The organism is Mesorhizobium sp. M0185 (assembly GCF_040322175.1).
GTDB lineage: Bacteria > Pseudomonadota > Alphaproteobacteria > Rhizobiales > Rhizobiaceae > Mesorhizobium.
Map to the genome: position 1 here is coordinate 113,751 of NZ_JAMYSY010000007.1, position 57,671 is coordinate 171,421.

A 57,671-nucleotide genomic window follows, 5' to 3' on the forward strand; every position below is an offset into this window, starting at 1 on the left:
GAAATATATCGGCCTGCTGGTCATCATCCCGATGCTCATCGTCGGCGTGGTGCCGATCGTCACCGGCCAGATCAACTGGGCAAACTTCTCGCCGCTGGTGCCGCTCGCTGCAGCCTATGCGCCGGAGCCCGGCGCGTGGAACATCGCCGGCTGGACGCTGGTGCTCGGCGGCATGTTCATCGCGGCATGGTCGACTTACGGATTCGAGACCGCGGTCTGCTACACCTCCGAGTTCAAGAACCCGGGCACCGATACCTTCAAGGCGATCTTCTACTCCGGCCTGCTGTGCATGCTGCTGTTCATCCTGGTGCCGTTCACCTTCCAGGGCGTGCTCGGCTTGAACGGCATGCTGGCGACGCCGATCGTCGACGGCTCCGGCGTTGCCGATGCGCTGGCCGGCATGGTCGGCGGCGGACAGCTGATCCACAGCCTGCTGGTGATGCTGATGATCCTGGCCCTGGTGCTATGCATCATGACGGCGATGGCCGGCTCCTCGCGCACGCTCTATCAAGGTTCGGTCGACGGCTGGCTGCCGCGCTATCTCAGCCATGTCAACGAGCACGGCGCCCCGACGCGGGCGATGTGGACCGACCTGATCTTCAACCTGATCGTGCTGGCCATCGCCTCGGCCGACGCAACGAGCTTCTTCTTCATCCTCGCCGTGTCGAATTGCGGCTACATCATCTTCAACTTCCTTAACCTCAATGCCGGCTGGATCCACCGCATCGACAATGGCCACATCGCGCGGCCTTGGAAGGCGCCGAGCTGGCTGCTCGGCCTCGGCGCTATCTTTGCCTACGTCAACGCGGTCTTCATGGGCGCCGGCGCCAAGGTGTGGAATCCGATGGCATTGTGGGCCGGGCTGATCACGGCAGCCTTGATCATCCCGGTGTTCTGCTTCCGGCATTACATCCAGGACAAGGGCAAATTCCCCGACCACATGCTGGCCGATCTCGGCATGAGCTCGTCCGACCTTGCGGTGAAAAAGGCGGGGATGCTGCCCTATCTGACGCTGGTCGCCGGCGTCGTGGTGATGCTGCTCGCCAACTGGCTGTTCGTCATCTGACGGCTTGCCTTGAGGGATCGGGCGCGCAAGGCGCGCTCGATCCCTGCATTTCGTTCTTGCTTTGTGCCGGCAGCTATGCTACTAATTTCGGTATGGTGATGATTCGCCCCGAGACCCGCCGCCGAGGCGGGTTTTTCTTTTTAGGGGCTATTCGGCAGCGGTGCCAGCGCGGGAGCGACCGCCAAGCGCTGCGCCGATATCCTCGAGCACCTGTCCGACGCGCGCCTGGATCGTCTCGGACGCAAGCACGCCGTCGATGAAATCCCTGTCCGAAGCGTAGATCGCGGTCGGCAGCGTAAAGGCCTCGAAGAAGCCGAACAGCGGTCTCAGCTGGTGCTCGATGATCAGCGCATGCCGGTCGCCGCCGCCGGTCGCCAGCAGCACCACCGGCTTGCCCCTGAGCGCCGTCGGGTCGACAAGATCGAAGAAGTGTTTGAACAGGCCGGTATAGCTGCCCTTGTAGGTGGGCGAGCCAACGACGAGCACGTCCGCCGCGACGACGCGCTTGAGGATATCGCCCGCTTGCGCATCCAGTTCACGCGCCCATTTGGCGCCACCGAGGCTGGGGCCGAGGTCGACGACGTCATGCGTGCTGGCGGCCAGGCCATATCTGCCGGCTACCTCGTTCACGATACGATCGACGAAGCCGCGCGTCTTGGACGGCCGGGTGAAATTGCCTGAGAAACCGACAACGGCCGGATTGGTCATGATGCAAAGCCCTCGCGATGATTTCGGGCTGCCAGCCCGCTGCTCATGACCCTATGGACATTCGGACCGAACGAAAAGAACGGATGCTTGCCACGGTCTAAAATCATTACCGGTTCTAACCAGCTTTGCGGATCGCTGCCGTCTCAGGTTGGAAGAACCGGTTTGGCGGCCGCTTCAGGCCAAGATTTTCGCGCAGGGTCGTTCCTTCGTATTCGCTCCTGAAAATGCCGCGCCGCTGCAATTCGGGCACGATTTTCTCGACGAAATCATCCAATCCGGCGGGAAGATAGGGGAACATGACGTTGAACCCGTCCGAGCCTTCGGTGACCAGCCATTCCTCCATCTCGTCGGCGATGGTTTTCGAAGTGCCGACGAAGGCAAGACCGGAATAGCCGCCCAGCCGCTGCGCAAGCTGCCTGACGGTCAGGTTTTCCTTGCGCGCCAGTTCGATGACGCGCTCGCGGCCGCTCTTGCTGGCGTTGCTTTCCGGGATTTCGGGCAAGACTGAATCCGGATCGAACCGCGACGCGTCGTGGCCGAGCGCGATCGACAGCGAGGCGACGCCGCTCTCGTAGTAGACGAGGCTGTCGAGCTTGGCCCGCTTCGTCTGCGCCTCCTCGACGGTCTCGCCGACAATGACGAAGGCGCCGGGCAGGATCTTGATGTCGTCGCGCGACCGGCCAAGTTTTTGCGCACGTTTCTTGACGTCGGCAAAGAAGCGCTGCCCCGAGGCGAGATCGGCATGGGCGGCGAAGATCACCTCGGCCGTTTCCGCGGCGAGCTGCCGTCCGGCCTCCGACGCGCCGGCCTGCACGATGACCGGCCAGCCCTGCACCGGCCGCGCGATATTGAGCGGTCCCCGCACCGAAAGATATTCGCCCTTGTGGTCGAGCACATGCAGCTTCGCCGGGTCGAAATAGAGCCCGCTTTCGGCGTCGCGGATGAAGGCATCGTCGGCAAAACTGTCCCACAGGCCGGTGACGACATCGTAACACTCCCGCGCCCGGCGATAACGCTCGTCGTGCTCGACATGCTCGTCGAGGCCGAAATTCAGCGCGGCGTCGGGATTGGATGTGGTGACGATATTCCAGCCGGCGCGCCCGCCGCTGATATGGTCGAGAGAGGCGAAACGACGGGCGATGTGGTACGGCGCGTCGAACGTCGTCGAGGCGGTTGCGATCAGCCCGATACGATCGGTGACGGCGGCAAGCGCCGACAACAGCGTGAACGGCTCGAAGGACGTGACCGTGTGGCTGCGCCGCAGCGCCTCGATCGGCATGTTGAGCACGGCCAGGTGGTCGGCCATGAAGAAGGCGTCGAACTTCGCCGCTTCCAGCCTTTGCGCGAAGTGCTTGAGATGCGCGAAATTGAAGTTGGCGTCGGGATAGGCGCCCGGGTAGCGCCAGGCGCCGGTATGAAGGCTGACGGGCCGCACGAAAGCGCCAAGGCGCAATTGTCGATTTTCTGCCATGGAAAAACGCACCGATGACGACGAGCGTAACGCTCCAATTGCTCGAGCATGGGATGGCTTTGCGGCCATGGGAAGGAATTCTGTTTTGCAAAACCGGCGTCGGGGAGCATTTTTTGTGCGGGCGGCGGACCGATCAATCGATCTTGATGAACACGCCCTTGGTGTTGAGATACTCGGCGAGGTGCTCGGCGCCGCCCTCGCGGCCGTAGCCGCTCATCTTGTAGCCGCCGAAGGGCACGGCCGGATCGATGGCGTGATAGGTATTGACCCAGACCGAGCCGGCGCGGATCTTGCGCGAGAGCTGGTGGGCGGTGGCGAGATTTTGGGTGAAGACCCCTGCAGCCAGGCCGTAAGGCGTGTTGTTGGCCCGCTCGACCGCCTCGTCCAGCGTATCGAACGGCAAGGCTGAAATCACCGGCCCGAAGATCTCCTCACGGGCGATCTTCATGTCGTCCGAGACGCCGGCAAAAACGGTCGGCGCGACGAAATTGCCAGCGGCAAGCGCGCCTTCCACAAGCCGGGTGCCTCCGGTGACGAGTTTCGCCCCTTCCGCGGTGCCGGCCTCGAGGTAACCGGTGACCCGTTGCAACTGCTTTTCGGAGACGAGCGGACCGATCTCGGTCGCCGGGTCGATGCCGTCGCCGACCCTGAGACCCTTGGCATATGCCGCGAGCCGCTCGACGAACTCGTCATGGACGGCGCGTTCGACGAAAAGGCGCGAACCGGCGATGCAGATCTGGCCGGAATTGGCGAACACCGACATCGCCGCCACCGGCACCGCCTTGTCGAGATCGGCATCGGCGCAGACGATGACCGGCGACTTGCCGCCGAGCTCCAGGGAGACGCGCTTGAGGTTGCCGGCCGAGGCCCGCACGATCGACTGGCCGGTTGCCGTAGAGCCGGTGAAGACGATCTTGTCGATGCCCATATGCTCGGCGAGTGCGGCACCTGCCTCGGTGCCGGTGCCGGTGACGATGTTGACGACGCCTTCCGGAACGCCGGCCTCGTTCATGATGTCGGCGATCAAAAGTGGCGTCAGCGGCGCCTCTTCCGATGGTTTCAGCACGATGGTGCAGCCGGTCGCCAGCGCCGGGCCGATCTTCCAGATCGACGCCGCCGTTGGCGCGTTCCAGGGAATGATTGCGCCGACGACGCCGACCGGCTCCTTGCGGGTGAAAGAGACGATTTCGCCGGGCAGCGAGTTGTCGATCGTCTCGCCGTGCAGCGCCGTCGCCATGCCGGCATAGTAGCGCAGCATGCCGATGACGCGGTTGCGATTGGCGTGGGTGCGTATGATCGGCATGCCCATGTCGGTGGTGTCGGAGCGGCTGATCTCTTCCCAGTGCTTTTCGAAGAGGTCGGCGATCCTCAGCAGCAGCACCTGCCGCTCATAAGGCTTGAACCGGCTCCACGAGCCCTCGAACGCCTTGCGCGCAGCAGTCACCGCCAAGTCGATGTCCTGGCGGTCGGCGCGCGGCACCGTGGCGATGACCGCGCCGGTGGCGGGATTTCGGCTCTCCGTGGTCCGGCCGGAGCGGGCATCGACCCAGCCGCCGCCGATGAACATCCGGCGATGGCGACCGTCGATCGGCAGCCGCAGCGGGGCCGTCGTCTGAGCTATGGTCATGACCGTCCTCCAACCACGCGCTAGTCTTAATAGCGGTGTCGTCCTGTGTTCGGTAGCGAATTTGTCACCACCCAACGGGCGTCAATGGCATGCCGCTTGTTTATTGACGTTCAGCACTTATGTAGGTATCACCATGATAGATGAAGCACCGGAAGGAATGCCATAGAAGGGGGATTTGTGACGACCACGCAACCTTGGGATGCCGGCCGTGCGACGATTGAAATAAGATCTATCGCGAGAAATCTGAAACTAAACATCTCGTACAAGCTGCATGCGCAGGATCGGCTTTCCGAACGCGGCTTGATCATGTCTGATGTACTGCATGCGCTCAAGTTTGGAAATGTGTACCAACCACCTGTGCCCGCAACCCGGCCGGGTCATTTCCGTTATCGCGTGGAGTGCAAGACACCGAACGGCGGGAGTCGATCCATCGGGGTCGTTATTATTCCTTCCAAGAACGGATGTCTCGTCAAAGTTATTTCGGTCATGTGGATCGATGAGTTCGAGCGAAAAGCGGGCTCGATAATTGGAGTTGAAGCTGATGAATAACGCACACCACTACACAGAAAGCGGTCTGCTCAACGTTTACATCGAAGGCATCGCCGTTGAGGTGGATGACGATGGCGACGACATCATCACGATTCCTGCTGTGAATGAACTGCATCAAGTAATCGCGCTTGGGATCGTAAGCCATGCCAAGGGCATGAGCGGGGACGAGCTTCGTTTCCTGCGCTCGGAAATGGGTCTGACCCAAGCTGAATTGGCCGCCATGGTCCACCGTGACAAGCAGTCGATTGGCCGATGGGAGCGCAACGAAATCGACATTGACAGCTCGGCTGAGGCCCTGGTGCGTCGTTTGGCAATCGAAAAGCTAGGGCTCCCTGTCGACGCGGGAATCGATGAGTTGTCGCGTCGGAGCGTTCCTACCGCGGACGAGCAACCGATCAAAATACAGAAAATGAATAACGATGCTCGGCCGTACGAACTGATTGCGGCCTGACCCTAATAACCCCGCCTCGGCGGGGTTATCTATGGAAGACGTTCGCTCGACCGCTATTCGGCCGCCAGGGCCAGTTGCGGCCTTTCGTTCTTTTCTTCCGTCTCGGCCGGCTGCTCCACCACCTTCTTGGGCTCCCGGCCGAAGAACAGCGCATAGGCTGCCGGCAGCACAAGGATGGTCAGCACCGTGGCGACGAGAATGCCGCCCATCATGGCGTAGGCGAGCGGCCCCCAGAAGACGCCGCGCGAGATCGGGATCAGCGCCAGCACCGCCGTCAGCGCCGTCAGCACGATCGGCCGGAAGCGGCGCACCGCCGAGCCGATGATGGCCTCGGAACGCTCCACGCCGGCGGCGATGTCCTGATCGATCTGATCGACCAGGATGATCGAGTTGCGCATGATGATGCCGAGCAGGGCGATGACACCGAGGATGGCGACGAAGCCGAACGGCGCGCCGCTGATCAAAAGTGCCGCCGCCGCGCCGATGATGCCGAGCGGACCGGTGGCCAGCACCAGCATCGCCTTGCCGAAATGCTGCAGCTGGATCATCAGCAGCACGACGATGACGGCCAGCATGATCGGCGCTTTCGCCGCAATCGAGGCCTGGCTTTCGGCCGCATCCTCGGCGCCGCCCTGGATCTCGATCTTGTAGCCGGGTGCGAGGCTGGCGCGCAGGCCCTGCATCTCACTGTACATTTTCATGGCGACATCGTTCGGCTGCACGCCGTCCGGAAGCGTGGCGCGTACGCTGATGGTCGGCAAGCGGTCGCGCCGCCATTCGACGCCTTGCTCCAGCACCGGGACGATCTTGGCGACCTGCGACAGCGGCACGGAGCCACCGAAATCGGTCGGGATGTAGACGGAGTCGACCGCCGACAGCAGGTGACGGCTTGCCTCCGGCTCACGGGCGACGATCGAAACCGTCTCCTCGCCGTCGCGGAAGTCATCGAGCGGCGCTCCCGACATGGCCGCCTGCAGCGTCTGGCGGATGCGCTGCGAGGTGACGCCGAGCGCACGGGCGCGATCCTGGTCGATCACCAGCTTCATCGTCGGCACCGGCTCCAGCCAGTCGTCGTGGATGGCGCCGAGCAGCGGATTTGCCTGGAACTTCGCCTTCACCTCGTCAGCGATGCGGCGCACCTCCTGGCGATCCGGACCCATGACGCGCATCTGCACCGGCCAGCCGGTCGGCGGACCAAGGAACAGGCGGTCGACCTTGGCGCGGATCGATGGGAAATCATTGGCCAGGATGGTGCGCAGCTTGACAATCAGCCGCTCGCGGGCCGGTTCGTCATTGGCCATCACCAGAAGCTGGGCGAAGTTCGGGTTGCGAAGCTGCTGGTCGAGCGGCAGGAAGAAGCGCGGCGCGCCTTCGCCGACATAGGTGGCGATGAAGCGCTTGTCCTTGTCGTCCATCATCCTGGCTTCGAGCGCCTTGGCCTGCGTCTCGACTTCCTTGATGCTGGTGCCTTCCGGCAGCCAGAGGTCGACAAGGATTTCCGGGCGCGACGATTGCGGGAAGAAATTCTGCGGGATGAACTGGAACGCCCACAGGCTGGTGGCAAACGTCATCAGCGTCATCACCAGGACGATGATGCGGTGGCGCACCGCCCATGCAACGGTCGAGCGAAGACGGCGGTAGAAGCGCGTGTCGAAGACATCGTGATGGTTGCCGGCGTGCTTGCGCTGCTTCAGGATCATGTGGCCGAGCCACGGCGTGAAATAGACCGCCGCGAACCAGGACACGACCAGCGCGATGCCGACGACGTAAAACAGGGTGCGCACATATTCGCCGGCCGTAGAGGCCGCGAAACCGACGGGGATGAAGCCGGCCGTGGTGATCAGCGTGCCGGTCAGCATCGGGAAGGCGGTCGAGGAATAGGCGAAGCTCGCCGCCTCGACCTTGACCAAGCCTTCCTCGAGCTTTCGCTCCATCATTTCGACGACGATCATCGCGTCGTCGACCAGGAGGCCAAGGGCGATGATCAGGGCGCCGAGCGAAATGCGCTGCAGGTCGATGCCGAGCTCGTACATGATGGCGAACGTGGCGGCCAGGACCAGCGGAATGACGATCGCGATCACCAGGCCCGAGCGCCACCCGATCGACAGGAACGATACAAAAAGCACGATCAGCAGCGCTTCGCCGAGCGCTTCCATGAACTCGCTCACAGCCTCCTTCACGACATGCGGCTGGTCGGAAATCTGATCGACCGAAACGCCATAGGGCAGCGCCGCTTCGAAGCGCTTATAGGTCGCTTCGACGTCCTTGCCGACGTCGGTGACGTTGAAGCCCTTGGCCATGACGACGCCGAGCTGGACGCTGTCGTGTCCGTTGAAACGGTACTTGCGCTGGTACGGATCCTCGAGGCCCGAGGTCACGGTGGCGATGTCGCCGAGGCGCGTCACCTGGTTGCCGGCGCGCAGGCGAAGTTCGCGGATGTCGGCCGCCCTGGTGACATCGCCCTCGACCGAAATGCGCACCGAACGCTGGCCGGTGTCGACCGAACCTGCCGGGTCGACATTGTTCTGGCCTTGGATCGCATTCTGCAGGTCGGTCAACGTCAGGCCGCGTTCGGCAAGCACCTTGGATGAAACGTCGATGTAGAGCTTTTCCGGCTGGTCGCCGATGATCACGGCCTTCTCGACACCGGGCGTCGTCAGCAGCATGTCACGCGCCTGGATGGCGAATTTCTTCAGCTCGGGATAGCTGTAGCCGTCGCCGCTGATCGAATGCAGGGTGATGAACGTGTCGCCGAATTCGTCATTGAAGTAAGGCCCGAGCAGCCCCTGCGGCAGCTCATTGGCGATATCGCCGACCTTCTTGCGCACCTGATAGAAAGCATCGGCGACCTGCGCCGGATTGGTGTCGCCCTTGACCTGCAAGGTAATGATGGCGCTGCCGGCGCGGGTGTAGGAGCGGACGAAATCGAGGTGCGGCGTTTCCTGCAGCTTGCGCTCGATCTTGTTGACGACCTGGTCCTCCATCTCCTTGATCGAGGAGCCTGGCCAGATCGCCTGGACGACCATGACGCGGAAGGTGAAATCGGGGTCTTCCTTTTGGCCCATGCGCATCAGGCCGAGCGCACCGGCGACGATGATCAGCCCGAACAGGAAGCGGGCAATGCTCGGATGGCCGATTGCCCAGCGCGAAAGATTGAAAGACCGCTTTTCATTGGTGTCGATGGTCATCGGCGTCAGTCCGTTTCAATTTGATCAACAGAGCACGCGCTTTCGCATGCCCAAGGAACTTCCGATGTGGGCTTCCGGGCGGCGTGGCTTTCCGAGTTGAGAGATCTACATCGCGGTGGGACGCGAGGGTCGGCGTGGGGGTTACATCGACCTGAGATCTCGAAAATCGGGGGCGCCTGCCGCCCGGAAACCGTGAATTGCCTGGCCGTCAGCGCAAGCGCCTTGCAGCGTCATCGGCCGACGCCGACTGTTGCGCTGCATCACCGGTCAGCTTGACTTTCAGATTCTCGGTCATGAACTGCGTGCCGGCGGCGACGACGACGTCACCCGGCTTCAGCCCATCGGCGACACTGACGCCGTCGGGGGTGAAGGCGGCGACCTTGACCGGATGCGCATGGACGGTCCCGCCGTTGCGGTCGACTGTCCAGACGATCGATTGGCTGTCCTTTTGCGCCAACGCGGCCAGCGGGATCGACACCAGTTGCTGCCGGTTGTCCGCCGCGGCTTCGATGGAGGCGGTCATGCCTAGCAGCACGCGAGAATCGTTGGGCAGGCTGACGCGAACGGCAAAGGTGCGCGACTGCGGATCGGCGCTGCCGGCGACTTCGCGGACCTTGCCGTCGAGCGTCAGCGCCTCATCGGACCAGAAGCCAGCCTTGACGGTCTTGCCCGGCTTGAATTCGGCGATATCGGTTTCCGGAACAGCGATCAGGACTTCCTTCTCGCCGTCGATGGCAACGGTCACCACCGGCGTGCCGGAGCCGACCACCTGGCCGACATCGGCGGCAACTGATGTGACGATGCCGTTCTTGTCCGCCTTGAGATCGGTATAGCGGACCTGGTTCTGTGCCTGGGCAAGCTGCGAGCGGGCGGAGTCGCGCGTGGCGACCGCCTGATTGTAGCTGAGCGTCGCCTGCTCGAGCTGCGACTTCGGCGCGAAATTCTTGGCGTAGAGCTGTTCGGCCCGCTTGCGCGTAAGCTCGACTGTCTCGACCTGACGGTCGGCAGCATCGAGGCTGGCCTGAGCGCTTCTCACCGAAAGCTCGTAGTCGGTGGGATCGATGCGGGCGAGAACGTCGCCCGGCTTGACGCGGTCACCGATGTCGACAAGGCGCTCGGTGATCTTGCCGTTGATGCGAAAACCGAGATTCATCTCGGTGCGGGCACGCACCGATCCGGAATAGGAAAGCTGACGGGTATCGCTCGCCTTAGTGATCTCGACCACCTTGACCGGGCGGATGATCTCGGTGACCTCGGCTTTCTCCTGCGAGCAGCCGGCGAGGCCGAGAGCGACAACGATAATCAGTGCCAGGCCGGCGGCCGGTCGCCTGTAGGTGATGGACTTGGACAAAGACACTTTTCGTACTCCCGAACTGTGGGGATGAATTGCCGGTATCGCCGCCCGACGGGCGGCAACGGTCATTTCTTCAAGGCTCTGATGGCAAACTCGGTAAGCTCGTCCGGCGTCGCCCGGTTCTTCTTGGCGAGGCACTGAGCCATCATCTGTGGATGAGAGAGGCTGATAATAGCAGCACCGAAACACCGGGAAGCGACTACCGGATCCTGATCGACGAACTCGCCGGTGGCGATGCCCTCGCGGATCACCTCAGCGACCAGGTCGTGGATGCGGTCGATGTGCTTTTCGATGACGTGCCAGTCGCGCTCGATGGCGACGATGACCATCTCGTGCACCTTCTCCTGGTCGATCATGGTTTCCAGCGTCCACTGATAGTGCGTATGCACGTAGCGGCGGAGCTTCTCGCTGGCGGTGCCGGAACCATGGCAGGCTTCGTAGCTCAACCGGTAGCAGGTCTCGAGCATACGGCCGCAAACCGCCTGGTGGATTTCCACCTTGGAGGCGAAGAAGCGGTAGATGTTGGCGGTCGACATGCCGAGTTCGCGCGCTATGTCGGCGACGTTGGTCTTGCCGTAGCCGTAGTGGCGAAACAATCGCTCCGCGCAATCCAGGATGCGCGTGACATTTTCCTGGCGGGCGGAATCGGCGGTGGTGTCTAGGATTTCAAGCATCTCGTTGGCCAAATTTACGACTGACGAATTTAGAATTTCGTCACTCGTAAATTGAAAACCATCACCTGTCAAGGCTCGATTTTGGCTGCTGATGACAAATGGTGACATCCCTGCCCATGAAACGCATGTGGTTTCCGCCGGGCGCGCCTGCAACGCCGCCCCGTGTTTTTTGCGAAGGATCTTGAAAAGATGCTTTCCGAAATCGGTTCCGTTTTCGGATCAGGCCCTAAGGCTGCTTTGCCATCTCTCGCAGCCGGAACTTCTGGATCTTGCCCGTCGAAGTCTTCGGGATTTCCGCGAAGATCACCGCTTTCGGCACCTTGAAGCGGGCGAGCAGCGCGCGGCAGTGCTCGATTACCTCCGCCTCGGTCGCCGCCTTGCCCGGCTTCAGCTCGACATAGGCGACTGGCACCTCACCCCATTTGTCGTCGGATCTGGCGACAACGCCGCAGGAGCCGACGGCGGGATGCTTGTACAGCGCCTCCTCGACCTCGATCGAGGAGATGTTTTCGCCGCCGGAGATGATGATGTCCTTGGAACGGTCCTTGAGCTGGATGTAGCCGTCCGGATGCATGACGCCGAGGTCGCCCGAATGGAACCAGCCGCCGGCAAAGGCCTCATCGCTCGCCTTGCGGTTCCTGAGATAGCCCTTCATGACGATATTGCCGCGGAACATCACCTCGCCGATCGTCTCGCCGTCGGCCGGCGTCTCTTGCATCGTCTGCGGGTCCATCACCGTCAGGCCTTCGAGCGCGGCATAGCGTACGCCTTGCCTGGCCTTCTTCGCCGCCCTCGCCCCTTTCTCCAGCCGGTCCCACTCGCCGTGCCATTCGTTGACGACGGCCGGGCCATAGGTTTCGGTCAGGCCGTAGAGATGGGTGACGGCAAAGCCCGCATCGGCCATGCCCGACAGCACCGCCTCAGGCGGCGGCGCCGCGGCGGTGTTGAAGGTGACGGTCTGCGGGAATTGCCGCTTGTCCTCGTCCCTGGCGTTGATCAGCACCGACATGACGATGGGTGCACCGCACAGATGGGTGACGCCGTGATCGGCGATGGCGTCGTAGATCGGCTTCGGCCGCACCCAGCGCAGGCAGACATGCGTGCCGCCCTGCACGGCAAGCGTCCAGGGAAAACACCAGCCGTTGCAGTGGAACATCGGCAGCGTCCACAGATAGACCGGGTGCTTGCCCATCCCGGCATGGATGGTATTGGCATAGGCCATCAGTGCCGCGCCGCGATGGTGACAGACGACGCCCTTCGGATTGCCTGTGGTGCCGGAGGTGTAGTTGAGCGATATGGCGTCCCATTCATCGTCCGGCATCGACCAGGCGAAATCCTCGTCGCCGTCGGCGACAAACGCCTCGTAGTCGAGCGTGCCGATCCGCTCGCCCTTGGCATAGGGCGCATCGGCGGCGTAGTCGGGATCGTCGTAATCGATCAGCAGCGGCTTGACCTCGGCGAGCGCCAGCGCTTGCCGGACCACGCCGGCGAATTCGCGGTCAACGATCAGCACCTTGGTTTCGGCATGGTCGAGCTGGAAGGCAATGACCGCGGCGTCGAGGCGGGTGTTGAGCGAATGCAGCACCGCCTTGGTCATCGGCACGCCGAAATGCGCTTCCAGCATCGGCGGTGTGTTGGACAGCATGACGGTGACGGTGTCGCCCTTGCCGATACCGCGCTTCGCCAGCGCCGAGGCAAGCCTCAGCGAGCGCTTCCAGAAATCGCGATAGGTCGTGCGCTGGCGGCCATGGATGATGGCGGTCTGGTCGGTAAAGGTTTTTGCCGCCCGCTCGAAATAGGTCAGCGGCGTCAGCGGCTGGTGGTTGGCCGGGTTCCTGTCGAGATCCTGTTCGTAGGGATTGCCCATCCCGTCCTCCGCAATGTGTTCGTCGAGAACTTTAGCTACCGGCTTCCGACCCGTCACCACCAACGATGCCATCATAGACCGCGTTTGGCACAAGAATGGTCTAGATTCGGCGAGCGAAAGGGCATCTATGCCTTCCTCCCAATTTGACTTTTGTCGAGAGCCGCGAATAATGTCAGCGAGGAGATGGCATGGCGATCCGACCGGCAGAACAGCTTATCCACAAGGCCGCCTGGCTTTACTACGCACACGGCCTGCGCCAGGACCAGGTGGCCAGCCAGCTCAAGATTTCCCGTGCCTCGGTGGCGATGTATCTGCGCAAGGCGCGCGAGACCGGCATCGTCAACATCTCGACCTCGACACAGCTTTTCACCGACGACGTGCTGGCGCGCAAGCTCGAAGACGTGCTGAAGCTCGACGCGGTCTGGATCGCGCCGGAAAACGGCTATGTCGCCGACCCCTCGACCGACATCGCGGTGCTGGCGGCAAGCGTCTTTCTCGAGCTGGTCAAGAAGGGCGACCGCATCGGCGTCGCCTGGGGACGGACCATCTACACGATCGCCGACATCATGTCCTATGCCGATCTGCAGGACGTCACCGTGGTGCAGCTCTGCGGCAATCTGGGCGCCCCCTATTCGTACCGGCCGGACCAATGCACGATGGAAATCGCGCGCCGGCTCAACGCCAAGGGGCTGAATTTCTACGCGCCGCTGGTGCTGACGACGGAAGAACTGGCACGCGGCCTGCGCGCCGAGCCGGTGATCCGCGAGCAATTGTCGGGCATCGGCGAATGCGACCTGGCGCTGTATTCGGTAGGCTCGGTGGACACCGACAGCCACCTGGTCAAATGTGGCGCGCTGACCGAGAGCGAAATGGCTGCACTGCGCAAGGCGGGTGCGGCCGGCGTCATTGCCGGGCAGATCATCGACGCCGAAGGCCAGGCGCTCGACTGCAGCTACAACCGCCGGCTGATTTCGGCGGAGCTGTCATCGCTGCGCAGGATCGGAAAGCGCCTTGTGGTGGTGCAGGAGGACAGCAAGTTCGAACCGCTCGTCGCGGCGATCGCCGGCGGGCTCTGTACCCATCTGGTCGTCGGCGCGCACATGGCGCGACGGCTGCTCGACCATGCCGGAGCGGCAGCAGAAAAGGTCGCCTGATACCTAGTTTCAGCCGCCGACGCATTGTCATCAAGGCGTCGCGGTATTCCTGTTCACAACAAGAGAGAAATCGGACGAAGCTGACATGAAGAACCTGTGGAATGACGGCGAGGCGGAGAAGCTGGTCGCCGACTATGCAAAGAAGGGTGTGGCCCGCGACCTGGCGCTGCGCGTCTATACGACCAGGCTGCTGGGCGGCGAGCCGCGGCTCGTCCTGCATGGCGGCGGCAACACCTCGTGCAAGACCAAGGCCACCGACCTTGTCGGCGACGAATGGGACGTGCTCTGCGTCAAGGGCAGCGGCTGGGACATGGGCGTCATCGAGCCGCAGGGCCTGCCGGCGGTCAAGCTCGGCGCGCTGTTGAAGGCGCGGTCGCTCAAGAAGCTCTCCGACGAGGACATGGTCGCGCTGCAACGGGCGAACCTCATCGATCCGTCCTCGCCCAACCCTTCGGTCGAGACGCTGCTGCACGTCTTCCTGCCGCACAAATTCGTCGACCACACGCATTCGACAGCAATCCTGGCCATCGTCGACCAGGAGGATAGCGAGGCGCTGAGCCGGAAGGTGTTCGGCGAGAAAATGGGCTTCGTGCCTTACATCATGCCGGGCTTCGATCTGGCCAAGGCGGCCGCCGATGTATTCGACGCCGATCCGACGGTCGAAGGCCTGATCCTCGACAAGCACGGCATCTTCACCTTCGGCGACAATGCCAGGCAGGCCTATGACCGGATGATCCATTATGTGAACGTCGCCGAGGATTTCATCGCCGGGAACGGCAAGCCGCGCACCGAAAAAGTGGCACTGCCGGCCAGGCTGGCGAAGCCTGCGGAGATTGCGCCGATGCTGCGCGGCGCAGTGGCGGTGGCACGCGGCGAAGGCCGCTTCGATCGGATGATCAGCGATTTCCGCACCTCGGATGCGATCGTCGATTTCATCAATTCGGCAAAAATTGCCGACTATGCCGGGCGCGGCGTGTCGACACCCGACCTGTCGATCCGCATCAAGACCGGACCGATGGCATTGCCGGCGCCCGACGCGGACAAGGTCGGCGACTACAAATCCGTCATCCGCCAGCATGTCGAGAAATTCGCCAAGGACTATCGCGCCTATTTCGAAACCAATGATGCGCTCGACGACGTGAAGCGCACCATGCTCGACCCGATGCCGCGGCTGACGCTGGTGCCCGGCCTCGGCATGTTCGGCCACGGCCGCACGCTGAAGGATGCGAAGATTGCCTCGGACGTCGGCGAAATGTGGATCGAGGCGGTACGCGGCGCCGAAGCCGTCGGTGACTTCCGCCCGCTCTCCAAAAGCGATCTGTTCCCGCTCGAATACTGGTCGCTGGAACAGGCCAAGCTCGCCTCCAACAAGCCGAAGCCGCTGACCGGCCAGGTGGTGCTGGTCACCGGCGGCGCCGGCGCGATCGGTGCTGCCACGGCAAAGCTGTTCGCCGACAACGGTGCCCATGCCGTCGTCGTCGATCTCGATGCGGCAAGGGCTGCCGAGGCGGCAAAAAAGGCCGGTAACAATTCGATCGGCATTGGCGCCGACATCACCGATCCGGTGCAGATGCGCGTCGCCTTCGACAAAGCGGTCGCCGTCTTCGGCGGCCTCGACATTCTCGTGTCAAATGCCGGCGCTGCCTGGGAGGGCCGGATCGGCGAGCTCGACGACGCCACCTTGCGCAAAAGCTTCGAACTCAATTTCTTCGCCCATCAGTCGGCGGCGCAGAATGCCGTGCGCATCATGCTGGAACAGGGCACCGGCGGCGTGCTGTTGTTCAACACCTCCAAGCAGGCGGTCAATCCGGGGCCGAAGTTCGGCGCCTATGGCATTCCCAAGGCGGCAACGCTGTTCCTGTCCAGGCAATATGCGCTCGACTACGGCGCGCATGGCATCCGCTCCAATGCCGTCAACGCCGACCGCATCCGTTCGGGGCTGTTGACCGACGCCATGATCGCCAGCCGCTCGGGCGCGCGCGGCGTGTCGGAGAAGGAGTACATGTCGGGCAACCTGCTCGGGCAGGAAGTGACGGCAGAAGACGTCGCCCAGGCCTTTCTGCATCAAGCGCTGGCCGAGCGGACCACCGCCGATGTGACGACAGTCGATGGCGGCAACATCGCGGCGGCGCTGAGGTAGATCTAAACACCGGACCAACAAAAAGAGCGGCCCGCGAGCCGCTCTTTTCCTTTGCCTATAGCGAAAATTACTTCGCGTTCGGGTTCGGCATCCAGGCAGGCATCGCGACGTCGGCATGGGCGAATTGCGGCAGCTTGGCCGAGAGGTCTTCCATGTTCTTGATGTCCTTGTCGACGAGGTCCTTCTGGGTGATCAGCGTCGGCGGCACAATGACGTTGTGGCCGGGATCTTCACCGGCCAACAGCTGCGCCAGCGCACGCACCGAGACCTGGCCGACGACGGCCGGGTTGGTGGCGGCGGTTGCCGCCCAGGCGCTGTCCGGCTCGCGCATCGCGGCGATATCCGAGGTCGAGATGTCGGCCGAATAGATCTTGATGTCCTTGTTCAGCCCGGCCTCGTCGACGGCGATCTTCACGCCTTTGGCGAATTCGTCATAGGGCGCGAACATCACCTTGATGTCGGGATGGGCCGATAGCACCGAACGGGCCTGGTTGGCGACGGAATTGGCGATCGGGTTATCGAGCGTGCCGAACATGGCAACTTCGTCGATGCCCGAATATTTCTTCTTGAATTCGACCCAGGTCTCGTTGCGGCGATCGAGCGGCGCGATGCCGGCGACATAGACATAGCCGGCCTTCCAGCTCTCGCCATTGTCCTTGACCGCCTGTTCGAGCGCCAGGCGGGCGAGGTCGCGGTCGGACTGTTCGATCTGCGGGATCTTGGGGTTTTCGACATTGACGTCGAAGGCGACGACCTTGATGCCGGCATCGACGGCACGCTGGGCGGCGTCCTTCATCGATTCCGTCAGGCCGTGCTGGATGATGATGCCCTGGACGCCGAGCGCGATGGCCTGGTCGACCATGTCCGCCTGAAGCGCCGCATCCTGGCGGCTGTCGAGCACGCGCAGATCGACGCCGAGTGCCTTGGCCTGCGCCTCGACGCCGGACAAATACGCCTGGAAGAAGTCGCCGGTCGAGAGATAGCGGACCAGCGCTATCTTGACGGCGCCCGGCTTGTCGAACGGCGCCGGCCTGTCCTGCGCCATCGCCGGCAACTGCATCAGCAATGTTGCGCCGGCAAGCCCGAGCGCTGCCTTCCCCAAAAGTCTTCTTGTGATGTTCACGTCGCTTCCTCCACTTGTTGAACCCAAAATGTGACCCGGTCGAACCCTATCTCCTGCCCCTGCCGGACAGGGCGAAGGTAAAGACAAGGGCGACCACGAGAACCACGCCCTTGACGAAATCCTGCGTGTAGTAAGGCGCGTTCATCATCGTCAGGCCCTGCAGCAGCACGCCGACAAACACCGCGCCGACAGCCGTGCCGAAGGCGTTCGGCTTGGCGGCGCCGAGAACCGCGTAACCGATGAGTGCCGCAGCCACCGCGTCGAGCAACAGATTATTACCCGAGGCGATGTCGCCGCGTCCAAGCCGGGCAGCGAGCAAAATGCCGCCGATCGAGGCAAAAACTCCCGAAATCACATAGGCCCAGATTTTGTATGCCTTGACAGGCGCGCCGGCGAGTTCTGCGGCGCGTTCGTTGCTGCCGACCGCATACATCATGCGCCCGAAACGGGTGTATTCGAGAAAGAACCAGATCAGCACCGCCAGCACGAGCAGGACGACGACCGACACCGGAATGAGGTTCGGGATGAAGAAATCGAAGCGATGGCGGCCAAGCGCCAGGAACGCGGCGCCGAAGCTGCCGTTGGCGACCGAGCCGTCGGGCATGGTCATGCCGGTGGCGATCGAACGGCCTTCGGTCGGGATGCGCTGCAGGCCGACAAGCAGGAACATCATGCCGAGCGTCGCCAAAAGGTCCGGAACCCGCATATAGACGATCAGCCAGCCATTGATCAGGCCGACCACGGCGCCGATCACAAGACAGACGACGACCGCCACGACGGCGTTCTGCCCCAGCACCACCATTACATAGGCAGCCGCCATCATGGCGCTGGTGGCGACCGAGCCGATCGACAGGTCGAAGCCGCCGACGACCAGCGTGGCGGTGACGCCGAGCGCCAGAACACCGGTGATGGCGACCGACTGGAAGATGAAGACAGCACTTTGCGGCGAGACGAAACCATCGGCGGCGACGGCGAAATAGGCGATCAGCCCGAACAACAGAACGATGAAGCCGTAGCGAATAGCATTGTCGCGCAGGATCATTCAGCGCTCCCGCACGCTGGCACCGTCATTATCCAACCCGAATTCATGCCCTCTCCATTCCAATTCTCATCGTCTTCCCGCCGTCAGGCTGCGCTGTGCAACGGCCCGCCCGCCACTTCGGCCAGTAGCCGCTCGAGATCGACATCGGTATTGCGGTGCTCGCCGACGATCGTCTGCTCCGACATCACCATGATGCGATCGGCCGTCTCCAGGGCTTCGTCGAGTTCGGTGACGAACAGCAGCGTCGCGCGGCCGTGGGCGCTCGCCCGCAGCTTTGCGGCGATATCGCGTCTGGCCGAGATGTCCACACCTTGAAACGGCTCGTCGAGGATGAAAAGCCTTGCCGCCTGCGACATCCAGCGGGCGACCATCACCTTCTGCTGATTGCCGCCGGAAAGCGACGCCATCTCGTCCCTCTCGGAGCGGCAGACGATGCCGAGCTCCTGGATCTGCTGGCGGGCAATGGCCCGTTCGATACGGTGTTTGAGAACGCCGAGACGCGACATGCGGCTGTGGAACGGCAGGCTGATGTTTTCCTGGATGTTGAAGTCGCCGACGATGCCGTTTTCGCCTCGGTCCTTGGCGACGAGAAACACACCGGCGGCAATCGCTTCGCCGGTCGATGCCGGAGCATAAGGTTTCCCGTTCAGCACCATGGTCCCGGCCAGCGGCTGGCGCAGGCCGAACAGCGTCTCGGCGAGCGCGGTCTTGCCGACACCGACAAGGCCGGTGATGGCAACGACCTCGCCATCGCCGAGCGTCAGCGAGATCGGCCTGGCGCCTTCAGCAATCCGCAGCGCGTCGGCAGTGAAAATTGCTTTGGCCGAATTCCTGGCGACGATCCGCTCGAGCTGGATCTTACGGCCGAGCATGGCGTTGACCGCACCTTCGTAATCCAGCGGCTTCTTGTCGAAGATGCCTGAGATGACCCCGTCGCGCATCGAAATGATGCGATCGGCAAGCCGCCTGATGTCCGACATACGGTGCGAGATGTAGAGGATCGCCACGCCTTGCTGGCGGAGCCGGTCGAGCAATGCGAACAGCCGGTCGGCCTCGGCGCTGGACAGCGAGGAAGTCGGCTCGTCGAGGATCAGCACTTTCGGCCGGTGCGCCATGGCGCGGGCGATCGCCACCATCTGGCGGTCGGCCAGAGAGAGATCGCTGATCCGGGCCTTGAGGTCGATGGCCAGTCCCATGCGATCGGCCACCGCCTTTGCCTCGCGACGCACCCGGCCTGGATTGAACAGCGTCGGCACGCCGCTGCCGCTCAGCCTGTCGAGGGTAAGGTTGGTGGCGACGTCGAGGTCGGCGACGACACCGTCATTGATGTTCTGGTGGACGGTAACGACGCCGGCGCGGATCGCCTCCGCCGGGGTTTTCGGGTCGAACTCATGACCGGCAAGCGACATCGAGCCGCCGCCATGGTCGTAGACGCCACTGATGATCTTGACGAGGGTGGATTTGCCGGCGCCGTTGGCGCCCATCAGCACGGTCACTTCGCCGGCATGCAATTCGAGCGAGACGCCGCCAAGCACCTCGATATGGCCAAAGGATTTCCTCAGGCCGTCGACGCGGAACACGGCATCATTGCCCATTCGTTCCTCCCTGACCATGACGCTATGGGCTATATCGGCAATTGTCAACACGATTGACAATTGCCAGCAGGCTTCCTAGCTTGGCCCGACCGCGTTGGCTCCGCTATCATCGGAGCACATGAGCGGGAGGTGAGGATGACTGGGAAATCGCCGTTCGAAGCACTGTCGGTCGAGACACTGGCGGGCCGTCTCGGTGCCAACGAGCCCCTGTGTTCGCAGATCGGCAAGGATACGAGCCAGTGGAAGGTTCGTGAAGTCGGCGATGGCAATCTGAACCTGGTGTTCATCGTCGAGGGTGCTGAGGGTGCGGCCGTCGTCAAGCAGGCCCTGCCCTACGTCCGGCTGGTCGGCGACAGCTGGCCGCTGCCGCTAAAACGCTCCTTCTTCGAATACCATGCGCTGACGCGGCAACAGGCGCGGGCGCCGGGTTCGGTGCCCGATATCTATCACTTCGACGAAGGCCAGGCGCTGATCATCATGGAGTATCTGTCGCCGCACATTATCCTGCGGCGGGCGCTGATCGAAGGCCGGCAATTGCCCAACATCGCGACAGACATCGGCTTGTTCATGGCCCGCACGTTGTTTCGCGGCTCCGACCTGCATATGGCGACCAAGGACCGCAAGGCCGATCTGGCACTGTTCGCCGACAATGTCGAACTCTGCGACATCACCGAGAACCTGGTTTTCTCGGATCCGTATTTCGATGCCAAGATGAACCGGCACACCAGCCCGCAGCTCGATGGCATTGTCGCCGAGCTGCGCGCCGACCGCGACCTCAAGGTCGAGGCGCAGCGCATGAAGCACATCTTCGCTGCCAATGCCGAGACGCTGCTGCATGGCGACCTGCATTCCGGCTCGATCATGGTCACCGACACCGAAACGAGGATGATCGACCCCGAATTCGCCTTCTACGGGCCGATCGCCTTCGACGTCGGCATGCTGCTCGCCAATTTCTGGATGGCGTTCTTCTCGCAGCGCGGCCATGAACAGGACGGAAGCCGCGACGCCATGCGTGACTATCTGCTCGGCGTTACGGTCGAGACATGGTCGGTGTTTCGCGCCGAGTTCTCGCATCTGTGGCGAACCGAGCGTACCGGCATGCTCTACCAGAAGAGCCTGTTCGAAGATCAGGGCGACAGGCTTGGCGCCGAGCAGGCGCTAGACCACATGCTGCATTCGATCTGGACCGATCTGCTCGGCTTTGCCGGCGTCGAGGTTCACCGGCGAATTCTCGGCCTTGCCCACAATGCCGATTTCGAGACCATTGCCGATCCGGATCTGCGCGCCAGATGTGAGGCAAAGGCGCTGAAATTCGGCCGCCACCTCGCCGTCAACCGGCGCCAGATCCACAGCATCGACGAGGTCAACCGGTTGGCCGCGCTGATCGAACGGGAGAGCAGGATTTGAACGTCGGCGACCGCCACTACCGCACCATCTGGCCGAGTGACGACGGGCGTTCGGTGGAGATCATCGACCAGCGCTGGCTGCCGCATGATTTCCGTATCGAAAAGATCGATACCGTCGCCGGCATCGCCACGGCAATCCGCGACATGTGGGTTCGCGGGGCGCCGCTGATCGGCGTCACCGCGGCCTATGGCGTCGCCATGCAGATGGCCGACGATCCGTCGGATGCAGCACTCGACGCCGTCTGGGCAACGTTGCACGAAACGCGCCCGACGGCGATCAATTTGCGCTGGGCGCTGAACGAAATGCAGCGCTTCCTGCTGACGCTTCCCCTGGCAGAACGTGCCGCGGCTGCCTATCGGCGTGCCGGCGAGATCGCCGACGAGGATGTCGGCCTCAACCGCGCCATCGGCGCCCATGGGCTCGAAATCATCAAGGCGATCGCGGCGCGCAAGCAGCCGGGCGAACCGGTCAATATCCTGACCCACTGCAACGCCGGCTGGCTGGCCACGGTCGACTACGGCACCGCCACCGCGCCGATCTATCTGGCGACGGAAGCCGGCATTCCAGTCCATGTCTATGTCGACGAAACGCGACCCCGCAACCAGGGTGCCCAATTGACCGCCTGGGAGATGGCGGGCCACGGCGTGCCGCATACGCTGATCGTCGACAATGCCGGCGGCCATCTGATGCAGCGCGGCCAGATCGACATGGTCGTCGTCGGCACCGACAGGACCACCGCCGACGGCGATGTCTGCAATAAGATCGGTACCTATCTCAAGGCGCTCGCCGCCGACGACAACGACGTGCCGTTCTATGTCGCGCTGCCGTCGCCGACGATCGACTGGACCGTGGGCGACGGGCTGGCCGACATCCCGATCGAACAGCGCTCGCCCGACGAGGTCTCACTGGTCTGGGGCAAGACCGCTTCCGGTGAGATCGCCCAGGTCCGCGTATCGCCGGAAGCCACGCCGGCGGCCAATCCGGCCTTCGACGTGACGCCGGCGCGGCTGGTCACCGGCTTGATCACCGAACGCGGTGTCGCTACGGCCTCGCGCGAAGGCCTGAGGGCGATGTTTCCCGAGCGCGGATGATCCGCTTTGCCGAGAGGGCGCTCCGGATTTGCCTGATCTCACGATTTCTTGAACACGGCACGGTTAAAAACGCCCGTTGCCTGTCCCACATGGACGGCCGTATGCGTAGCGGCGGGGCGGCGCCCAACGCTCGAAGCCGGGGTTGCCCACGGCTCGGCGAGTGAACCAGCGGGATACCGCGATGTCATTCAGACCATTGCTTGGTGACGGACGGGTTCGGAGCCAGGACGAGAAGTCGGAGCCCCTGCAAACCGCGTCATGGGTCAGCTCCTCGATCGTCTTCGACAACCGGCGGTGGGCGTGCCGGGAGGCGGAGCTCCGCTGGACAGCCCCTCATCATCTGATCGTGCTGACCGAAGAAGGCGGCACGTCCCATACATCCATCCGGCACGAGGCACGATCCCTTTACGACGGAATGGACCGTCCCGGAGCCCTCACCTTCGTCCCGGCAGGCGCGGAACGACAGGGCTTCTATCGCGATGTAAACCTCTCCTATTCAGCCCTGTGGATCGATCCCGATATCGGGCTTCCCGGATGCGAACGCCTGAGGAACCTGCCTATACTGGTAAACAAGAAAGACGCGGTCGTCGCCACGCTGCTGAGTTCGCTTCGTGACGAGATGGCACTCGGCCACAAGCCAGACACTGCCTATGTCGAGCATCTGGTCGCCCTCGTCAGTCTCCGCGTGGCCAACCTGAGCCGGGAGCAACCGCGGTTAGTACGTCACGGCTGTCTCAGCCGCCGGGCACTTGGTCGCGTTCGGGATTACATCGATGCGCATATGAATTCCGACATTTCGCTAAGCGAGCTGGCAGCCGCCGCGGGCATGGCCGTCGACAGTTTTGCGCGTCGCTTCAAGGCGACGACCGGCCTTGCACCCTACGCCTATGTGATCGAGGAACGGGTGCGGCGAGCGGAGGCGCTGCTGCGCGAAACGGGTTTGTCGATCGGTGTCATTGCCTTTCGGCTTGGCTTCTCAAGCCAGAGCCACTTCACCACGACCTTCCGACGTCTGAGGGGCATGACGCCTCGTGCCTATCGGCTGAATTCTTCTCCAGAATCCTGATAGTGCCGCCGGTTTCTTGAAAGAAAGCCGCCGCCCGCACTCCCACCTCCGGTGTCGTTGGGTGACAGAACCCGAGGGTTCGCTCGGGTCAAGTTGCCGTCTGCGCTTCATTGCGGCTGGGAGATCATGCATGGCCAAAACGGACAACAGGAGCGGGCCGACGCGTCGGATGGTATTGGAAGGCGGTGTTGCGACCGGGGTGCTCCTGGTTACTGGACTACCGGTTGACGCCGAGCCGGCCGAGACCGTCACGGCGGCTGCATCGTCCTCGCCGCTACCGACGATGACGATGTCGTTACGGATCAACGCGAAGGATCTTGCCGTCGAGCTCGACCCGCGGACGACGTTGCTCGACGCCCTGCGCAACCATCTCGGCCTCACCGGCTCGAAGAAGGGCTGCGACCACGGCCAGTGCGGCGCATGCACGGTGCTCGTCGATGGGCGCCGGATCAATTCCTGCCTGACGCTTGCCGCAATGCATGAAGGCGACGAGATCACCACTATCGAGGGCCTTGCCGAGGGTGACCGGCTGCATCCGGTCCAGGCCGCCTTCATCGCCCGCGACGGTTTCCAGTGCGGCTACTGTACGCCAGGCCAGATCTGCTCGGCGGTTGGCATGCTGGGCGAGGCGCGGGCCGGTTGGCCAAGCCATGCGAGCGCCGACGTGGCAGCGGCTTCCGTCGCTCTCACCGATGCCGAGATCCGCGAGCGGATGAGCGGCAACATCTGCCGTTGCGCCGCCTATCCGAACATTGTCGCTGCAATCCGCGACGCGGCAGAGGAGGCATGAGCAATGCAGTCCTTCACTTATGAACGTGCGGCGAGTGCTGAGCAGGCGGCGGCCGCGGTTGCGGCCCGGCCGGACGCCAAGTTCATCAGCGGCGGCACCAACCTGCTCGACCTGATGAAGCTCGAGATCGAGCGCCCAGCGCATCTCGTCGACATCAGCCGGCTGCCGCTTGATCGGATCGAGGAGACGGCGGAAGGCGGACTTCGGATCGGTGCCCAGGTCCGCAATAGCGATCTTGCCGCCGACCCGCGGGTAAGGTCGCGCTATCCGATGCTCACGCAAGCGCTGCTGGCGGGAGCGTCCGGACAGATACGCAACAAGGCCTCGACCAGCGGCAATCTCCTGCAGCGCACGCGCTGTCCCTATTTCTACGACCGCAACATGCCCTGCAACAAGCGCCAGCCGGGTTCGGGCTGCGCGGCACTTCAGGGCTTCAATCGCATGCACGCCGTACTCGGCGCGAGCGAAGCCTGCATTGCGGTCCATCCCTCCGACATGGCGGTCGCCATGTCCGGGCTCGACGCCAGGATTGAGACCGTCTCGCCCGGCGGCGAGACCCGCACGATCCCGATCGGCGATTTCCATCGGTTGCCCGAGGCGACGCCCCAGGTGGAGACCGTGCTCGGCCACGGCGAAATAGTCGTCTCGGTTGCCCTGCCGCCGCCGCCACCCGGCCGACAGGTTTACCGCAAGGTGCGCGACCGTGCTTCCTACGCCTTCGCGCTGGTGTCGGTGGCAGCAATCGTCGAGAAAAGCGGCGACCGTATCCGAAGCACTCGGATCGCCATGGGCGGCGTGGCAGCGAAACCCTGGCGCGCGACGGAGGCGGAGCGCGCGCTGGCAGGCGCGGCGGCATCCGACGGTGCCTTTAGCGACGCGGCCGAAGCCGCGCTCGCCGGAGCCGTCGGTCATGGCGCCAATGGTTTCAAGATCCCGCTGGCGAAACGGACGATACGGCACACGCTGGCTGCTGCCGCCGAGAGTGCATGAGGCGATGCGATGACAGAGACGACGACCCCGAACCGCTGTTCCCAGATGCCGGCGCCGAGCAGGAGATCGATATGAAACTCACGCGACGCGCCGTTGCCGCCGCGGGTGGCGGCCTTCTCGTCTCTGCCGCCACAGCCTGGGGCGCCACATCCGACCCGGGAGCTCGTCACGGGCTCGAGGCCGCCGTAGACGCCTTCTTTGCCGGCTGGGCCTCTGGCGACTGGACGGCATTCCTTGACTGTTGCGATGAGACGATGACCTTCCAATTCCCTGTCGGCGAGCAACGAGGCCGACACGGACCGCCAGAGGGCAAACGGGCACTCGCAGCCTGGACCGCCGCGCATCAAGCGCAGGGGAACAGGATCACGAAATCGACCGTCGATCTCAAGCTCTTCGCCGCCGACTGGGTCATCGTCTGCGATCGCGGGAGCGGGACAATCGGTGGCGCACCCTACACTGGCCTGCATGCGATCTTCATGCGAGCCGGCCCAACAGGGAGGCTGGTCGAGTTTCGCGAGTATTTCGGCGAGATCGCCGCGTGAGCTCCGGCCGCCGCGCGACGAACATAAAGGTGCGAGGAAGCGCGTCGTCGCGGCCTCGATGCCTCCGAACTCCAGATGAAAAATCTTTAGGTGACTTATGAACGAGACCATACCCGGACTGCCCGGCTCCGCCACCCATTCAAGGGTGAAACCTCGTGCCGATGCTGGCATCATCGGGCGGCCGATCGACCGCATCGACGGTCCGCTCAAAGTGACGGGCGGCGCCACATACGCTTACGAGAATGAGCTGGATGGTACAGCCTATGGCTACATTCTCGGCGCCTCCGTCGCCAAGGGCCGCATCGCCGAGATCGACACGGCCGAAGCCGAACGGGCGCCGGCAGTGCTGCTCGTCATGACGCACCGGAATGCGCCGGCCCAGCCGGATTTCGGCCCAACGGTCACGCCAACGGTGCCGGAGGTCTTCACGCGCCCCCGGCCCGCGCTCAACAGCGATCGGGTACGGCATTACGACGAGCCGGTCGCGCTGGTCATTGCGGAGACGTTCGAGGCTGCACGCGCTGCTGCGGGCCTCATCAGAGTACGCTACGACGAGGAGCCGGGCCTCTACGATCTACCGGGACATATCGCCGACGCCTACGCGCCAAAGCGGACCAATGCCGGCTTCGAGACCGACAGCGTGGTCGGCGACTTCGAGCGCGCCTTTGCGACGGCGCCGATCAAGATCGACTCCACTTACGGGACCCCCTTCGAACATCACAATCCGATGGAGCCGCATGCGACGCTTGCTGCCTGGTCAGGCAACGAGCTGACGATCCGAACATCGGCGCAGACCCTCGCGAACTTCCGGGCCGGGGTCGCCAGCACGCTTCGCATCCCGCTCGAGCGAGTGCGCATCGTCAGCCCCTTCATCGGCGGAGGCTTCGGCTCCAAGCTGATTGCCCATGCCGACACGATCCTGGCCGCACTTGCAGCGCAGGTGCTGCAGCGCCCCGTGAAGATCGCGCTGACGCGACAACAGATGTTCGCCAATGCCGGTCATCGCGCAGAGATGGTCCAACAGGTACGTCTCGGCGCGGACACTGACGGGCGGCTCACCGGGATCGCGCACGATGTCTGGTCGGCAACGTCCAGCTTCGAGGAGTACTGCGAACAAACGGCAGTTTTTGCGCGCTCGCTCTACGCGGCGCCGAACCGTCTCACCCGCCATCGCCTGGTTCCGCTGGACATCAACCGCGGCGAATGGATGCGCTCGCCCGGCGAAGCGCCCGGCATGCTGGCTTTCGAATGCGCCATGGATGAGCTCGCCGAGCGCGCCGGTCTGGACCCGATCGAACTCAGGATCCGCAACGAACCGGCACAGGATCCCGAGCGCGGCGTGCCGTTCTCCACCCGCAATCTCGTCGCCTGCATGGAGGAAGGCGCCCGCCGTTTCGGCTGGGAGCGGAGAAACCCGACACCGGGCCGAACTCGGGAGGGCCGCAAGCTTATCGGCCACGGCATGGCGGCGGCGATCCGTCCGAACTATATCGGCGCGGCGACGGCGCGGGTTGCGATCGACCGGGACGGTCGGGTGACGGCGCGGCTCGACATGACCGATATTGGGACCGGCACCTATACGATCCTGACCCAGATTGCCGCCGAGAGCCTCGGCCTGCCGATCTCGTCCGTCAAGGTGGAGCTCGGCGACAGCCGCTTCCCGCGTACCGCCGGCTCCGGCGGGTCCTGGGGCGCAGCAAGCGCGGGTTCGGCCTTGCATAATGCATGCAACGTCCTCAAGAAACAGATCCTGGAGGCGGCGCAGTCGAACGAAGCCTCGCCGTTGCGCGGCGCGAACGCCACCGAGGCAAGCTTTGCCGACGGCGAGGTCAGGGTCGGCCAGCGATCGGCGAGCCTGGCCGATCTTATCCGAGGGATCTCTCCCGACGGGCTCGAAGCCGAAGGCTCCGTAGCCGCGGGCGCCACCACCCAGTCATACAAGACCTATTCGCAGCATTCCTATGGCGCGCATTTCGCAGAGGTCGCTGTCGATTGCGATACCGGTGAAATCCGCATGCGCCGGATGCTGGCTGTGATCGGCGCGGGCCGTATCCTCAACGCCAAGACCGCGCGCTCGCAAATCATCGGCGGCATGACCTGGGGGATCGGTGCAGCGCTGATGGAGCAGACGGTGCTCGACCCGCGCTACGGCCACTTCGTCAATCACGATCTTGCCGAGTATCATGTGCCGGTCAATGGCGATGTCCCCGATATGGAGGTCGCCTTCCTCGAGGAAGACGACGACAAGGCCAACCCGCTTGGCGCAAAGGGTCTCGGCGAGCTCGGCGTGTGCGGTGCGGGGGCTGCTGTCGCCAACGCCGTTTACAACGCGGCCGGCGTGCGAGTGCGTGAATTTCCCATCACCTTGGACAAGGTGCTGCCTGCCTTACCTGTGATCGCCATTTGACGCTCTCCTCCCTCGCCCTCAACGGTGACCAGGTCGAAACGGATCGCTATTTCTGCGCCATCGATGACGATGCCGGTGGTTGACAGCGCTTTCCGGTCCTTCCATACAAACGCCGTCAATGTTCTCAGGGCGGGCCGAAAGTCCCCACCGGCGGTAAGGGTCTCGGCCCAAGCCCGCGAGCGCTTTCCGGTTAGCCGGAGGGGTCAGCAGATCCGGTGTGATTCCGGAGCCGACGGTCACAGTCCGGATGGAAGAGAACGAAATGGAAGACGGTCCGCTTTCGCGGTTCGGACTCCATATCGTGCGTCCTGATTCTGGTTCGAAACGGAAGGATGGACCCATGAATCAGCATTCCCACAACGACTATGAAACGATCCGCGTTGCCGTCATTCGCGCGCGTTGGCATGCCGATATCGTCGACCAATGCGTTGAAGCATTCGAGGCGGAACTGGCGGTTCTCGGAGAGAAACGCGTTGCCGTCGATGTCTTCGATGTGCCTGGCGCTTATGAGATTCCCCTGCATGCAAAGACGCTTGCCGTGACCGGCCGCTATGCCGCTATCCTCGGCGCCGCGTTCGTCGTCAATGGCGGCATCTACCGGCACGAGTTTGTTGCAAGCGCGGTCATCGACGGCATGATGAATGTGCAATTGTCGACTGGCGTGCCGGTGCTTTCGGCGGTGCTGACGCCGCATAATTACCATGACAGCGCGGACCATCACCGCTTCTTCTTCGAGCATTTCAGGGTCAAAGGCAAAGAGGCGGCCAGTGCCTGCGTGCAACTGCTGGCGGCACGCGAACACATCGCGGCGTGAAACCTCCACCGCCGGGTGGAAATCCCGGTAAGGCGCTGTAGTATCTCACGAAGCAGGAGGATGCCGGTGCAGACCAAGAAGATCATCAATGACGGCAATCGCTCCGTCGACGAGATGCTGGAGGGTATTCTGGCCGCGCATCCGCGCCACCTCAGAAGCGCGGACGGCAGTCCGCGCGCCATTATCGCCCGCGACGGACCGCGCCCAGACAAGGTCGGCCTTGTCATCGGCGGCGGCTCGGGCCATGAGCCGACCTTCCTCGGCTTCGTCGGCAAGGGGCTGGCCGACGCCGCCGCGATCGGCAATGTCTTCGCCTCGCCGCCGCCGGACCCGATCCTCGAATGCGCCCAGGCGGCCAGCGGTGGCGCCGGCGTGCTGTTCATGTACGGCAACTATGCCGGCGACGTGATGAACTTCGACATGGCCGCCGAAATGGCGGCAATGGACGACATCGAGGTGCGCACCGTGCTGACCACCGACGATGTCGCCTCGGCGCCGCGCGACCAGAGGCAGAAGCGGCGCGGCGTCGCCGGCAATTTCTTCATCTTCAAGGCCGCCGGTGCCGCATGCGACCAGATGCTGTCATTCGATGAATGCGAGCGTATCGCCAGGAAAGCCAACGATCACACCTTCACCATGGGCGTGGCGCTGTCGCCCTGCTCGCTGCCGCAGACCCGCCGGCCCAATTTCGAGATCGGCCCGGACGAAATGGAGATCGGCATGGGCATCCACGGCGAGCCAGGCACCGCGCGTGGAAAGTTGAAAACGGCCGACGAGATCACCGACGAAATGCTGGACAAGGTCCTCGACGAGATGGCGCCGGCGCGCGGCGATAAGGTCGCCGTTCTGGTCAATTCGCTCGGCTCAACGCCGTTGATGGAGCTCTACATTATGAACCGACGCGTCAAGCAGAGGCTGGATGACGTCGGTATTTCCGTCCACGCGACCTGGGTCGGCAATTACTGCACCTCTCTCGAAATGGCCGGCGCCTCGGTGACGCTGATGCATCTCGACGGCGAGTTGCAGGGGATGCTCGACCATCCTTGCGACTGCGCCATGTTCCGCGCCGGCTGAGAAAGCATCATGACCTCGATCGATTCAGTCGGCTTGAAAAGAATGTTCGATGAGATCGCGGCGGCGATCGACGCCGACAAGGACAGGCTCTGCCAACTCGACGGCGTCATCGGCGACGCCGACCATGGCATCGCCATGGCACTAGGCTTCACTGCTGCGCGCGATGCACTAGCGCAACTCGACCTCGCGGCGACCGAGCCGACGGCGCTGCTCAACACTGCGGCGAAATCCTTCCTCAACGCGGTCGGCGCCTCGTCAGGCCCGCTCTATGCGACCGCCTTCATGCGCGGTGCGGCCGCCGTCAAAGGCAAGGCAATTCTGGAGGACGCTGACATCATCGCCATGCTCCGGGCGATGGCGCAAGGCATCCAGGATCGCGGCAAGGCCGAGCTCGGCGAAAAGACCATGGTCGACGCCTGGCTGCCGGCGGCGCAAGCAGCGGGTGCCGCGCAGGAAGCTGGCAAGAGCCTGTCCGAGAGCCTGGAGGCTGCACTTGCAGCGGCCGAACGAGGTGCCGAGGCGACCAAGGACATGATCGCCGCCAAGGGCCGCTCATCGCGGCTCGGCGAGCGCTCGCTCGGGCATATGGACCCCGGCGCCGCATCGGCGGTGACGATCATCAGAGCGATGCGGAACAGTCTGGCTTAACCCCGCTTCGCCGCGTCGAGCCTGTCGATCGCCTGGACATTGCCGGCCGATGGTCCCTTCTCATCGAATTCCGATGCAAGCCATGCATCGACGATCGACTTGGCCAGTTCCGGGCCGATGACGCGGGCGCCCATGGTGATGATCTGGGCGTTGTTGGATTTTGCCGCGCGCTCGGCCGAATAGGTGTCGTGGGTGAGTGCGGCGCGAATGCCGGGCACCTTGTTGGCGGATATGGATACGCCGATGCCGGTGCCGCAAAACAGGATGCCGCGATCGTTTTCGCCGTCCAGGATGGTCTGCGCGAGCTTCTGTGACAGGTCGGCATAGTAGCCCGACTGGCTGAGGTCGCTAACCGTGAGGCCGGGCTGGGTAGCGAGGTGAGCGGCAATGACGTCGAGCAGCGGCTTGCCGGCGCTATCAGCTCCAATGGCAATTTTCATGTTCCGTTTCCTTCCTGTTTGATGATTCAGATCGCCGCCGAGGCGCGCTTGAGGATGTCGATATAGCCGTCCGCCTGCCAGGCCGAGCGGCCGATGAACAAGCCGTCGATGTTGGGCTGGCCGACCAGTTCGGCGGCATTTTGAGGATTGACGCTGCCGCCATAAAGCACCGGCGGCACCGCCGGCAGCAGGTCGCGTGCGATTTTCTTGATTAGCGCCTGCTGCCTGTCGGCATAGTCCGAACTGGCCGGCACGCCCTTGTCGCCGATCGCCCAGACGGGCTCATAGGCAAACAGGATCGTCGCCGCCTTCGCCGCGCCTTCGAGAAACTGCAGCGCGCCGTGCACCTGCAAGGCCAGCACCGCAGCGGCCTGCCCGCTGTCGCGTTGAGCCAAGGTCTCGCCGACGCAGATGAGTGGCACGAGACCGTGCTTCACCGCCGCCGCAGTCTTCAGCCCGACAGCCTTGTCGGTCTCGCCGAAATGCTCGCGCCGTTCGCTGTGGCCGAGCTCGACCATGTCGAGCCCGCAGTCTTTCAGCATGACCGGCGAGATCTCGCCGGTCCAGGCACCGGCGTCGGCCCAATGCATGTTCTGCGCGCCGACCTTGATGCGCGTCGGCGACAGCGCTTTCTTGACCTCGCGGATCGCCGTGAAGGGCGGGATGACGAAAGGCTGGATGCGCTCGTCGAAACCGGGGACGAACTCCGCCAGCGCCTCGGCGAAAGCCAACGCCTCGGCGAGCGTCTTGTTCATTTTCCAGCTGGTGCCGACCCAATAAACCATACGTGCCCTCCTATTCTGCGATCACTGTCAGCGAAACGCCGGCACCATCCAGCGCGGCGCGCATCTGCGGCTGCGGCTCGCGGCCGGTGAAGACCGTGTCAAAGGCCTTGAGATCTGTCAGGAAGTGCAAGGCAGTGCGGCCGAATTTCCCATGATCGACCAGCAGATATTTGCGCGCTGCTGCGGCCATCATCAGCCGTTTGGTCTGGACCACTTCCTGATCCTGGTGAAAGGCAGAGGCACCATGGATGGCCGATGACGACAGGAACGCGACATCGGCGCGCAATGACTTCAGCGTGTCCTCGGCGAGCAGGCCGAAGAAGCCGTGAAACTTCTTGTTGTATTGGCCGCCGAGCGCAATCAGGTTGATGCCGGCAACGCCCGCCAAATCCTGGATGACAGCCAGATTGTTCGAGATCACCGTCAGCGGACGCAGATCGGCAAGATGCCGAGCAACGCCGCCCGCGGTTGAGCCGTCGTCGATGATCACCGTCTGACCCGGTTCGATCATCGTCACGGCAGCGGCGGCGATGCGCTTCTTCTCGTCGCCGGCCAGCCGCTGGCGGTAGCGGAAATCGCTCTCGAAAAGGCTGCTCGGCTGGATCGAGGCGCCGCCGCGCACCTTGCGCAGGAAGCCGCTTTCCTCGAGCTCGTCGAGGTCGCGGTGGACAGTCATCTTTGACACGCCGAAGCGTGAGGCAAGATCGTCGACACTGGCGGTGCCGATGTCCATCAGAAAATCCATGATGCCTTGGCGACGGCCGTCGCTCTTCATTTCCGCGGCTTCCTCGGGCAATCCGGTTCCGAGATATAACAGCAAACGTCGCACAAGCCACCAAATTTTTGTGATAATGTTATATCTCTATGGGATATCATGACGCTTCTGGTCGCGTCCTGTAACAAGAATTGCTGCTGGCCGAGCGCCCAGCGGTTGCGGTGGCGCGGAAATCCGGCCAGAAGCATCAGGGGCTCGACGACAACCGAACGGCCCGCAAACACTGGCTCGAAACCGGATACGGGAGACTACTGAGTGGCTCGCATCACACTGAGACAATTGCTCGATCATGCCGCCGAATACGGCTATGGCGTGCCTGCCTTCAACATGAACAATATGGAACAGGGCCTCGCCATCATGGAGGCAGCCGAGGAGACCAAATCGCCGGTTATCCTGCAGGCGAGCCGCGGCGCGCGAGCCTACGCCAACGATGTGGTGCTGGCCAAGCTGATCGACGCGCTGGTCGAAATCCATCCCGATATCCCGGTCTGCATGCATCTCGACCATGGCAACAACGAAGCGACCTGCGTCACCGCGATCCAGCACGGCTTCACCTCCGTGATGATGGACGGATCGCTGAGGGAAGACGGCAAGACGCCGGCCGACTACGCCTATAATTCCGGCATCACCCGCCGCGTCGTCGACATGGCGCATTGGGGCGGCGTCTCGGTGGAAGGCGAGATCGGCGTCCTTGGATCGCTTGAGATGGGCGGCGGCGAGCAGGAAGACGGCCATGGCGTCGAGGGCGTCATCAGCCACGACCAGCTGCTGACCGACCCGGTGCAGGCCGAACAATTCGTGCGCGACACCCGTGTCGATGCGCTGGCCGTCGCCATGGGCACCAGCCACGGCGCCTACAAGTTCAGCCGCAAGCCGGACGGCGCTGTACTGGCCATGAACGTCATCGAGGAAATCCACCGCCGTCTGCCGAGCATGCATCTCGTCATGCACGGCTCGTCCTCGGTGCCGGAGGAGTTGCAGGAGATCATCAACAAATATGGCGGCCAGATGAAGCCGACATGGGGCGTGCCGGTCGAAGAGATCCAGCGCGGCATCAAGCACGGGGTGCGCAAGATCAATATCGATACCGACAACCGCATGGCGCTGACCGGCGCAATCCGCAAGGTGCTGACCGAGAACCCGAGCGAATTCGATCCGCGCAAATATCTGACGCCGGCAATGGCCGCGATGCGGAAGCTGTGCAAGGAGCGCTTCGAGCAATTCGGCACCGCCGGCAACGCACCGAAGATCAAGCCGGTGCCGCTGTCGGAAATGGCCAAGCGCTACAAGTCCGGAAGCCTCGATCCGAAATTTGGCTGACGTATTCCGGTTCTGAGCAGGAGCTGCCTCAGCTCCTGCTCATCCGATCATTCTCGCGGCAAGAGATCGGCCCTGCCGGTCTCGATAAATGGTGCCCAGTAGTCGACCGACTCGCGGATCATGGCGATGACCTGGTGGTCGACGGGCTCGCGCTCGCGGAACGACAATTCGAGGCAGATCTCGTTGTCGACGCCGCCGCCACGGCGAACCGTCTCCAGCAGCTTTTCCGGCGTGATGCGGCCGTCCTTGTTGTGAGCGGCAATGAACGGCCAGTGACCACCCTTGTTCATCGACGACTGCTTGACGTGGATGATCGGCGATTGCCTGGGAAAGGCTTCGGCCCAGGCATAAGGGTCGGTGTCCGCCGGATTGCTCGAGGTCACGTCGCCATGGTCGATGTCGACCATCATCTTGAACGGGACGGCCATGCCGGCCGCTTCGATCTCGCGCTGCAGTGCCCGGCAGCTTTCGATCGTATGGCCGAATTCGCGGCCGACCGACATCGGCTCCCAGAACAGGTAGGTCAAGCCGGCTGCTTTGGCATGCTCGGCGACCTCGCGCCAGCATTCCAGCGCGATGTCGAAAAGCCGCGCGCGACGCTCCGGATTGTCGTAATCCCGGTGGGTGAAGATCGCGAATTGCGTGCCCATGCCCGCGGCGCCGAGCTCGGCCGAAACTTCTGAAAAGGTCTTGAACCAGTCGACGTAGTAGCGCCGCACGTCGGCATCGGGATGGCCGAAATGATTGAGCCGGCCGTAAGGGCCGGTCATCGCGGAGGTCACGCGCACACCGGTGCGGTTGAGCGCGGAGCGGAACAGGCGGACGAATTTGGCGATCGTCGCCGCCGGCCAGCCGGGATTGACGAATTCATGGGTGAGTTGGACGTCCCTGATACCGATCTGATAGGCGATCGCGTCGATCAGGTCGTCCGGCTCCGCAAAGCGGTTGACCAGCGGATTGGTGTTGAGCGAAAGCGTAAAGGCCATCAGCCGGCCTTTGCCAGCCGGCTCGAGCACCAGTCCTCGAAGGCGGTTCTTTCCTCGGCGGACAGATGCAGGCCGTGCTTGGTGCGCCTTTCGAGAATATCGGCGGCGGTCTCGGCCCATTCATGCTCGAACAGGTAGTTGGCTTCGCGCTCGAAAAAATCCCTGCCGAAGCGCCGGCCCAGTTCGGCGAGCGAGGTGGCCGCGCCGACCAGATCGCGCGTCCTTGTGCCGTAGAGCCTGCCGTAATGCTTGACCAGCGATGCCGGCATCCAGGGAAATTCATGGCCGAGGTCGCCCAGAAACTGCTCGAAATCGGCATTGGCGATATCGCCGCCCGGCAGGTGCCCTATCGAGGTCCACGGCTTGCCCATTTTCGGAAAGAACGGGGCGATACGGTCGAGCGCGTGCTCGGCCAATTTGCGGAAGGTGGTGATCTTGCCGCCGAAGACCGAAAGCAGCGGCGCCTGCCCAGCCGGTGCGTCGAGTTCGAATATGTAATCGCGGGTCACCGCGCTCGGATTGTCGGCATTGTCGTCATAGAGCGGCCTGACGCCGGAAAACGAGTAGACGACGTCGCTTCGTGCGAGCTGGCGCTTGAAGTAGCGATTGACTGCCTTGATCAGGTAATCGATCTCGCTCGCATCGGCGGTCACGTCCTCCGGTCGCCCTTCATAGGGAATGTCAGTGGTGCCGATCAGCGCCAGATCGTTCTGATAGGGATTGATGAAGATCACCCGCTTGTCGCTGTTCTGAACGAGATAGGCCTGCCGCCCTTCCCAGAATTTCGGCACAACGATGTGGCTGCCCTTGACCAGGCGCACGTTGCGCCTGGAATTCTGGCCGGCGACGCGGTTGATGACGTCGTTGACCCAGGGTCCGGCGGCGTTGATCAGCGCCCGTGCCCGGACTGTGGTCCTGACGCCGGTTCGACCGTCGCGCATCTCCACCGACCACAGGCCGTTTTCGCGACGGGCGGCGGTGCAGGCAGTGCGGGTGAATATCCTGGCTCCGCGCTCAGCGGCGTCGAGCGCGTCGATGACGACCAGGCGAGCGTCATCGACCCAACAGTCGGAATATTCGAAGCCGCGCTTGAAGGCGTCCTTGATCGGCGCGCCTTCGGGCGCGGTGCGCAGGTCGAGCGTACGCGTGGCCGGCAGTCGCTTGCGGCCGCCAAGATGGTCGTAGAGGAACAGGCCGAGCCGCACCAGCCAGGCCGGCCGATCATCGGGGCTGTGTGGCAGCACGAAGCGCATCGGCCAGATGATGTGTGGCGCGGATTCGAGCAGCACCTCGCGCTCGATCAGCGCCTCCCGCACCAGGCGGAACTCGTAATATTCGAGATAGCGCAAACCGCCATGAACGAGCTTTCCCGATCGCGAACTGGTGCCCTCGGCAAGATCGTCCTTTTCGCAAAGAATGACCGACAGCCCCCGGCCCGCCGCATCGCGCGCGATTCCGGCGCCATTGACACCGCCGCCGATGACGAAGAGGTCGACGATTTCGGTTTCACCGTTCATCTCGCTCTATGCCCTGTCGTCAGCATGGATTGACCGGAGGCAGCCCGGCGATGTAGCGGCGCACTTCCTCGGCCGCCTGCTCGGCCGCGTAGGTCACGGTGCGTACCGACGCGCCGGCGATATGCGGCGTCAGCGTCACGTTCGGCAGTTGCAACAGCGGCCAGTCGGCAGGCACCGGCTCGACGGCGAACGTCTCCAGCATAGCGCTGCCGATCTGCCCCGAGACGAGCGCCTCGTAGAGCGCATCGTAGTCGACCAGCGGTCCGCGCGCGGTATTGACGAAGATTACGCCGGGTTTCATCCGGGCGATGGCGTTCTTGCCGATCAGGCCGCGCGTCTCCTCGGTGACCCGGGAATGCAGCGTGACCACATCGGAGCGCGACAGCAGATCGTCCAGCGCAACCAGTTCGACGCCGGCATTGCGGTCCTCGGCGCTCAATTGCACATAGGGATCGCAAACCAGGATGCGGCAGCCGAAGGCGCGCAGCAGGCGAACCAGCCTGGTGCCGATATTGCCGTAGCCAATGACGCCGACGGTCATTTCGTTGAGCTCGCGGCCGGTGCGATCGGCGCGGTAGAGATCGCCGCGCCATTCGCCCTTGCGCAAAGCTTCGTGACCGACGCGGATCAGCCGCGTTTCAGCGAGAATGGCGCCGATGGTGAACTCGGCCACGGCGCTGGCGTTGCGGCCGGGCACATTGACCACGGTGATGCCGTGGGCCTTGGCGGCGGCCATGTCGATGTTGATCGGTCCGCCGCGCGAGACCGCAACCAGCTTGAGCGTGGGCAGGCGCTGCATCATGCTTTCGGAGAGCGGCGCAAGCTGGGTGACGAAGATTTCGGCGTCGCCGATGAAATCCACCACCTCGTCGGGATCGCCGAAATACTCCTTGACCTTGTCCAGACCAAGCGCGGCATTGCCGAATTGCATCGGCTCGTCGGGCCAAGCGGTCTCAATGCTGCGGATGTCGAGATTGTCGCCGCAGGCCGCCTCGATTTTCTCGCGAAACACTTCCGGAAGCATGAAGCGGTCGCCGATGATCGCAATTTTCTTGGGCATGCTCTTCTCAATTCACGTCGGTTTGCCTGGACGCGGCCATCGAACGCCAGACCGGCCGCAGCGCCTCATGCGCCAATGTGTAGGACGGAGCCATCGCCTCATAGGCAGCGGCAAGTTTCCGATCGCTGGGTTCGGCCGTACGGAGCAAAGGCGTGACCCATTCGCTGACGCAATCGTCCATCGATGCGTACTGGCCGACGCAGACCGCAGCAATCATTGCGGCGCCCGCAGCACCGGCCTCCTCGCGCTCGCTGGTGCGAATGTCGGCGCCGACCGCAGCACCCAGGATCTTGCGCAGAGCCGGGCTCCTGGCCGCTCCGCCGGTCAGGCGGATTTCCTTGGGCAGTGGCCCCATGGCGGCGTAGCAATCGCGTGCCGCGAAAGCCAGCCCCTCGTACACTGCGCGGACCATGTCGGCATAGCCGTGCCTGGACGAAATGCCGATGAAGCCGGCCCTGGCATTGGCATCGACGAACGGGCCGCGCTCGCCGGCCTCCGAGACATAGGGCTGGTAGAGCAGCGAGCCTGGCTCGGACGACGATATCCACTGGTCGACCAGCGTGATCATCTCGCCATTGGTCCGCGTAATACCTTGCGAGGCGAGAATGCCGGAGGCGAGGCCAAGGACCCAGTCGATATTGAGCGTTGCCGCCATGTTCGACTGCATCTGCGCAAAGACGCCGGGTGCCGGCATCGTCATCGTGTAGCCGGTTGCAGCCTCGTTGAGCAGAACCTCGTCCGACGTTTCGGCAAGCCGCATATGCATTCCGGTGGAGCCGATGATCGAGCATCCCGGCTTGCGTTCGCGATCGAACAGGCCGGCGCCGAGCGCCGTGCAGGCGACATCGACATAGGCCAGAACGACCGGTGTGCCGGCGAGCAGGCCGGTCGCATCGGCTGCTGCCACCGACAGCGAGGTGCTTTGCCTGGTGCCATCGACGATGGGCGGCAACAGATGCCGGAGATCGGTGACGCCGAGTACCTCGAGCACATCATCGCAATAGCCGCGCGTGCGGAAGTCGCCGAAGGTGAAGGTGCCCTCGGACGGGTCGGTGGCGCGGTGGCCGGTCAACTTGAAATAGAGCCAGTCCTTGCAGTGGAACGCCGTCGCTGCATTGGCAAGCATCGCGGGCATGTGGCGCTTCATGAACACGAACTGCGATCCCTGCTGGCAGGCAGCGAGCCCGCTGCCGGTCTTTTCGAAGCGCAGCCGGTCCTCCGGCCGCGCGCGGATCTCCTCGACGACCGCGGCAGCGCGCGCGTCGAGCCACAGCCAGCCCTTGGCAACCGGCTCGCCATCCTTGTCGATCAGCCAGGTACCGTCGCCCTGCCCGGTCACGGCGATGGCAATGGTCCGGCTGGCGAGATCTGGCACCTTGTCGGCAAGCTCGCGCAAGGTCGTCGCGGTATCGGCCCAGGTGCGTGTCAGGTCCTGCTCGGCGCCGCCGCCCGGCAGTGTCTCGTATTTATTGGGCAGCGCGGCGGACGCGATCTGCCTGCCCGCCGTGTCAAAGGCGACGGATTTTATGACAGACGTGCCGGCGTCGATGCCGATCAGCACATCCTGCATCAAGCAAGCTCCGTGCCGTGCGAAATGGCATTGCCGCTCGCCTGATCGAAGACGTGAAGGTTTTTCGGATCGATGCTGATCTTGATCGGCGCGCCAAGCTCCAAGCGGGTTCGGTCATGTTCGACCAGGACCAGCGAACCGCCGGCGAAATCGGCGGCGATATGGGTCTGGTCGCCGAGCCATTGATTGGCCGAAACCGTCGCCGGCACACCATCCTTCGAGCGGCGGACCGCATAGGGCCTGACGCCGATGACGACGCGCTGCCGGTTGAGCAGTTCGTCGCGAACCGGGCCGCTGAACGCATCCTTGTCGTAGTCGAGCGAAAGCCCGTCGGGCAGCTTGAGACTGATCTTGCCGGCAGCCGTGCCGACATAGGCCTCGAAGACATTCATCGGCGGCTCGCCAACGAAGGTGCCGGTGAACAGGTTTGCCGGCCGCTCCTTGAGCCTGTCAGGCGTATCGAACTGCTGCAGCACGCCGCCCTCCATGACAGCGATGCGATCGGCCAGCGCATTGGCCTCGGTCTGGTCGTGGGTGACCAGAATCGCGGTCAGGCCACGCTCCTTGATGAAATGCTTGATGCGGCCGCGCAGCACGGCGCGAAGCTGCGGCTCGAGCTGGCCCATCGGCTCGTCCAGCAGATGCAGGTCGGCCTCGCGGATCAGCGCCCGGCCGAGGCTGGCGCGCTGCTGCTGGCCGCCGGAGATCGAGCTCGGATAGCGCTCGAGAATGTCCTCGATCTCGAGCAGCTTGGCGATGTTGGCAACCTTTGCATCGACCGCACTCTTCGCCAGCCTGGCGGCCTTGAGGGCGAAGGCCATGTTCTCGCGCACGGTCAGCGGCGGGTAGAGCGAATAGCCCTCGAAGGCCATTGCGACGTTGCGCCTGACCGGCGGCAACGTGTGCACCTTGCGGCCGGCAACCGAGATGCTACCGCGCGAGACCTCTTCGAAGCCTGCGATCATACGCAATGTCGAGGTCTTGCCGCAGCCGGACGAGCCGAGCAGCGCCACGATCTCGCCCTTGGCGATTTCCATCGTCAGGTTCTTGACGGCGTGTACGCCACGGTCGATCGGACCGTAGAACTTGTCGACGCCCGAAATGGTGATTGCGGTCGGGCTCATGCCGCTTCTCCGCTGCGCAAATTGACGACGTTTTTCGAGCCGATGCGCTCGCCGCTTGTGCGATCGAACAAAAGGGCGCTTTTACTGTCGACGGCGATGTAGACCTTGCCCTCGGATTGGCCCGGTGTCCCGGACGGACGCGAGACCAGGATTTCACGGCCGCGCACGGTACGCACCAGCGTGACGATCTTCTCGTTGAGCGGCGTCTCGGCCTCGACCGTCACCGGAATGGCGCCGGGCGTGCCTTCGTCAGCAAAGGCCAGCGCTTCCGGCCGCAAACCGATCACGCAGTCGCGGCCGACCGCCGCCTCATGAGCGCCGGCAAGATGGACCTGGACGTTGGACAGGCCGACATAGATGCCCTTGGCGTCCCGCGCCGGCTTGACGTCCAGAAGGTTGATGGTCGGGTCGCCGAACAGCCGGGCAATCTCGACATTGGCCGGCTCGCGATAGATCTGCTCGGGCGTGCCGAGCTGTTTGACGACGCCCTGCGACATCACCGCGATGCGGTCGCCGAGCGCCATCGCTTCCTTGTAGTCCTGGGTGACGTAGATGACGGTCGCGCCACGATCCGCCAGCAGTCTTGGCAATTCCAGCCGCATTTCGAAGCGCAATTTGGCATCGACGTTGCGCAAGGGATCATCGAGCAGCAGCAGCGGCGGCGAGCCGACCAGGGCGCGGGCAAGCGCGGTGCGTTGCTTCTGGCCATTGGACAGCGCCCGCGGCTTGTGGCTGAGCACATGGCCGATTTTCAACAGCTTGGCGACGCTCTCGACGCCGGTCTTTATCGTGCCTTGCGATGAGTGCTTCGCCTGCAGCGGCGTCGCAATGTTATCGAACGCCGTCATATGCGGGAACAGCGCGAAGTTCTGAAATGCCATGCCGACGCCGCGGAACTCGGCGTCGAGATCGGTCATGTCCTCGCCGCCGATGAGTATCTTTCCCTCGTCGGGGTCGATGACGCCGGCCACCAGCCGCAGCAGCACGGTCTTGCCGGCGCCGGACGGCCCGAACAGGACCAGCGTTTCGCCGTCGGCGACGGTTAGCGACAGATTGTCGAGAACAGTCTGGCTTTTATAGCGCTTGACGATGTTTCGCAGTTCGAGGCTTGCCATCGGACTATCCTTTCACCGCGCCAAGCGACAGGCCTTCGACGAGATAGCGTTGCGCATAGAGCGCGAGCGCCAGCGTTGGCGTGATCGACAGCACGATCGCCGCCGAGATCTGGCCATACTGGATGCCCGAGGAGGTGATGAAGGCGAGCGCGCCGACCGTCACCGGCTGCTTGTCGGCCGAGGCGAGCACCAGCGCAAAAACGAAATTGTTCCAGGCAAAGATGAAGGCGAGCAGACCGGCAGCGGCAATGCCTGGGCCGGCGAGCGGCAGCGCGATCTTGCGGAAGGTGGCAAACCAGGAATGTCCGGCAATGCGGTAGGCGTATTCGATGTCGGCGGGAATGTCCTCGAAATAGCCGCGCACGATCCACAGGATCAACGGCAGGCAGATCAGCTGATAGACCCAGATCAGCCCGATATAGGTGTTGGCCAGCCCGAGCTTCTGGAAATAGAGGGTGAGCGGCAGGAGCACCAGCAGCGCCGGCGCAAACCGGAACGACAGCAGCGTAAAGGCAATGTCCTCCGAGCCGCGGAATTTGTGCCGCGCAAAGGCGTAGGCCGCCGGAACGCCGAGCAGCAACGCGACGGCAACCGAGGTGACCGACAGGAAGACGGAATTCCAGAGGTTGCGCATGAAGGCGATGTCGAGCGTGCCGGCCGCCGTCATCAGCTTGCCGGTGATCAAGGCAGTGTAGTTGGCGAGCGTCGGCTCGAAGACAAGCTGCGGCGGAATCCGCAGGATTGTCTCGTTGGTCTGGAACGACATCATCAGGATCCAGACGATCGGGAACATGAAGAAGATCACGACCAGCGCCAGGGCAATGCCGCGCAGGATGCGTTCGAGAAGCGAGGTGTGTTCCACGCCAGCCTCCTATGCCTGGCCGCGGGCGCGTTCGCGCAGCCGCAGCCAGTTCTTGATGAAAATGTTCGAGAGGAAATAGGTGATCGCCCACAGGATGATCATCAGTGCCGCCGAGCGGCCGACATTGGTCGACTGGAAGAAATTGAGATAGGCCTCGACCTGGAACACGGTCAGCGTGTCGCCCGGACCGCCCTGCGTCATGGCGTAGATGATGTCGAACTGCTGGATGGAATCAAGCAGGCGGAACAGGGTCGCCGTCAGGATGTAGGGGGTCAGCATCGGCAGTGTGATGCGGAAGAAGACGAAGCTGCGTGGCACGCCGTCGAGTGCTGCCGCCTCGAAGGGCTGCGTCGGCAGGCTGCGCAGGCCTGCAAGCAGCAGGATCATGATGAAGGGCGTGTAGACCCAAATGTCGACGAGCACGACGGTGAGCAGCGCCGTCGACGGAGACGAGGCCCAGCGGAAATCCTGCAACCCGATCAGGCTGGCGAGATAGCTGAGCACGCCGAAACCGGGATTGGTCATCAGCTTCCACATCAGCGCGGCGAGCGCCGGCGCCGTCATCAGCGGCATCAGCAGCATGATCGAGATGAAGTTGTTCAGCGTCGAGCGCTTTTGCAGCAGCATGGCGATGCCGAGACCGAGAAGCAGTTCAAGCACAACGGTGATGCCGGCGTAGAGCAGCGAGATCTCCAGCGTATTCCAGAACTTCGGGTCGGTGAAGAAGGAGATATAGTTGTCGCCCCAGTTGAACTGCCGCGCCCAGGGCTGGCTCAACCGGTAGCGCTGGAACGAATAGACCACCGACGTCAGGAACGGGATCAGGATACCGATGCAGACCAGCAGAGCCGGCAGGCTGAGGAGATAGGGCAGCACCCGCTTGCTGATCCTGAAGCCCGACGGCCTGTTTCTTTGTATTGTCGCCGCAGTCATCGGCTGCTCCGTCATCCTGTTGCTTCGCCGTCCCGGCCGCCCAAGGGAGCAAGGCGGCCGGTCGGGCGAGCAGGCGGCACCTTTCGGGACCGCGTCGCAAACGTATCACATCTCAAAGGCTGGCCCGCGGACGGGTCAGCCTTGGCCGCGGCTTAGCCGAGCCCGGCTTCCTTGAGCTGGCTGTTGATGCTCTCGGCCAGCTTGTCGAGGCCCTCGTCGACCGGCACTTCCTTGGCCACCATCTTCTGCAGCGTCGCCGCCCATTCGGTGGTGAGATCGAAGAACAGCGGCTGCGGGGTGAACTTGATGCTGGCGCCCGGCGCCGAGACGTCGAACATCTCGACATAACCCGGATAGCTCTTGTTCAGCTTCTCGCGGAACATCTCGTCGTTCCAGACCGACTGACGAACCGGATTGACGAAGTCCATCTTGGTCGCACCGAACAATGCATGCTCGGGTCCGGATGCCCATTGCATGAAGTACCAGGTTGCGTCCTTGTCCTTGGAGAAGTTGGACATCGACAGCGACCAGATCCAGATATTGGGCGTCGGCGCCTTGGCGGCAGGATTGGCCTTGAATGCCGAAAAGGCGAGCTTGCCGGCCATCTTGTTGTCGCCGCCATTCATGAAGTAGCCAAGGATGTCGGCGTCGTAAATCATCGCCGAAGCACCTGCACCGAGATCGGTGCCGACCTGGTACCAGGTGTAGGTCGACCAGTCCTTCGGGCCGCTCTCCTGGATCATCTGGACCCACTGCTTGTGGAAAGCCTTGGATTCGGCGGTGTTCATCGCGGCCGACAGCTTGCCGTCAGCCGAGACGTTCAGGTCCTTCTGGTCGAAATTGGCGTAGGCCGACAGGAAGCCCGGGTGGATCGTTGCCCAGGAGCGCGAGCCGCGCACGCCGATGCCGTAGACGCCACCGCCGACGTCCTTGGTGAGCTTCGCCGCCGTAGCGACCATCTCATCCATATTGCCGGGAACGCTGACGCCGACCTTGTCGAACATGCCCTTGTTGTAGGTGATGTTGTTCTGCTCGAAGCCCCACGGAATGCACCATTGCTTGGCGTCCGCCGAACCGAGGGCGCCGCCCGGCTGGCCGTTCCAGGCGCAGGAGTTCTTGACGCCGGGCAGGAAGTCGTCCCAGGCATATTTCGGGTTGGTCTTGGCCGGATCCTTGATCCATTCGTTGAGGTCGGTGATCCAGCCGGCCGGACCGTAGGTCCAGGTCATGTAGGCGCCGGTCATGAAGGCATCGTATTCGGGCGAGCTGGCCGACAGCGCAGCGGTAACCTTGTCGAAATAGACGTCTTCGGGGAACACGTCATAGACGACTTCCATGCCGGTCAGCTTCTTGAAATTGTCGAGGTTGGCGATCATCGCATCGGCGTAAGGATGCTTGTTGAGCAGCAGCTTGATGGTCTTGCCCTTATGCGCCTGCCAGTCGAAATCAGCCGCCAGGGCGCGGGTCTGCCCGAAATTGAGCAGTGTGCCGGCGGTGCTGGCGGCAAGGCCCATTGCACCGAGGCCCTTGATCAGCCCACGGCGGTCGACTTGTCCACGCAGGAATGCGTCGATGAGGTCTTTCTCTTTCTCATGCATTTCTCTTCTCCTCCACAGGGTAGTTTCAACGAAATGGTTGCCGGCTACCCGACCGGCGTCTGTTCCACGAGCGATCGCGCCGTCCGCTCGTCGGTTATCAAGCCTTTGAGATAACGGCCCTCCAGCACTGACTTGATGGCGCGAACCTTCACCTTGCCGCCGGCGACGGCGACAATCCTGCGGTTGCTGATGTCTTCGCGCGCCAGTGCCAGCGCCCGGTCGGAAAGCGTCGTCGCAACGGCCTTTCCGGCATCGTCGAAGAAATGGCCGAGCAGTTCGCCGACACCGCCGTTGCGGCGGATCTCCTCCATCTCGCCCTTCTCGATCATGCCGGTGGCGACAAGCGAGGCCTCACGTTCGGCGGTGCCGATGCCGGCGATGAGCAGGTCGGCGGACTTGGCGAGGTCGAAGACATCGCTGACGCCTTTCTGCCCGAGCAACACTGTTCGATCCTCGACCGTGTTGGCGAACATCGGTACGGGCATCACATAGGCCTCCGCACCAGTCCGCTCGGCGACGCGGTGGATGACGTCATGCGGATTGGCCGAGAACTTGCGCGTCAGGCCGCCAAGCAGCGAGACGAAACGGATCCTGCCGGCCGATATGCGCGGCAGATATTCTACGCAGGCGGCAAGCGTGCGGCCGTGGCCGACGCCGATCAGCGCCTCTTCGCCGCGTTCGATCTCGCGCTTGAGAAACTGCGCGCCGGCAATGCCGAGCGCCTTGAGCGGCAGGTCTTCGGCATCGAAGTCCGGAACAACCTCGCAGTAGTCGAGGCCGTACCGGCCGGACAACTCATCCTCAAGCTCCACGCATTCTGAGACTTCGCCGTCGATGTAGACTTTGACCAGGCCTTCCTGATTGGCCTTGGTGATCAGGCGATGCGCCTTGAGACTGGTCAGGCCAAGCCGTTTGGCGACCTCCGACTGGGTCAGGCCGCCGGCATAGTGAAGCCAGGCAGCACGGGCTGCCATGCCGGTCTCATCGTCGCGCAGCAGGCCGTTGCCAAAACCAACCATTTCCGCCCTTTGATATTTTTATCAATTGCTGCAAAATTTTTCACAAGGCGTCGCCCGAGTCAAGCAACCGCTGCGTTTAAATCTCCGGCCAGGAGCTTGCCGGCCGGGGCCGAATAGAGCCGCGCTAACCAACGGGCAAGAAACAACACCGACCGCGCGCCATTTAAAACGTTTGCAATTTCGCTTGAAGTGATTACAAACGTTTCAAACTTCGTTCGGGAGGAACGATGCCGGCCCGCGTTACGACCCTCAAGGAACTTGCTGCGCAGCTCGGCCTGTCGATCACGACCGTTTCGCGCGCCCTTGCCGGCCACGAGCAGATCGCCTTGAAAACGCGCCAACGTGTCACCGAGGCCGCGCGCCAGGCCGGCTACGTGCCGAACACCGCAGCCCGCACGCTGGTCTCCGGCCGAAGCGGCTTCGTCGGCATGGTACTGCCGATCCGCGGTCCCAATCTGGTCGATTCCTTCCTCGGCGAATTCGTCACCGGATTGGGCGAAGGGCTGGTTTCGCACGGCTCCGACCTGATCCTGGCCGCAGCACCGCAAGGCCAGTCGGAACTTTCCGTGCTTCGCCATGTCGTCGAATCCGGGCGCGCCGACGGCGTCGTCGTCACCCGCATCGCCGAGGTCGACGAGCGGCTTGCCTATCTGCGTCACCGCAATTTCCCGTTCGTCGCGCATGGCCGGCTGCTCGACGGCGACTTTGCCTACCATTGGCTCGATACCGATGGCGCGCACGCATTCGGCGAGGCCTTCGACATGCTCTACGATCTCGGACACCGCCATTTCGGCCTGGTGACGATTTCCGAGCCGATGACATTTCGCCATCTCAGACAGGACGGGCTCGCCGCCGCGATCGCCCGCCGGGGCGATCCGTCCGTCAGGCTCGATGTGGCGACGGCGCCGCGTTTCGATCGCGGTGCCCGCATCCAGGCAATCATCCGGCTTCTGCACGCCACCGAGCGGCCGACGGCGATTGTCGCGCTGTTCGACGAGCTGGCGCTGACTGTGATGGAAGAGGCGGGGCGCGCCGGACTTGCCATTCCTCGCGACCTTTCGGTGATCGGCTTCGACAACATAGCCGCCTCCGCCTATGCGCCGCCGGGGCTGACCACTTTCGACGCCTCGATCCGCCGGTGCGCGCGCGAGATCGGCGAGATGCTGCTGACCGTCATCGGCGACAGGCCGGACGCGCCACTGACGCGGCTGGTCCGGCCGACACTTGTCTCGCGGGCAAGCCATGGCCCGGCACCCACAGGACGGAACTGACGCCTTAGCGGCGCACAACCAGGGAGGAAGACGACGATGATTGCGTTGAGGACATTGGCAGGTGCGGTGCTGGCGTTGTCGCTTGCTGCCGGCGCAGCACAAGCCCAGCAGGTGTTGTTCTGGTCGACACAGGCGCGACCAGTGGAAGAGACACAGAAGATGCGCAGCGAAGTGCTGAAGGGGTTTGACGGCCAGGTCGACTACCAGGTCGCCGAGGACGGGCCCTGGCTCACCCGCCTTCAGGCCGAACTGCAGGCCGGCTCCGGCACCATAGGCGTGCTCGGCGGCCTGCACGGAGACTTCTCCACCGTCGGCGCGAACCTTGTCGATCTCTCCGGCGTCGATCTCGGTGGCGTCAAGGTCAACGAGACCTACAAGAAGCTCGGCATGCTCGGCACCGGCGAGCAGAAGTACCTGCCATGGATGCAGGCCACCTTCCTGATGGCGGCCAACAAACAGGCGCTGCAATATCTGCCGGCCGGCACCGATCTCAACACCATCACTTATGACCAACTGATCGAGTGGGCGAAAAACATCGCTGAAAAGACCGGCTCGCCCAAATTCGGTTTTCCGGCCGGCCCGAAAGGGCTGAAGCACCGTTTCTTCGAGGGTTTTCTCCTTCCATCGTATACCGGCTCGATGGTGACGAAGTTCCGCTCGGCGGAGGCCGAGACGGCGTGGAATAAGTTCAAGGAATTGTGGCAATACACCAACCCGAATTCGACCAACTATGCCTTCATGCAGGAGCCGCTGCTGACCAGCGAAGTCTGGGTGGCATTCGATCACGTGGCGCGCCTCGCCGACGCCTTCAACCAGAAACCCGACGAGTTTGTCGCCTTCCCGGCGCCGGCTGGCCCGGCAGGCCGCGGCTACATGCCGGTGGTGGCCGGTGTCGCTATCCCGAAGACCTCGCCTGACATGGACAAGGCCAAGGCGCTGGTCGCCTATATGCTGAAACCGGAAACCCAGATCGCGACGCTGAAGGCGACAAACTTCTTCCCCATCGTCGACGTCAAGCTGCCCGACGACATGCCGGCCTCGGTGAAGGCCTTCAGCCCAGTGATCGCCACCATGACCGGAGCTCCCGATGCGTTGCCGGCGCTGCTGCCGATGGGACTTGGCGGCGTCGGCGGCAAGTTCAATCAGATCTACACCGACAGCTTCGAGCGCATCGTGCTCGGCGGCGAGGATGTCCACGGCGTGCTCGACGAACAGGCGACGGCGCTGAAGGCGATCATCGACCAGGCGAAGGCGCCATGCTGGGCGCCCGACAAGCCCTCGCAAGGCGCCTGCCCGGTCGATTAAGAATCCTCCCGGGCGTCCGGATTTCCAGCGCGCCGGGCGCCCACCCCTTTTGAAGCTTCGAATAGAGAGCGCTCCATGCACAGCAAGGCCCTGCCCTATCTGCTGCTGACGCCGGCGACGCTGTTCCTCTGTGTCTTTTTCCTCTACCCGTTCGTGTTGGTCGCCTTCGAGGCGTTCACCCGCGACGGCGGCTTTACGCTCGACAATTTCCGCACCATGGCGGGCAGCTGGAAGTTTCCGGTCACTGTCCGCAATACGCTGCTGCTGAGCGCCATCGTCGTGCCGATCCAACTGGTGATGGCGCTGCTGATGGCAACGGTGGTGTCGCGGCTTGAAACCGGGCGCAGCGCTGCGCTTTACATCTTCGCTATTCCGCTCGGCATCTCCGATCTCGCCGCCGGGCTGATCTGGCTCGCCATCTTCGACCAGTCCGGCTTCCTGAACACCTTGCTCTCCAATCTCGGCGTCATCGACAGGCCGGTCATGTTCCTCGGCTACCAGAGCAAGCTGACGATCTTCATCGCCGTGGCGCTGGCCGAGATCTGGCGCGCGACCGCCATCATGATGGTCATTCTGGTCGCCGGCATGGGGCTGATCCCCCGGGAATACTACGAGGCGGCGGAGGTTTTTGGCGCTAGCCCGTGGAAGCGCTTCATCAAGATCACGCTGCCTCTGCTGCGCCCAAGCCTGCAGACGGCGATCATTCTGCGCGTCATCCTTGCCTTTGAGGTCTTTGCCGTGGTTGCAGCACTCGGCGGCACCAATCTGCCGGTGCTGATGGGCGAGACCTACAATTGGCAGTTCACGCTGCAGGACCACAATGTCGCCGCCGCCATGGCGCTGTTCATCCTCGCCATCTCGATCGGCTTCACGCTGTTCTTCCTGCGGGTGCTGCGTGTGCCGAAGGAGACTCGCATATGAGCACTGTCGCGGAGCTCTCGATCGCCGCGCCTGAGGCCCGCAAAGCCGGCAATTGGTTGCTGGTCGCAACGGTCATCCTGCTTTGCGTCTGGGTGCTGCTGCCGATCTATCTGTTGATCGTCAACGCGCTGTCGTCGCCGGAAGAGGTGACCGCCTTTCCCAAGCGCTTCTTCCCGTCATTCGATTTCGGCAGCCTTTCTTTCTTCATCAAATTCGCCGGCGTCGCCAAGGCGCTGTGGAACTCCGTTCTCGTCGCCACGCTGACGATGCTCCTCTCGATCGGCTTCGGCGCACCCGCGGGCTACGCGCTGTCGCGCTTCGAATTCCCGGGCAAGGAAACGTTCCGTTTCGTTGTGCTGATGACCCGCGCCTTCCCGCTGCCGCTGCTGGCGCTGCCGCTGGCGGTGATGTTCATCCGCACCGGCCTCGACGACACCGCGATCGGGCTGGCGCTGGTCCACACCACGCTGGCGCTGCCGTTTGCGGTGCTGATCACCTTCTCGCTGTTCTCCGGCATTCCCGTCGAGCTGGAGGAGGCGGCCTGGACGCTCGGCTGCACGAGATTGCAGGCATTCCGAAAAGTCATTCTGCCGCTGGCGCTGCCGGGCATCGCGGCGTCGGCGGTGTTTGCCTTCACCATCTCCTGGAACGAGGTGTTTGCTGCCGCAGTGCTCACCATAGAGAACCGGACGCTGACCGCCTTCCTGTTGCAGAGCCTCGGCGAATCGCCGCTCTACCTCAAATTTGCCGGTGGCGCGGCACTGGTCATTCCGGCGCTGATCTTCATCTTCGCCGTTCGCAAATATCTGTTCGCCATGTGGGGGATCGCCAACCGATGACGCGCACAAAAGAGAACGCCGATGGCTGAGATCGTCATCAAGCAGGTGGCAAAACGCTTCGGCGGCTTCACCGCGCTGCATTCGATCGACCTGACCATCGCCGACCAGGAATTCATGGTGCTGCTTGGCGCCTCGGGTTGCGGCAAGACCACGCTGCTGAGGATCATCGCCGGGCTGGAAACGCCAAGCCAGGGCGAGGTCTGGATCGGCGGCCGTCGCGTCGACCATCTGCCGCCGCGCGAACGCGGCATCGCTATGGTGTTCCAGAATTACGCCGTGTTTCCGCACCTGACGGTATTCGAGAATATCGCCTTCGGCCTGCGCATGAAGAAGCTGCCGCAGCAGGAGGTCGACGGGCGCGTCAACCGCACCGCCGAGCTCATGCACATCGAACAGCTTTTGAAGCGCTATTCGGGCCAGCTTTCCGGCGGTCAGCGCCAACGCGTGGCTGTGGCCCGGGCCCTGGCGATGGAGCCTGACGTGATCTTGATGGACGAGCCGCTGTCCAACCTAGACGCGCTGCTGCGGCTCGAAATGCGCGCCGAGCTCAAAGGTGTGCTCGCGGCGTCCAAGACCACCACCATCTACGTTACCCACGACCAGGTCGAGGCGATGAGCCTCGCCGACCGCATCGCCGTCATGCATCAGGGCCGTATCGTCCAGGCCGCCTCGCCGGTAGAGGTCTACCGCAATCCGGCGGCCCGCTTCGTCGGCTCCTTCATCGGCAACCCGCCGATGAATTTCATCCCGGCGACGAAGACGGCCGACGGCAGTTGGACCGTCGCCGGGCTGACGCTGCCCGGCCCCAAATCGGACAAGCAGACGATAGAATTCGCCATTCGCCCCGAGGATGTGGACGCCGGCAACGAAGGTATTAACGCCACCGTGCGCGTTGTCGAGCCGCTCGGACCGCACACGCTGGTCAGCTGCGACGTCGAGGGCGGCCTGTTCCGCGCCATCCTCGAATCGAATGCCACGGTCGCCGTCGGCGATCACTTGCGGCTTTCGCCCAAACCCGATCGCGTCCGCTGGTTCGATCCCGAAACCACCAACGCCCTTTGATCCCCTTCGATTCTGAAAGTACGAACGCTCCGATGATATCTCTTGCTGTCGACGAAACCATCGCCCGCGCCGTCGAGGTGCTCAGGGAAAATGACCAAGGCACCTATACCATACCGACCAAGGGGCTCTACCCGTTTCAGTGGAACTGGGATTCCTGCCTGACCGCGCTCGGCCTTGCCCACTATGACGAGGCGCGCGCCTGGACCGAGATCGACACGCTGTTCGCCCACCAATGGCCAGACGGCATGGTGCCGCACATCGTCTTCCATGTCTGGAGCGACGGCTATTTCCCCGGGCCGGAGGTCTGGCGAACCAACCGCCCGACTGCCACCTCCGGCATCACCCAGCCGGCGGTCGCCGGTTTTGCCGTGCGCCGCTTGTTCGACCAGGCCAAGGACAAGACCCTGGCGGCCGAGCGCGCCCGCGCGCTGTTGCCGAAAATCGATGCCTGGCACCGCTGGTTCTACGAAAATCGCGACCCGGACGGCGAAGGGCTGGTCGCCATAATCCACCCATGGGAGTCCGGCCGCGACAACTCGATCGATTGGGACGAGGCGTTCGAGCGCGTGCCGACCGAAGGCGTCGAGCCCTACACCCGCCGCGACATCCTGCACGCCGATCCGGCGCATCGTCCAACCAAGGCACAGTATGACCGCTATGTCTGGCTGTTGCAGCATTTCCGCGGGCTTGGCTGGGATAATGCCCGGCTGCACGATGCCTCGCCATTCCAGGTCGTCGATCCCGGCTTCAACGCCATCCTGATCCGTTCCGCCGCCGACCTTGCCGATCTCGCCGAGGCACTTGGCGAAACCGAAATCGCAGAAGCCAATCGCGCCCGTGCCGAAAAGGGGCTTTCGGCAATGGAACGGCTGTGGAGCGACGCGCATGGCCAGTACATTTGTTTCGACCGAGTGGCCGGAAAGCATGTTGACAGCGCGTCGGTCGGCGGCATTCTGTCGGTATTTTCGGCCATCCCGGAAAGCCGGGCAGCGACCATCGCTGCAACGATCGAGCGCATCGCCGGCAAAACGCGTTACATCGTCCCGTCGCACGATCCTGAGGATGGGCGCTTCGACCCAAAGCGCTACTGGCGCGGCCCGGTCTGGCTGGTGGTCAACTACATGATCGCCGACGGCCTTGCCGTCGCCGGCCGCAGCCAAATCGCACAGCGCATCACGCAATCCAGTCTCGAGCTGATCGCCGAGAGCGGTTTTGCCGAATATTACGATCCCCTCAGCGGCGAGCCGCTCGGCGGCAATCGCTTCACCTGGACCGCGGCAATGGTGATCGAGTTCCTGAAGGGCAGAGCCTGAACGCTTCCGCCTAGGCCGCCGGCTACCAAAGCCCGTTCTGTCTGCCGAATAACAGTCGACCCCATTTGCGTCTGAGGCACGTCCTGGTCCATCAAAACAGGGCCAAGGCATGCCAATCTTCACCATGCCAGAGCTATAATAATTCTTCACAAACCGCTATCTATACTGCGTCGGGGCGGGGAGAAGCGCGGCTTGCGGCACTTGGCATTCCGGTCTTCGCCTGCACCCCGGATCTGTTTCCGGACATGATGGCGGCGGCACTGCGGCGGGAGGATATCGGCGCCTGGGCGGCGGGAGCCGACATCAAGCTCATTTGCGCCGAGGCTGAGGCGCCTGGGACGCGTGAGTGAGCGTTTGCCTCGGTCCAGAATACTGGGCCGCCCGCAGGTAAGCGCTTGCGGTCAAAGGTTTGACAAATAGCTGGCCGCGCCTATGGTCGACCTGTTACAGGAGCGACGCATGGCGAAGACAACCGGCTGTATTCTTGGCGGGTTTTCCGCACATTTGCTGAACAGTAGAAATCAGCCACGGCCGCTTTCACAGCCCTCGCCCTTCCCTCTCCCGGCCGCGTCGATGCGCCCGGGCCGTTCATGTCCTTGAGCCACATGTCGCAGAAAATTACCGAGCTTCTGTCGCGGCTGGAAAAGCGGCTGGACAGGTCAGCGATTGTCTCGGCTGAGGAGGCCGGACCACGCTACCGGGAAGATCCCGACGGCAAGGACGGCGCGCCGCCGGCGATCGTCTTGCGTCCACGCACGACCGGCGAGGTGTCGGACATTCTGCGCCTGTGCAACGAGGTCGGGCAAAGGCTCGTCGTCCAGGGTGGCCGGACCGGGCTTGCCGGCGGCGCTCGCATCCAACCCGGCGAAGCTGTGCTGTCGCTGGAGCGCATGACTTCCGTTGAAGCCCTCGACCGCGAGGCGGCGACCATCATCGCCGAGGCCGGCGCGCCGCTGCAAGCGGTGCAGGAAGCCGCCGATGCGGCCGGCTTGCTGTTCGGCGTCGACATCGGAGCGCGCGGCACGGCCACCGTCGGTGGCAATGTCGCCACCAATGCCGGCGGCATCCGTGTGCTGCGCTACGGCATGTACCGGGCGCAGGTGCTTGGGCTGGAAGCGGTGCTTGCCGACGGCAGTATTCTGACCTCGCTCAAGGGTTTGGCGAAGGACAACTCCGGCTACGACCTCAGCCAATTGTTCATCGGCAGCGAAGGCACGCTCGGCGTGGTCACGCGCGCATGCCTGCGGCTGCATCCGAAGCCGGCCACCGAGATCAACGCCTTTTGCGCGCTTGCTTCGCTCGACGCGGCGATCACGTTGCTTGCGCTGCTCAGGCGGAAGCTCGGGCCCTTGCTATCGGCCTATGAGGTGAATTTCGCACCGCTCTATGGCGCCATGATCGCCGGCATGGAGGCGCCGGCGCCGCTGCCCGCCGGCTCGCCCGTCTATGTGCTTGCCGAGATACAGGGCAGCGAGCCCGACCGCGACGGCGAACGTTTTGCCGCGGTGCTGATGCAGGCGGTTGAAGATGGCGTGATCGACGACGTGGTCGTCTCGCAATCGCCGCGCGAATTCCGGGCGCTCTGGGCGGTGCGAGAAGAGGCCAACCGTTTCCTGTTTTCGATGGCAGGCCTGATCGGCGTCGATATCAGCATCCCACTGGCGAGAATGGCGACTTTCCTGGGCGAAACAGAAGCCGCCATCAGGGCCGTCGACCCTGGCGCCGACATCTACGTCTTCGGCCATCTCGGCGATGGCAATCTGCATTATCAGGTCCGCACCGCGGATCCGGCGGCCGCATACGGCATCGTGTACCGCGGTGTTGCCACCGCCGGCGGTGGCGTTTCGGCCGAACATGGCATCGGCCTCGACAAGAAGGAATGGCTGCACCTTGTGCGCAGCGACGCCGAGATCGCGGCCATGCGCCGCCTGAAAGCAGCCTTCGACCCGAACAACATCCTCAATGCCGGGCGCATCTTCGACCTCGCGCCGGGCTGAAATCGAAGGCCGGTAGCGCTGGCCGGGTGCTGTCTCTATCTGGTCGCGCCCTTCAATTCCGCATGCGCAACCGCGATGCGGGCAGCAAGCGCGGCGTTGTTGCGGACCAGCGCGATGTTGGCCTTCAGGCTGCGGCCTTGCGAAAGCTCATTGATGCGTGCGAGCAGAAACGGCGTTAGTTCCTTGCGCCCGATGCCGCGCTTCTCGGCCTCAGCCACGGCCGCTGCGATCGTGCCGTCGATGAACGCCGGATCGAGCGCGTCCGCTTCGGGGATAGGGTTGGCGACGAGAATGCCGGTGCCGGATTCCATCTCGTCATGCAGCAGCATGGCTCGCGCGATCTCGTCGGGCGTGTCGAGGCGATGATCGGCCTTGAGCCCGCTGGAGCGGGTGTAGAAAGCCGGAAAATCATCGCTCCCATAGGCGATCACCGGCACGCGCTGAGTTTCCAGATATTCCAGCGTCTTCGCAATATCGAGGATCGACTTAACTCCGGCGCAGACGACGGTCGTGCCGGTTTGGCCGAGTTCGGTCAGGTCGGCGGAGATATCGAAAGTGGCTTCGGCGCCGCGATGCACGCCGCCCACGCCGCCGGTCGCAAAAATGCCGATCCCGGCTAAAGCGGCGATCCGCATCGTCGCCGAGACGGTGGTTCCGGCCGAGCCGCCGCGCACCATGATGGCGGCGAGATCGCGCCCGGAAGCCTTGACCACGCCCTTTGCCGCTGCCAGCTCTTCCAGTTCACGGTCGTCGAGGCCAACCTTGATCTTGCCGGCGACCACTGCGATCGTGGCGGGCACGGCGCCGTTTTCACGCACTACGGTCTCGACACCACGGGCAGTTTCCAGATTGACCGGATATGGCATGCCGTGGGTGATAATCGTTGATTCCAATGCCACCACCGCGCGGCCTTCATCAAGCGCAGCAGCGACTTCATCGTTCAGGTGGACAAGGAAAGGTTTCATATCATCTCGCTTTCAGGCAGGAATGCGGTACGGCCGGCGGCAAGGAAGCGCGGCGACAGATCGGGATGGACGCTGGATTCGCTCTCGGTGGTCAGTGTGGCAAGCAGCGCGCCGGTGCGCACGGCATGAGCGACCGGCTCACCCGAAAGCACCTTGAACAGTGTGCCGGCGATCATCGCGTCACCGGCGCCGGTGATATCGACGGGCTGCGCCGGGACGGAGTGCATGGTCGTCACACCGCTCTCGGTCGCAACGGCAAATCCATGCGCGCCCACGGTCACGATCACCTCGCCGGCGCCGGCCGCGCGCAGCGCTGCCGCTGCTTCCTCCGGCGTCAGCCGCCTGTCGGCATCCGTCATGCCGAGCATCGTATTGGCCTCGTCATGATTGGTGAACAGAAGATCGATGCCGGTCAGGTCCTTCGGCAGGCGCGCTGATTTCGGCGCCGATACCGTGTCGACTGCGAGCTTGAAGCGCGCACCCTGCTTGCGCGACATCAGTGCCGCGAGGGTCGCGGCCGGCAGATTGCAGTCGATGAACACCCATGTCGCCGAAGCCAGATGCGGCCAGAAGCGGTCGAGATAGGACGACGAAAACAGATCGAAGATCTCCATGTCGGCAATGCCGAGCACGAGGTCGTTGTTGCGGTCGAGGATGGCCGCGTATTCCGCCGTCGGCCGTTCCGTGGTGGTGATGACCTGGCTGACATCGGCGCCGAGGTCGCGCAGATGCCGCACCAGTGAGCGGCCGGTTTCATCGTCGCCGACGATCGAGACGAAGCTTATGTCGACGCCGAGGCGGGCAAGGTTTTCGGCGACGTTGCGGGCGACCCCGCCGAAGCTGCGATAGCCGTCGACCGGGTTCGACGTCTCGAAAATCAGATCCTTCTTGGCGTGGTATTTGCGGTCGAGCACCGCGCCGCCGACGCAGACCATGCGCTTGGACGTCGGCAAGACGTAACCACGGCCGAGAATGTATCCCTTGTTGACGAGTTGCACGATGTGGGCCGCGACCGTCGAGCGGGCGATGCCGAGCACCGTTGCTATGTCCTGCTGGCCGGCGAATGGGTTCGCGGCAATGAGATCGAGAACCGCTTGTTCCTGTGCTCCAAGGTCGTCCATTGTCTCACCCGGCCGTCAAATTCGAGGCTGAACGCTTTCGCAACAACAGATGACATTGTCAACATTTGTTTCGACCGGCGGCATTTGACCATTCGGCGCTCCCGCGACTCTCTGCCAGCCGGACGAAGAAAGCGGGTGAGCACATTGAAGAAAGCCATTTCACCAAGGAGGACGAAAGTTGCTCTTGTCGGCGTGCAGCGCCAGGGAGGAACTGAGGCCTTAACGCGAGACGGCGAAGAGCGCTAAGCCTTCAGCACCGAGACGGCCAATTCGCTGTTGTGGACGTATTCGTTGGCGTCAGGCTGCTTCTGCACGAGCAGGATGAACAGCAGGTCGGTCAGCGTCAGTTGTGCATCACGCGCAGTTATCGATGACGAGCGCGCGCGCTCTTCATCGGCGATCGTGTGGAGGCGAATGTCGGCAACCCGGCTCAGCGGATTGTCGCGAAGTCCGGTGACGGCGATCACGGTGGTGCCACGTTTGCGGGCAAGTTCAGCTATCCGCAGGGTTTCGATGCTCGCCCCGGAATAGGAGAGCGCGAACAGCACGTCACCTCGTCCAAGCGTCGAGACATTGGCCATTTGCACATGGCTGTCGCTGTCGTGCAGCACGTTGCGGCCGAGCTTCATCAGCTTGTAGGAAAAATCGCGCGCCACCAGCGAGGATGCGCCGACGCCGGCCAAATGAATGCGGCGCGCACCGTTCAACGCTTCGAGGGCCTTGCCGATTTCCTGCTCGGTGTTGGCCGCGACGGTCTGCTGCATCGACAAGAGCTTGCTGCCGATCAGCTTGCGCATGATGACCAGATAGCTGTCGTCGACCTCGATCGAACCGTGGATCATGCCGGCCGGCACGTGCCATTCCTGCGACTTGGCCTCACTGACGGCGAGCTTAAGCTCCTGATAGCTGGAATAGCCGAGCTTCTGGCTGAACTT

At 63.3% G+C, this 57,671-nt stretch carries 49 protein-coding genes and 1 riboswitch (2 of these 50 cut by a window edge); of the genes, 23 read left to right on the forward strand and 26 right to left on the reverse strand.

Going from position 1 to position 57,671, the window contains the following annotated elements; translation table 11 throughout:
* Positions 1-1,066: the 3' portion of a trimethylamine N-oxide permease gene (locus tag NKJ20_RS08300; RefSeq protein ID WP_352743488.1), read on the forward strand. The gene continues 644 nt to the left of window position 1, outside the view; 1,066 of the gene's 1,710 nt are visible here — the last part of the coding sequence; its start codon lies beyond the left edge, outside the window; the stop codon is at positions 1,064-1,066.
* A 147-nt stretch (positions 1,067-1,213) separates the two neighbouring features.
* Here the strand turns inward: NKJ20_RS08300 and msuE are convergent, their stop codons facing one another.
* The 3 genes from msuE to NKJ20_RS08315 form a co-directional block, all read right to left on the reverse strand.
* A complete protein-coding gene (msuE, locus tag NKJ20_RS08305; protein ID WP_352455213.1) occupies positions 1,214-1,774 on the reverse strand; it encodes an FMN reductase in 561 nt (186 codons plus the stop codon).
* Positions 1,775-1,889: 115 nt separating this feature from the next.
* Entirely contained in the window at positions 1,890-3,245 is a 1,356-nt protein-coding gene (locus NKJ20_RS08310; protein WP_352743490.1) for an LLM class flavin-dependent oxidoreductase, read from the reverse strand.
* A gap of 133 nt (positions 3,246-3,378) precedes the next feature.
* On the reverse strand, positions 3,379-4,872 hold the full coding sequence (locus tag NKJ20_RS08315) for an aldehyde dehydrogenase family protein (protein WP_352743492.1): 1,494 nt from the start codon (positions 4,870-4,872) through the stop codon (positions 3,379-3,381).
* 177 nt (positions 4,873-5,049) lie between these two features.
* Between NKJ20_RS08315 and NKJ20_RS08320 the strand changes: the two genes are divergently transcribed.
* Both NKJ20_RS08320 and NKJ20_RS08325 read left to right on the forward strand, forming a co-directional pair.
* The gene (locus NKJ20_RS08320; RefSeq protein WP_352743493.1) at positions 5,050-5,421 is read left to right on the forward strand and encodes a DUF4258 domain-containing protein; all 372 of its coding nucleotides are present in this window, start codon (positions 5,050-5,052) and stop codon (positions 5,419-5,421) included.
* Positions 5,414-5,872 (forward strand): helix-turn-helix domain-containing protein, encoded by a 459-nt coding sequence (locus tag NKJ20_RS08325; RefSeq protein ID WP_352455217.1) that lies wholly within the window; start codon positions 5,414-5,416, stop codon positions 5,870-5,872. Before NKJ20_RS08320 ends, NKJ20_RS08325 begins: the two co-directional genes overlap by 8 nt.
* A 53-nt stretch (positions 5,873-5,925) precedes the next feature.
* Here the strand turns inward: NKJ20_RS08325 and NKJ20_RS08330 are convergent, their stop codons facing one another.
* The 4 genes from NKJ20_RS08330 to NKJ20_RS08345 form a co-directional block, all read right to left on the reverse strand.
* Positions 5,926-9,060: an efflux RND transporter permease subunit gene (locus NKJ20_RS08330; RefSeq protein ID WP_352743494.1), complete on the reverse strand. Its 3,135-nt coding sequence runs from the start codon at positions 9,058-9,060 to the stop codon at positions 5,926-5,928.
* Between the two features lie 208 nt (positions 9,061-9,268).
* Positions 9,269-10,417, reverse strand: coding sequence for an efflux RND transporter periplasmic adaptor subunit (locus tag NKJ20_RS08335; RefSeq protein WP_352743496.1), 1,149 nt, complete (start codon positions 10,415-10,417; stop codon positions 9,269-9,271).
* Positions 10,418-10,479: 62 nt separating this feature from the next.
* On the reverse strand, positions 10,480-11,088 hold the full coding sequence (locus NKJ20_RS08340) for a TetR/AcrR family transcriptional regulator (RefSeq protein WP_352743498.1): 609 nt from the start codon (positions 11,086-11,088) through the stop codon (positions 10,480-10,482).
* 226 nt (positions 11,089-11,314) lie between these two features.
* On the reverse strand, positions 11,315-12,955 hold the full coding sequence (locus NKJ20_RS08345) for an acyl-CoA synthetase (protein WP_352743499.1): 1,641 nt from the start codon (positions 12,953-12,955) through the stop codon (positions 11,315-11,317).
* Positions 12,956-13,143: 188 nt separating this feature from the next.
* Between NKJ20_RS08345 and NKJ20_RS08350 the strand changes: the two genes are divergently transcribed.
* Entirely contained in the window at positions 13,144-14,109 is a 966-nt protein-coding gene (locus tag NKJ20_RS08350) for a sugar-binding transcriptional regulator (protein ID WP_352743501.1), read from the forward strand.
* Positions 14,110-14,194: 85 nt separating this feature from the next.
* Positions 14,195-16,249, forward strand: coding sequence for a bifunctional aldolase/short-chain dehydrogenase (locus tag NKJ20_RS08355; protein ID WP_352743503.1), 2,055 nt, complete (start codon positions 14,195-14,197; stop codon positions 16,247-16,249).
* Positions 16,250-16,316: 67 nt separating this feature from the next.
* Here NKJ20_RS08355 and NKJ20_RS08360 read toward each other — a convergent pair whose 3' ends face one another.
* The 3 genes from NKJ20_RS08360 to NKJ20_RS08370 all read right to left on the reverse strand — a co-directional run bounded on the left by NKJ20_RS08360 (position 16,317) and on the right by NKJ20_RS08370 (position 20,009).
* Complete coding sequence (locus tag NKJ20_RS08360) at positions 16,317-17,372, reverse strand: substrate-binding domain-containing protein (RefSeq protein WP_352743505.1); 1,056 nt, start codon at positions 17,370-17,372, stop codon at positions 16,317-16,319.
* A gap of 46 nt (positions 17,373-17,418) precedes the next feature.
* Entirely contained in the window at positions 17,419-18,414 is a 996-nt protein-coding gene (locus NKJ20_RS08365) for an ABC transporter permease (protein ID WP_023676003.1), read from the reverse strand.
* An 83-nt stretch (positions 18,415-18,497) separates the two neighbouring features.
* Positions 18,498-20,009: a sugar ABC transporter ATP-binding protein gene (locus NKJ20_RS08370; RefSeq protein ID WP_352743506.1), complete on the reverse strand. Its 1,512-nt coding sequence runs from the start codon at positions 20,007-20,009 to the stop codon at positions 18,498-18,500.
* A 135-nt stretch (positions 20,010-20,144) separates the two neighbouring features.
* On the opposite strand from NKJ20_RS08370, the gene mtnK reads away from it, so the two are divergent.
* The 10 genes from mtnK to dhaL all read left to right on the forward strand — a co-directional run bounded on the left by mtnK (position 20,145) and on the right by dhaL (position 30,838).
* Positions 20,145-21,416, forward strand: a complete 1,272-nt coding sequence (gene mtnK, locus NKJ20_RS08375) for an S-methyl-5-thioribose kinase (protein WP_352743507.1) — start codon at positions 20,145-20,147, stop codon at positions 21,414-21,416.
* Positions 21,413-22,507, forward strand: coding sequence for an S-methyl-5-thioribose-1-phosphate isomerase (mtnA, locus tag NKJ20_RS08380; protein ID WP_352455228.1), 1,095 nt, complete (start codon positions 21,413-21,415; stop codon positions 22,505-22,507). Before mtnK ends, mtnA begins: the two co-directional genes overlap by 4 nt.
* Positions 22,508-22,688: 181 nt before the next feature.
* The gene (locus tag NKJ20_RS08385) at positions 22,689-23,573 is read left to right on the forward strand and encodes a helix-turn-helix domain-containing protein (RefSeq protein WP_352743508.1); all 885 of its coding nucleotides are present in this window, start codon (positions 22,689-22,691) and stop codon (positions 23,571-23,573) included.
* Between the two features lie 130 nt (positions 23,574-23,703).
* Positions 23,704-24,363 carry a 2Fe-2S iron-sulfur cluster-binding protein gene (locus NKJ20_RS08390; RefSeq protein ID WP_352743509.1) on the forward strand — a complete coding sequence of 220 codons (660 nt, stop codon included), beginning with the start codon at positions 23,704-23,706 and terminating at the stop codon, positions 24,361-24,363.
* A 3-nt stretch (positions 24,364-24,366) separates the two neighbouring features.
* Positions 24,367-25,353 (forward strand): FAD binding domain-containing protein, encoded by a 987-nt coding sequence (locus tag NKJ20_RS08395; protein WP_352743510.1) that lies wholly within the window; start codon positions 24,367-24,369, stop codon positions 25,351-25,353.
* 71 nt (positions 25,354-25,424) lie between these two features.
* The gene (locus NKJ20_RS08400; protein ID WP_352503006.1) at positions 25,425-25,895 is read left to right on the forward strand and encodes a nuclear transport factor 2 family protein; all 471 of its coding nucleotides are present in this window, start codon (positions 25,425-25,427) and stop codon (positions 25,893-25,895) included.
* Between the two features lie 97 nt (positions 25,896-25,992).
* Positions 25,993-28,302, forward strand: a complete 2,310-nt coding sequence (locus tag NKJ20_RS08405) for a xanthine dehydrogenase family protein molybdopterin-binding subunit (protein ID WP_352743511.1) — start codon at positions 25,993-25,995, stop codon at positions 28,300-28,302.
* Positions 28,303-28,418: 116 nt separating this feature from the next.
* Positions 28,419-28,565, forward strand: a riboswitch (FMN riboswitch).
* 77 nt (positions 28,566-28,642) lie between these two features.
* A complete protein-coding gene (locus NKJ20_RS08410) occupies positions 28,643-29,116 on the forward strand; it encodes a 6,7-dimethyl-8-ribityllumazine synthase (protein ID WP_352743512.1) in 474 nt (157 codons plus the stop codon).
* 66 nt (positions 29,117-29,182) lie between these two features.
* Entirely contained in the window at positions 29,183-30,190 is a 1,008-nt protein-coding gene (locus NKJ20_RS08415) for a dihydroxyacetone kinase subunit DhaK (protein WP_352452423.1), read from the forward strand.
* A gap of 9 nt (positions 30,191-30,199) precedes the next feature.
* Positions 30,200-30,838, forward strand: a complete 639-nt coding sequence (gene dhaL / locus NKJ20_RS08420; RefSeq protein ID WP_352452422.1) for a dihydroxyacetone kinase subunit DhaL — start codon at positions 30,200-30,202, stop codon at positions 30,836-30,838.
* On the opposite strand, the gene derI is transcribed toward dhaL, so the two are convergent.
* Genes derI through NKJ20_RS08435 form a run of 3 tightly spaced genes read right to left on the reverse strand, consistent with a single transcriptional unit; the run spans position 30,835 to position 32,838 of the window.
* Entirely contained in the window at positions 30,835-31,278 is a 444-nt protein-coding gene (gene derI, locus NKJ20_RS08425; protein WP_352452421.1) for a D-erythrulose-4-phosphate isomerase, read from the reverse strand. The genes dhaL and derI overlap by 4 nt on opposite strands.
* 26 nt (positions 31,279-31,304) lie before the next feature.
* Positions 31,305-32,063 (reverse strand): triose-phosphate isomerase, encoded by a 759-nt coding sequence (locus NKJ20_RS08430; RefSeq protein WP_352452420.1) that lies wholly within the window; start codon positions 32,061-32,063, stop codon positions 31,305-31,307.
* 10 nt (positions 32,064-32,073) lie between these two features.
* On the reverse strand, positions 32,074-32,838 hold the full coding sequence (locus NKJ20_RS08435; RefSeq protein ID WP_023676017.1) for a DeoR/GlpR family DNA-binding transcription regulator: 765 nt from the start codon (positions 32,836-32,838) through the stop codon (positions 32,074-32,076).
* A gap of 255 nt (positions 32,839-33,093) precedes the next feature.
* On the opposite strand from NKJ20_RS08435, the gene fba reads away from it, so the two are divergent.
* Positions 33,094-34,158 (forward strand): class II fructose-bisphosphate aldolase, encoded by a 1,065-nt coding sequence (fba, locus tag NKJ20_RS08440; RefSeq protein ID WP_352452419.1) that lies wholly within the window; start codon positions 33,094-33,096, stop codon positions 34,156-34,158.
* Between the two features lie 47 nt (positions 34,159-34,205).
* Here fba and NKJ20_RS08445 read toward each other — a convergent pair whose 3' ends face one another.
* From NKJ20_RS08445 to NKJ20_RS08490, 10 genes are all read right to left on the reverse strand, one after another.
* On the reverse strand, positions 34,206-35,144 hold the full coding sequence (locus NKJ20_RS08445; protein ID WP_352743560.1) for a sugar phosphate isomerase/epimerase family protein: 939 nt from the start codon (positions 35,142-35,144) through the stop codon (positions 34,206-34,208).
* On the reverse strand, positions 35,144-36,661 hold the full coding sequence (locus tag NKJ20_RS08450) for a glycerol-3-phosphate dehydrogenase (RefSeq protein WP_352452418.1): 1,518 nt from the start codon (positions 36,659-36,661) through the stop codon (positions 35,144-35,146). Before NKJ20_RS08450 ends, NKJ20_RS08445 begins: the two co-directional genes overlap by 1 nt.
* A 19-nt stretch (positions 36,662-36,680) precedes the next feature.
* Complete coding sequence (locus NKJ20_RS08455; RefSeq protein WP_352452417.1) at positions 36,681-37,721, reverse strand: 2-hydroxyacid dehydrogenase; 1,041 nt, start codon at positions 37,719-37,721, stop codon at positions 36,681-36,683.
* A 7-nt stretch (positions 37,722-37,728) separates the two neighbouring features.
* The gene (locus NKJ20_RS08460) at positions 37,729-39,291 is read right to left on the reverse strand and encodes an FGGY-family carbohydrate kinase (RefSeq protein WP_352743516.1); all 1,563 of its coding nucleotides are present in this window, start codon (positions 39,289-39,291) and stop codon (positions 37,729-37,731) included.
* Entirely contained in the window at positions 39,291-40,415 is a 1,125-nt protein-coding gene (locus NKJ20_RS08465) for an ABC transporter ATP-binding protein (RefSeq protein ID WP_352680414.1), read from the reverse strand. Before NKJ20_RS08465 ends, NKJ20_RS08460 begins: the two co-directional genes overlap by 1 nt.
* Positions 40,412-41,530: an ABC transporter ATP-binding protein gene (locus NKJ20_RS08470; protein ID WP_352743518.1), complete on the reverse strand. Its 1,119-nt coding sequence runs from the start codon at positions 41,528-41,530 to the stop codon at positions 40,412-40,414. The genes NKJ20_RS08465 and NKJ20_RS08470 overlap by 4 nt, the downstream gene beginning before the upstream one ends.
* A gap of 4 nt (positions 41,531-41,534) precedes the next feature.
* Positions 41,535-42,392: a carbohydrate ABC transporter permease gene (locus NKJ20_RS08475; RefSeq protein ID WP_023676025.1), complete on the reverse strand. Its 858-nt coding sequence runs from the start codon at positions 42,390-42,392 to the stop codon at positions 41,535-41,537.
* A 9-nt stretch (positions 42,393-42,401) separates the two neighbouring features.
* A complete protein-coding gene (locus NKJ20_RS08480) occupies positions 42,402-43,325 on the reverse strand; it encodes a carbohydrate ABC transporter permease (protein WP_352452414.1) in 924 nt (307 codons plus the stop codon).
* Positions 43,326-43,477: 152 nt separating this feature from the next.
* Positions 43,478-44,923 carry an ABC transporter substrate-binding protein gene (locus NKJ20_RS08485; protein ID WP_023676027.1) on the reverse strand — a complete coding sequence of 482 codons (1,446 nt, stop codon included), beginning with the start codon at positions 44,921-44,923 and terminating at the stop codon, positions 43,478-43,480.
* Between the two features lie 44 nt (positions 44,924-44,967).
* Complete coding sequence (locus NKJ20_RS08490) at positions 44,968-45,942, reverse strand: sugar-binding transcriptional regulator (protein ID WP_023676028.1); 975 nt, start codon at positions 45,940-45,942, stop codon at positions 44,968-44,970.
* Between the two features lie 227 nt (positions 45,943-46,169).
* Between NKJ20_RS08490 and NKJ20_RS08495 the strand changes: the two genes are divergently transcribed.
* The 7 genes from NKJ20_RS08495 to NKJ20_RS08525 all read left to right on the forward strand — a co-directional run bounded on the left by NKJ20_RS08495 (position 46,170) and on the right by NKJ20_RS08525 (position 54,650).
* Positions 46,170-47,213, forward strand: coding sequence for a LacI family DNA-binding transcriptional regulator (locus tag NKJ20_RS08495; protein WP_352743520.1), 1,044 nt, complete (start codon positions 46,170-46,172; stop codon positions 47,211-47,213).
* Positions 47,214-47,249: 36 nt separating this feature from the next.
* Positions 47,250-48,518, forward strand: a complete 1,269-nt coding sequence (locus NKJ20_RS08500) for an ABC transporter substrate-binding protein (RefSeq protein ID WP_352743521.1) — start codon at positions 47,250-47,252, stop codon at positions 48,516-48,518.
* A 75-nt stretch (positions 48,519-48,593) separates the two neighbouring features.
* The gene (locus NKJ20_RS08505) at positions 48,594-49,439 is read left to right on the forward strand and encodes a carbohydrate ABC transporter permease (protein ID WP_352452410.1); all 846 of its coding nucleotides are present in this window, start codon (positions 48,594-48,596) and stop codon (positions 49,437-49,439) included.
* Entirely contained in the window at positions 49,436-50,278 is an 843-nt protein-coding gene (locus tag NKJ20_RS08510; protein WP_352452409.1) for a carbohydrate ABC transporter permease, read from the forward strand. Before NKJ20_RS08505 ends, NKJ20_RS08510 begins: the two co-directional genes overlap by 4 nt.
* Positions 50,279-50,299: 21 nt before the next feature.
* A complete protein-coding gene (locus NKJ20_RS08515) occupies positions 50,300-51,340 on the forward strand; it encodes an ABC transporter ATP-binding protein (RefSeq protein WP_352452408.1) in 1,041 nt (346 codons plus the stop codon).
* A 32-nt stretch (positions 51,341-51,372) separates the two neighbouring features.
* A complete protein-coding gene (locus tag NKJ20_RS08520) occupies positions 51,373-52,653 on the forward strand; it encodes an amylo-alpha-1,6-glucosidase (protein ID WP_352743523.1) in 1,281 nt (426 codons plus the stop codon).
* Between the two features lie 605 nt (positions 52,654-53,258).
* Positions 53,259-54,650 (forward strand): FAD-binding oxidoreductase, encoded by a 1,392-nt coding sequence (locus NKJ20_RS08525; RefSeq protein ID WP_352743525.1) that lies wholly within the window; start codon positions 53,259-53,261, stop codon positions 54,648-54,650.
* Positions 54,651-54,685: 35 nt separating this feature from the next.
* On the opposite strand, the gene NKJ20_RS08530 is transcribed toward NKJ20_RS08525, so the two are convergent.
* The 3 genes from NKJ20_RS08530 to NKJ20_RS08540 form a co-directional block, all read right to left on the reverse strand.
* Complete coding sequence (locus NKJ20_RS08530) at positions 54,686-55,615, reverse strand: pseudouridine-5'-phosphate glycosidase (protein WP_352743527.1); 930 nt, start codon at positions 55,613-55,615, stop codon at positions 54,686-54,688.
* Positions 55,612-56,736, reverse strand: a complete 1,125-nt coding sequence (locus NKJ20_RS08535; protein ID WP_352743529.1) for a carbohydrate kinase — start codon at positions 56,734-56,736, stop codon at positions 55,612-55,614. The genes NKJ20_RS08530 and NKJ20_RS08535 overlap by 4 nt, the downstream gene beginning before the upstream one ends.
* Before the next feature lie 242 nt (positions 56,737-56,978).
* Positions 56,979-57,671 carry the 3' portion of a MurR/RpiR family transcriptional regulator gene (locus tag NKJ20_RS08540; RefSeq protein ID WP_352743530.1) on the reverse strand. 156 nt of this gene lie beyond the right edge of the window, so 693 of the gene's 849 nt are visible here — the last part of the coding sequence; its start codon lies off the right edge, out of view; its stop codon occupies positions 56,979-56,981.

What these genes read in the sequence shown, in the direction of transcription:
- NKJ20_RS08535 (WP_352743529.1), bottom strand. Translation starts at nt 56,736, where the DNA reads ATGGACGACCTTGGAGCACAGGAACAAGCGGTTCTCGATCTCATTGCC.
- NKJ20_RS08515 (WP_352452408.1), top strand. Translation starts at nt 50,300, where the DNA reads ATGGCTGAGATCGTCATCAAGCAGGTGGCAAAACGCTTCGGCGGCTTC.
- NKJ20_RS08430 (WP_352452420.1), bottom strand. Translation starts at nt 32,063, where the DNA reads ATGGTTTATTGGGTCGGCACCAGCTGGAAAATGAACAAGACGCTCGCC.
- NKJ20_RS08465 (WP_352680414.1), bottom strand. Translation starts at nt 40,415, where the DNA reads ATGAGCCCGACCGCAATCACCATTTCGGGCGTCGACAAGTTCTACGGT.
- NKJ20_RS08385 (WP_352743508.1), top strand. Translation starts at nt 22,689, where the DNA reads ATGTCATTCAGACCATTGCTTGGTGACGGACGGGTTCGGAGCCAGGAC.
- derI (WP_352452421.1), bottom strand. Translation starts at nt 31,278, where the DNA reads ATGAAAATTGCCATTGGAGCTGATAGCGCCGGCAAGCCGCTGCTCGAC.
- NKJ20_RS08455 (WP_352452417.1), bottom strand. Translation starts at nt 37,721, where the DNA reads ATGCCCAAGAAAATTGCGATCATCGGCGACCGCTTCATGCTTCCGGAA.
- NKJ20_RS08370 (WP_352743506.1), bottom strand. Translation starts at nt 20,009, where the DNA reads ATGGGCAATGATGCCGTGTTCCGCGTCGACGGCCTGAGGAAATCCTTT.
- NKJ20_RS08355 (WP_352743503.1), top strand. Translation starts at nt 14,195, where the DNA reads ATGAAGAACCTGTGGAATGACGGCGAGGCGGAGAAGCTGGTCGCCGAC.
- dhaL (WP_352452422.1), top strand. Translation starts at nt 30,200, where the DNA reads ATGACCTCGATCGATTCAGTCGGCTTGAAAAGAATGTTCGATGAGATC.
- NKJ20_RS08485 (WP_023676027.1), bottom strand. Translation starts at nt 44,923, where the DNA reads ATGCATGAGAAAGAGAAAGACCTCATCGACGCATTCCTGCGTGGACAA.
- NKJ20_RS08405 (WP_352743511.1), top strand. Translation starts at nt 25,993, where the DNA reads ATGAACGAGACCATACCCGGACTGCCCGGCTCCGCCACCCATTCAAGG.
- NKJ20_RS08495 (WP_352743520.1), top strand. Translation starts at nt 46,170, where the DNA reads ATGCCGGCCCGCGTTACGACCCTCAAGGAACTTGCTGCGCAGCTCGGC.
- NKJ20_RS08410 (WP_352743512.1), top strand. Translation starts at nt 28,643, where the DNA reads ATGAATCAGCATTCCCACAACGACTATGAAACGATCCGCGTTGCCGTC.
- NKJ20_RS08395 (WP_352743510.1), top strand. Translation starts at nt 24,367, where the DNA reads ATGCAGTCCTTCACTTATGAACGTGCGGCGAGTGCTGAGCAGGCGGCG.
- NKJ20_RS08310 (WP_352743490.1), bottom strand. Translation starts at nt 3,245, where the DNA reads ATGGCAGAAAATCGACAATTGCGCCTTGGCGCTTTCGTGCGGCCCGTC.
- NKJ20_RS08525 (WP_352743525.1), top strand. Translation starts at nt 53,259, where the DNA reads ATGTCGCAGAAAATTACCGAGCTTCTGTCGCGGCTGGAAAAGCGGCTG.
- NKJ20_RS08505 (WP_352452410.1), top strand. Translation starts at nt 48,594, where the DNA reads ATGCACAGCAAGGCCCTGCCCTATCTGCTGCTGACGCCGGCGACGCTG.
- NKJ20_RS08340 (WP_352743498.1), bottom strand. Translation starts at nt 11,088, where the DNA reads ATGCTTGAAATCCTAGACACCACCGCCGATTCCGCCCGCCAGGAAAAT.
- NKJ20_RS08400 (WP_352503006.1), top strand. Translation starts at nt 25,425, where the DNA reads ATGAAACTCACGCGACGCGCCGTTGCCGCCGCGGGTGGCGGCCTTCTC.
- NKJ20_RS08445 (WP_352743560.1), bottom strand. Translation starts at nt 35,144, where the DNA reads ATGGCCTTTACGCTTTCGCTCAACACCAATCCGCTGGTCAACCGCTTT.
- NKJ20_RS08510 (WP_352452409.1), top strand. Translation starts at nt 49,436, where the DNA reads ATGAGCACTGTCGCGGAGCTCTCGATCGCCGCGCCTGAGGCCCGCAAA.
- NKJ20_RS08460 (WP_352743516.1), bottom strand. Translation starts at nt 39,291, where the DNA reads ATGCAGGATGTGCTGATCGGCATCGACGCCGGCACGTCTGTCATAAAA.
- NKJ20_RS08500 (WP_352743521.1), top strand. Translation starts at nt 47,250, where the DNA reads ATGATTGCGTTGAGGACATTGGCAGGTGCGGTGCTGGCGTTGTCGCTT.
- NKJ20_RS08350 (WP_352743501.1), top strand. Translation starts at nt 13,144, where the DNA reads ATGGCGATCCGACCGGCAGAACAGCTTATCCACAAGGCCGCCTGGCTT.
- NKJ20_RS08520 (WP_352743523.1), top strand. Translation starts at nt 51,373, where the DNA reads ATGATATCTCTTGCTGTCGACGAAACCATCGCCCGCGCCGTCGAGGTG.
- msuE (WP_352455213.1), bottom strand. Translation starts at nt 1,774, where the DNA reads ATGACCAATCCGGCCGTTGTCGGTTTCTCAGGCAATTTCACCCGGCCG.
- NKJ20_RS08435 (WP_023676017.1), bottom strand. Translation starts at nt 32,838, where the DNA reads ATGAAGAGCGACGGCCGTCGCCAAGGCATCATGGATTTTCTGATGGAC.
- NKJ20_RS08390 (WP_352743509.1), top strand. Translation starts at nt 23,704, where the DNA reads ATGGCCAAAACGGACAACAGGAGCGGGCCGACGCGTCGGATGGTATTG.
- NKJ20_RS08325 (WP_352455217.1), top strand. Translation starts at nt 5,414, where the DNA reads ATGAATAACGCACACCACTACACAGAAAGCGGTCTGCTCAACGTTTAC.
- NKJ20_RS08330 (WP_352743494.1), bottom strand. Translation starts at nt 9,060, where the DNA reads ATGACCATCGACACCAATGAAAAGCGGTCTTTCAATCTTTCGCGCTGG.
- NKJ20_RS08450 (WP_352452418.1), bottom strand. Translation starts at nt 36,661, where the DNA reads ATGAACGGTGAAACCGAAATCGTCGACCTCTTCGTCATCGGCGGCGGT.
- NKJ20_RS08530 (WP_352743527.1), bottom strand. Translation starts at nt 55,615, where the DNA reads ATGAAACCTTTCCTTGTCCACCTGAACGATGAAGTCGCTGCTGCGCTT.
- NKJ20_RS08490 (WP_023676028.1), bottom strand. Translation starts at nt 45,942, where the DNA reads ATGGTTGGTTTTGGCAACGGCCTGCTGCGCGACGATGAGACCGGCATG.
- NKJ20_RS08365 (WP_023676003.1), bottom strand. Translation starts at nt 18,414, where the DNA reads ATGATCCTGCGCGACAATGCTATTCGCTACGGCTTCATCGTTCTGTTG.
- NKJ20_RS08480 (WP_352452414.1), bottom strand. Translation starts at nt 43,325, where the DNA reads ATGACTGCGGCGACAATACAAAGAAACAGGCCGTCGGGCTTCAGGATC.
- NKJ20_RS08315 (WP_352743492.1), bottom strand. Translation starts at nt 4,872, where the DNA reads ATGACCATAGCTCAGACGACGGCCCCGCTGCGGCTGCCGATCGACGGT.
- NKJ20_RS08345 (WP_352743499.1), bottom strand. Translation starts at nt 12,955, where the DNA reads ATGGGCAATCCCTACGAACAGGATCTCGACAGGAACCCGGCCAACCAC.
- NKJ20_RS08470 (WP_352743518.1), bottom strand. Translation starts at nt 41,530, where the DNA reads ATGGCAAGCCTCGAACTGCGAAACATCGTCAAGCGCTATAAAAGCCAG.
- mtnK (WP_352743507.1), top strand. Translation starts at nt 20,145, where the DNA reads ATGACTGGGAAATCGCCGTTCGAAGCACTGTCGGTCGAGACACTGGCG.